A 57270-nucleotide genomic window follows, 5' to 3' on the forward strand; every position below is an offset into this window, starting at 1 on the left:
CTGACCAGCCTGAAGCCTATTATTGCGACTTCGATTCATCCCCATATGATTGTGATATAGGGTCAGACAATTTTCGGCAGTATCTTGGCGTCATCGAAACGACTTACGATGTTTCCATTCGCGCACGCGTTACCACCCCTTGCGGCAATGGAGACCTATCAATGCCCGGTTTTGCTGATCGACTGAACGGAATTGGAGTCTCGGCCTCCGCTGCCATGACGGACAAGGCCCGCGAGCTCAAGGCGGAAGGCCTGAAGATCGTCAGCCTATCTTCCGGCGAGCCTGATTTCCCGACCCCGGACCATGTCGTGGACGCTGCCATTGCCGCTGCCCGCGGTGGCGATACCAAATACCCCCCGCAGGACGGCAAACCCGCGCTCAAAAAGGCCGTGCAGGCCAAGTTCCTGCGCGAGAACCATCTCGATTACGCCCTCGACGAAATCCTCGTCGCCAATGGTGCAAAGCAGATCATCTTCGATGCCATGATGGCGACCTGCAATACCGGTGACGAAGTCGTCCTCGCCTCCCCCTACTGGATCAGCTATTCCGACATTGCCCGCCTGTGCGGCGCAAAACCGGTGCAAGTCGCTTGTCCGGCCGAGGACAATTTCCGCCTGTCCGCCAAGGCGCTGGACGCGGCCATCACGCCGAAGACCAAATGGCTTCTGCTGAACTTCCCCAACAATCCGACCGGTGCCTGCTGCCCGCGTGAGGACATGGAAGAGATCGCCGCAGTCCTCCTGAAGCATCCGCATGTCTGGATCATGACGGACGACATCTACGAGCACCTGATCTATGACGATTTCGAGTTCTGCACCATCGCGGAAGTCGAGCCGCGCCTGAAGGACCGTGTGCTGACGGTCAACGGCGTCTCCAAGGCCTATGCCATGACCGGCTGGCGCGTTGGCTATTGTGGTGGTCCGCGTGACCTGATTGCCGCCATGAACAACATGCAGGGTCAGTCCACCAGCGGCATCAACACCATCGCCCAGGCTGCGGCCATCGCTGCCCTTGAAGGCCCTCAGGATTTCCTGAAGGAGCGTGCCGCAGAGTACCAGTCCCGTCGCGATCTCGTGGTCGGCCTGTTGAATGACATTCCCGGTGTGACCTGCCACACGCCTCAGGGCGCGTTCTACGTCTATCCCGAGATCGGTGCCTGCCTCGGCAAAACCACACCCAAGGGCCGTCATCTCGCAACAGACGCCGATTTCGTCATGGCCCTGCTGGAAGAAAAGCAGGTTGCATCTGTCCAGGGCGGCGCTTACGGCATGAGCCCTTTCTTCCGCATTTCCTACGCCACCGATCGGGAAACACTGAAGGAAGGCTGCCACCGTATCGCAGACTTCGTTACCTCCCTGACCTGAACGAAAAACGAGGAAGCCATATGGCTTCCTCGTTCCCCTAGATCCGACAGGTTGGGCTACTCTCAGACAGTCGGTTCAATCCGTACAATGATGGCCCCATAGCCGGTCAGCACACCATCCTGCCCGACAACGTCCACGACCGTTCCCTCTACAGGAACCGTAACCGGAATCTGTAGAGTTCCGATCCGCATCTGGGCCACGACATCGCCCCGGCGCACCAGCGTTCCAATTTCCGCCAGATCCGTCAGCGCCAGCACTCCGAAATAAGGTGCATTGACCGCAATATCAGTCTGCATCGTCTCAACAGGTGCACGCGGAGCGCCAGAAATCGGCACATGTGGCGCGGAAGCAGGAGCCTTCACGCGCAGAAAGCACCGCGAGCCCTTGCCATCCGAAAGCTCGATCGTCTCCAGCCCCGCCTGAACCAGCAGATCTGCAATCCGTGCGAGATCGTCTGAAGACGGGATACCTTCAAACACCGGAACCTGATTTTCCGCAGGGCTCATGATGATGACCTCTTTGCCAGCCAGCGTTCAAGATAGTGGATATCGACGCCCCCCGCCTGAAACTGCGGATCGGCCAGCAGATCCTGATGCAGCGCGATATTGGTCGAAATGCCTTCGACCCGCATCTCGGCCAACGCTACCCGCATCCGGGCAATTGCCTGTTCACGCGTTGCCCCATAGCTGATGATCTTGCCGATCAGCGAGTCATAATAAGGCTGAACCGTGTAATTGCTGACCACATGCGTATCGACGCGAATACCCGGACCACCCGGCAGATCCCACCGCGTCACCGTTCCCGGAGATGGCATGAATGTCGCGGCGTCTTCCGCATTCAGACGGCACTCGATCGCATGACCCTGCATCCGGATATCCTCCTGGCACATATCAAGCGTCTTGCCCTGCGCAATCCGCAATTGCTGGGCCACGATATCAATGCCGGTCGTCTCTTCCGTGATGGGATGTTCGACCTGGACACGCGTATTCATCTCGATGAACGCAAAGATCCCGTCTTCATACAGGAATTCAAACGTACCCGCTCCGCGGTAACCGATCTGGCGGCAGGCCTGAACACAGCGCTCCCCGATCTCGGCGATCGTCTCGGGCGGAATCCCGGGCGCTGGCGCTTCTTCCAGAACCTTCTGATGACGCCGCTGCAGGGAACAGTCCCGCGCGCCAAGCCACAACGCCGTCCCATGCGTGTCACACAGAACCTGGATTTCCACATGGCGCGGCTTCTGCATGTATTTTTCAAGATAGAGCGTCGGATTGCCAAAAGCCTGCTGAGCCTCCTTGGCTGTCAGGGCCACGGCATCGTCCAGTTCATCCACACTATGAACCACCCGCATGCCACGACCGCCGCCGCCGCCCGAAGCCTTGACGATCACTGGAAAGCCAACCTCAAGCGCAATGGCTCTGACCTCTTCTGCAGAAGACGGCAACGGCCCGTCGGACCCCGGCACACAGGGCACACCAGCATCGCGCATGGCCCGCTTTGCCGTGATCTTGTCACCCATCATGCGAATGGAATCACCTGTCGGCCCGACAAAGGTCAGTCCAGCCGCTTCCACCGCATCCGCAAAATCCGCATTTTCAGAAAGGAATCCATATCCCGGATGGATGGCTCCCGCGTCTGTCACTTTCGCAGCCAGAAGCAGACCTTCCATATCCAGATAGCTTTTCGAGGCGGCGGCCGGGCCGATGCACAAAGCTACATCCGCCTCACGGACGTGCCGACTATCTGCATCCGCTTCCGAATACACTGCCACCGTCTCCAGCCCGAGCTGACGGCAGGCACGCTGGATCCGTAGGGCAATTTCCCCACGATTGGCAATCAGAACTCTTTTGAAACGCTGCATGTCACTCATACCAGACGGAACAGAGGTGTTCCCATGTCGACTTCGGCGCCGGCAGCCACGAGAACCTCCTCAATCGTCCCCGCAACGGTCGCGCGAACAGGATTGAAAACCTTCATGGCCTCAAGAAGCCCCACCTGCTGTCCTGCCTCGACCTTCTGGCCAACAGTGACATAAGGTGGCGCATCCGGTGACGGAGAAAGGTGAAAAACCCCGTAGGACGGCGCAGTGATCGTCTCCGCGGCTTTGGGGACAGAGACCACTGCCGGTGCAGCCTTTGCCGCAACCGGTGCCTTCTCTGTCGAGGCCACATGCGCGGTGGCGGCCACAGGAGCATCCTGCGTTCCACACGCCTTCGCAAGACGGATCTTCCGACCGTTTTCCTCAATCTCAAGCTCCACAATCGGAGCCTGAGCCATGAGATCGATCAGACGACTGATCTGTGAGATATCCACTGCCATCAGGCCGGAGTAGACGTTTTCTTCGCAAAATTCAGACCACCCACGACCTGCATCGTCGGTAGCACTTCCATGAAGCTGACATTCATGCGCTGGGGAGCCAGAACCGCAAACGCCACGGAGTTCGCGATATCTTCCGGCAGCAGCGAATCATACTCATCGAAAAAGCGCTTCTTCGCCTCGGCCATGTCTCCGATCAGACGACCGAAAACTTCCGTCTCCACACGCGCCGGCGAAACTTCCGTCACCCGGATCTGACGGCCGAACAGATCACAGCGCAACTGCTGCGACAGCGAATGCACACCGGCTTTTGTCGTATGATAGACCGTATTGCCGCCCGCAAAGGCATAGTGACCGGCAATCGAGCTAATATTCACGATATGCCCGCGGTCCCGCGCGATCATCCCTGGGACCACCAGCCGCGTCAATTGCAGGACAGCGCGCAGATTCACATCCACCAGCGCATCAATGTCCTCAGGGGTCGTGTTGGTGATATTACCCGTCCGCGACTGTCCCGCATTGTTCACCAGAACATCGACTTCCAGCCCGGCAAGGAGTGCCTCAAGCCCGGCCTGGTCCGACACGCTGACGGCATGGGGAATGCACCCCGTTTCGCTCGCCAGCGCCTCAAGGCGCTTCGCATCGCGGGCCAGAGCATGAACTTCAATGCCGCTTTCGCTCAGCCGCCGGACAATGGCAGCGCCAATGCCCGAAGAAGCGCCAGTAACGAGAGCGGTGCGGTAAGGAGTATTGCTCATGCGAATGAGACCCATTGCTGGAGGACAGGAAGAGACCGCCATCAGCGCCGCATGAAATACGGAACATCCGGCAGGAATATTATTCCGACGCTAATGGAGTTATTTCACAAACACCAAGAGCCGTTCGTTCTTGCCCCATAACATAATCCGATGGAACCCTTACCTTACCCTCTGGAACCATAAGATTATCCAATGACATCACACGGCGAATTGCTCTGGCCATCATTCCCGTGCCAGTCATATCGTTTCGTTACCGCCTCAAAAGCGGACTTGAGAAAATGAGACGGAACCGTCACAGCCCGGGAACTGCATGTTTTGACCGCAGACACGCTCCTCACACCGGACCGGCGTCACGCCGCCAGCGCCCCGGTCATCAGCATGATGGGCACACGCGCCATGCTGTTCGAAGCACCCGGCGAATTCACCATGCGGCAGCAGCAGCGGATCTGGGCTCTCATCGCCCATACCGAAAACCGCCCGGACATCCAGGAACTCGTCCCCGGCGTCACGAACCTGCTCCTGATCTTCACCCATGCCCCCGAGCATCCGGAACAGACCGCAGACTGGCTCCGGAACGCCTGGGAAATGCTCCCACCCCGCCAGATCGAAGGACGGCTCTTTGAAGTGGGCGTGCAGTATGGTGGCGCGTTGGGTGACGATCTTGCTGCGGTTTCTGCCCATACGGGCCTGCCTCCTGAAGAGGTCATCCGACTTCATCACGAAGGCGAATATACCGTCTGTGCCGTCGGGAGCGCGCCGGGTTTCGGCTATCTGCACGGTCTCGATCCCCGCATCGCCACGCCACGAAAATCCGTGCCATCACTCAACATGCCGGCAGGAACCGTGACGATCGGCGGCATGCAGGCAGGAATTTCTGCGCTGACTGGCCCGAATGGCTGGAACTCGATCGGCTATACCGAAATCTGCCTTTTCGATCCGTATCGCGCTTCTCCTTCCCTTTTTGCCATTGGCGATCGTATCCGTTTTTACCCGGAAAGCATCGAACTGTGATTACGATCCTCGAGACCGCACCCCTCAATACCGTGCAGGATCTGGGACGGCCAGGATATCGTAATCTCGGCGTCGGCAGCTCAGGCGTCATGGATCCCCTGGCCCTGGAAATCGGGAACATTCTTCTGGACAATGAGCCAGGGGCCGCCTGCATCGAACTCCAGACCTACCCGTTCGTCATCCGCTTCGAAACGCCGACCAGTTTCGCTGTTACCGGCATCGATGCGCCGCTGACACTGGACGGCAAGCCTGTTCTTGCATGGTCTGTCGAGACTGCTGCTTCCGGACAGGTCCTTCAGGTTGGCATCCCGAAAACGGGTGCCCGCGGCTATGTCTGTGTGAGCGGCGGTATTGACGTGCCCGTTGTTCTCGGCTCACGCAGCACGCAGCTCCGGGGCAGCTTCGGAGGCGTTGAAGGGCGGTTTCTGGAAGCTGGCGACGAGCTTGTAACGCAGCCTGCAACCGAGCATCTATCCGGCTATGGTGCTGTCCCCCCTGTTCGCATCCTTGATACAGGGCCGTGCGAAGAAAAAACCGTCTCCCTGCGTGCCGTTCCCGGAACGGATTATACACGCTTTACAGAAGACTCCCGCGAGCGTTTCTGGGGCCATCCGTGGCGGATCACGCCGCAAAGCAACCGTGTCGGATACCGCCTCAGCGGCGCGCCCCTGACGTTGCTCGAAAAGGTCGAATTGCGATCATACGGCATTATTCCGGGGATCGTGCAGGTACCGCCAGCCGGCGAACCTATCGTGCAACTCGCAGACGCCAACACCGCAGGCGGCTATCCACGTATCGCAACCGTCATCGAAGCTGATCTGTGGCGTCTGGCGCAGGCCCGGATCGGGACAGCCATCCGCTTCGTGGAATGCAGCCACAAGGCAGGCATCGAAGCCGATCAGCCGATCAATCGCTACCTTGAAGACCTGCGTCTGATGGTGGCGCATTATCGCGCGTCCAGTCAGTCCCGAAACGGCGCAAAACCCGGAGGCAAAGCATGAAAATCGACCTCAATTCCGATATGGGCGAAGGCTTTGGCCGCTGGCGGATCGCCGATGACGACGGGCTGATGGATGTCATCTCGTCCGCCAACATCGCCTGCGGCTTCCATGCCGGTGATTACGCGATCATGAACCGGACCGTCCAGCTCGCCAAGGAAAAGGGCGTCGGTATTGGTGCACACCCGGGATTGCCCGATCTCATGGGCTTTGGTCGCCGGTCCATGTCCATTTCGGACGCCGATATGGAAGCCATGATGGTCTATCAGATCGGGGCGCTTCAGGCTGTTGCCGCACTGCATGGGCACCGCGTAACCCATGTCAGCTACCATGCTGCCTTCGGGAATATGGCCAATGCTGATGAAGGGCTCGCATTGCGGCTCGCCCGTGCCATTGCGGCTCTGGACAGGGAACTGACGGTCTTCTGCATGCCCGGACAGCTTACGGAGCGTGCAGCGGACAAGGCCGGCATCCGTGCCCAGACCCTTTTCCTTGCAGATCGTGCCTATACAAGCCTCGGGACCCTCGTGCCACGCGGTCAGCCCGGTGCCGTCATTCATGATCTTGATGCCGTCAGGGCACGTGTCAGGCAGTTTCTTGAAGATGGTTCTGTCACAACCTCCGTCGGTTCACGGCTTGAAGTGAAGGCACAGTCCATTCTGGTACACAGTGACACGCCGGGATCGCTCGAACTGGCAAAGGCCATCCGCTCGGAAATTGAAGCGACGGGCGCAACCCTCACACCAGCTTTCCAGCTTCCAGACTGACATCCATAAGAAATCCTTATTGCGACGCCGGAAGTTCCTATAGCTGGATTTCACGAACATGCATTACGTTTTCAGAACGTCGCAGGAAATCGTTCCTGCAACACTTCTGGGTCCGTTATCAGAGCACTACTGTATCAGTATCGTGCATCGGGGTATGAGTTTTCATGAAGCATGATCTGAAACGCGGAGCATTGCTTCTGGCCTCAGCTACATTTTTCGTTGCAGCTTTGAACGCACTCCAGAAGCTGACAGGTTCACGACTTCCGGCGCTTGAAATCATATTCTTTCGCAATCTGTTCTCGCTTCCCTTTGTTCTTCTGATTGCTTCCAGAACAGGGATTATTCTCAAAACGCATCACTTCGGTGGCCATCTGATCCGCTCTGTCGTCGGGCTGATCAGCATGATTATGGTGGTCATCACGGTGACACGCCTGCCGCTGGCAGAGCAGCAGGTCCTGTCCTACACGCAGCCCCTGTTTCTGGTGCTGCTCTCGATCCCGCTGCTCCATGAACGTCCGTCTCTCCAGCGATGGGTTGCAGTCCTGATAGGATTTGCTGGGGTTGTGGTGGTCGCCCTTGGCAAAGGGCTGCTCAACACGGACGCGACATCAGTTTCCACGATCATCTATCTGCTTGCGCTGGCACAGGGCGCAGTCGGCGCACTGACGACCATGCAGATCCGACAACTCTCTGCCACAGAGGCCAGTACAACAATTTCGCTCTGGCAGGCCATTCTCATGAGCCTCATGACGGCAGCTCCTCTCCCATTCATTTGGGTCACACCAGGCTTTCAGGATGCACTGTGCCTGGTCGTCGTCGGAGCATTTGCTGGTATTGCCCAGGTCCTCCAGACCGAAGCATTTGCGTCCACGCAGGTCTCGGCAATCGGGCCTTTCGCCTATACCGGCCTTCTCTGGGCAGCACTGATCGGCTGGTTGGGGTTCGGAGAAATTCCCAGTTCCGCAATGGCTGTGGGCGCAGTTCTGATTATCGGCTCAGGCATCTGGATGCTTCGCCATGACCGGGCCTCAAAAGCCCGGGCGACCGTCACCGCAACAGTTGAAGCGGCGGAAGGCTCCTGATTTCTTCTTCTCATCCACCTTATCCATACCAATCCACGATTTCGGACCTTCCCTTCCGAAACGACAGAAATTCCCGGAGACCGACAGCGTGACAACAGATCAAGCCACAACGTCCCAATCCCGGAATCGGAACGTTCCGTCTCGCTATATATTCTTTTTTCTTGTCTTCCTGATGTATGTCATCAGCTACGGCGACCGTGCAGCTCTTTCCATCGCCCTTCCGACGCTTGGCAGGGAATTCACGCTCTCTCCCGTGCAGATGGGATGGGTGTCATCCAGCTTCCTGTGGTCGTATTTCCTGCTGAATCTCCCCTCGACCATGCTTCTCGATCGCAAGGGAGCGCGCCTGATCGGCAGTCTGGCCGTCTCGCTCTGGTCTTTTGCAATGCTCCTGGGCGGAATGGTTCACAATATCACCCAGTTCCTGATGACGCGCGTTCTCCTCGGCGTAGGCGAAGCACCGACTTTTGGTGTGGGTGCAACCGTCGTCCGCAACTGGGCGCTTCCCAAGGAGCGCGGCTCTGTCATGACGGTCCTGCTGACCGGCATGCAGCTCGGACTGGCTGGTGGCACGATCGCAGGCGCCTATCTGATTGCCCTGTTTGGCTGGCGGTTCGAATTCATGGCCCTCGGGATCATCGGACTGATCTGGGCCACCATCTGGTGGATGGTCTATCGTGCCCCTGCTGAAAAAGCTTCTGCCCCTGCCCGTGCGCCCTTTTCAGTCGCATCGATACAGAACCTTTTCCGCTCCCCGTCCTTTCTTGGCATCCTCGTGGTCCAGTGTACCCAGAATTACCTGAATTTCCTGGTGATGTCCTGGATGCCCCTTTACCTCATTCATGAACTTCATATCGATATTACCGGTACCGGCACGCGAACAGCGCTCTGCTATCTTTCCGCAGCCCTCGGAGCCATCATTATTGGACGCATTCTAGAACACATCACATTCCGCAACGGCATTCACCCGCCTCGCCGCAGGTTTATTGTCGCCATCTGTCTAACGGGAGCCGCGACGATCGGTTTTCTGCCCCATTTCCATACAATGACGCCGATCCTCTTCATCCTTGGCGGCTCTCTTGCCTGCCTGATTGCTGCAAACGGAGCCAATACGGCCCTGCTGACAGACCTGATCGAGGACGGAGACAAGATCGGCACGGTTACTGGCGTCACACTGACCTGTAGCAATTCCCTGGGGCTTTTTGCCCCCATCGTGACGGGCTACATCGTTTCTTACACCGGACGTTTTGATATGGCGTGGTATATGTGCTCAGCCGGACTGATTGGCGCAGGAGCACTCTCGCTCCTGCTGGTTCGTGCTCCGATCTCGATGCGCAGCAGCCCTTAGTTGCCCAGTGAGCGATCGACGGAACGACCGGCGCGTTCGACCGGGCCTTTCGGCGGATCGACGGTGTCACGGACCTTTTCCCCGAATGTCCGGTGATGCTCACATGCCGTCAGGGTCACGCAGGAGACCGAAAGAGCCAACAGAAGCAGGATTGATTTACGCATACGGACTGTCCTTGGAAGAATGTCAGGCTCCATAGAACGGCACTCCCCGCATTCAGTTCCTTCTTATGATTTCAGGTCCGGGAATGGCGGTTGAACCGTTTAAGTTTCGCCAGCGTCGGGCCTGATACGAGTTCTATGATCTCGGACGTGATTTCTTCCTGACGGACGGTTCTCTGAAGCTGCTCCAGAGATCTGAGCTGGCGCGTGATTTCATGATGCGCGGCTGTCATCCGCTCGCTCCGAGCCTGATTTTCTGCTCCGAAGGATTTGAGTGCCGCAAGACAGAGCTGGGAGAAAATATAGTCCGCCACCAGATCGGTCATGAGCTTTTGCGGCGCAACATTCAGCAGGGGGGCCGGCCCTGGCGTCACTGTTTTACGCAGCAGAGCCGGGTCCAGCGGGAAAAGCGACTGTCGGGTCACGCTCGCCTTCTCCTGCTCCGAAGACTGGCAGACAATGACGCTGACATGCGTCAGCGCCCCGGCGACAACCTGCCGTCCGATTTCCTTCGTGATACTGTCAGCCAGTGCAGGAACCGCCCCCGGGTTCTGAACCGCAGGCGCTGTCCATTCCGCTTTGATCCCCCTGGAGCGGGCAATAGCATTGCCGCGGGTGCCGATCAGGAAGAGATGCTCCTTCTCATCCTCCTGCAGGGCATCGAGAACATGCTCACTGAACAGCCCCGCGAACCCCTGCTCGGCGCAGAAGGCAATCACGCCTGTCTTTCCCGGCTCCTGTGACGACTGCCCGTTCCGATCCACAGGAAGCAGCGGAGCGATACGGACCAGAGCATCCTGAATGGTCCCCGCATACGTCTCGACCGCAAGGGCAGCCCGATGGGCCTGCTGCACCCGCACGGCTGCGAGGCTGCGCATTGAGTCCACAATGCCGCCCAGTTCCTTGACGTTACCAATCCGGGCCGTGACTTCCTGCAGCCGCTCCGTCATGAGGTGGCTGATGCCCGGGGCTCGACATACTGCCGCAGACACGCCACGAAACACTCTTTCTGCTCCGTGGAAAGAACGCCACCACTTTCTATCGCCGTCGATATCTCAGATGCGTTGCTCCGCAGGTAATCGCCCAGACCGCTCTGGATGGTCCGGATATTTTTTGCCGGTACGCCATCCAGAAGACCATTCTGCGAAGCCGTGACGAGCGCCACTTCCTGTAGAAGATCCAGTGGCACATGCGGCCCCTGACGTAGGATCGCACGGATACACGCGCCCCGCGCCAGTTGCTGCCGGACATGCGTATCCGGCAGCCCCCCGAAACGCGTGAACGCTTCGAGTTCAATGAACTGCGCATAATCCAGACGCAGCGTCCCGACCGACGACCGCAGGATGGGCGACTGCGCGGCCCCGCCCACACGGCTGACGCTTACACCCACATCAACGGCCGGTTTCTGCCCCTGATCGAACAACGTACGGTTCAGGACGATCTGACCATCGGTTATGGAAATGAGATTGGTCGGAATATAGGCGCTGAGGTTCCCCGCTTCTGTCTCCGCAACCGGCAGCGCCGTCAGAGAGCCGCCCCCTTTCGCCGCCGAGAGCTTCGCTGCACGTTCCAGCAGACGCGCGTGAACGTAAAAGATATCCCCCGGATAGGCCTCCCGACCGGGGGGCCTGCCAGTAAGCAGGGAAACCTCGCGATGGGTTGCGGCATGTTTGGACAGATCGTCGATGACGAGGAGAGCATGCTGCCCCCGGTCCCGGAAATATTCCGCCATGCTCATGGCCGCGAAAGGCGCGATCCAGCACAGACCAGGCGCTTCTGCAGGACGCGCCACCACGATGATGCACCGATCCGGATTGCCCCGCGTCCGGATCGTCTCAATCACACGCTGGACGCTGGAGGTCTTCTGCCCGATGGCGACATAGACGCAGATCATGTCGTTGGATTTCTGGGCCAGAATGGCATCGACCGCGATGGTGGTCTTGCCGGTCGCCCTGTCGCCGACGATGAGTTCCCGTTGTCCCCGCCCAATGGGGAAAAGCGTATCGATCGCCAGCGTCCCCGTCTGAACGGGCTCCGTCACAAGTTCACGGTCGATAATGGCCGGAGCGGGCCGCTCGACCGGAAACCAGCTCTCCGCCTCAACTGGCCCTTTGCCATCAAGCGGTCGTCCCAGCGGATCCACCACCCGTCCCAGAAGCCCCGGCCCGACCGGAACACTCACGACACCCGACGTTCCCTGAACAGCATCGCCGGCTTCGATCGTGCCTTCATTATTGAGCAGGATACAGCCGATGCTGTCTTCTTCCAGACCGTGAACAAAACCGTAGCGGCCGTTTCCGAAAGACAGCAGTTCGTCCAGCTTCGCATCCGGAAGACCGGAAATCAGAGCGATCCCGTCGCCAATATCTTCGACCCGCCCCGTCCGGTCCGTCTGGGGCCCAACCGAAATATCCGTCAGGCTGGACCGGGCCGAGGCCAGCCAGTTGGCGGCCTGGTCAGTGTCCGGCATGAGACAGGCCCTCCCTGATACGAACCAGATCAGCCTGCCAGTTGGACGCCACGGTCAGATAAGGCGTTTTCACGGCAAACCCTTCCACGAGAGCAGGATCGACGGTCCAGGTAATGGCGGGATGCTCACCCACCGCAGTCATGAGAGCGCTCTCATAGGCCTGACGCTCATCAGGGCTGGGTGCTGTTGCCGTGGCAAAAGTGAAGCCGTCGCGCAGACTGAGCCGCTCCCGGTCGGGAAGTGTCGCAATCGCCTTGAGAAGTCTGTCGAAGAGCGTTTCTCGTGCCGGACGGCAGCAGCCTGTCTGCGCCAGAAGCTGGCCTGCAATATCGCAGGACAAGGCCGCCGCGTCTGACCGCCAGCGAGCCTGATTTTCCGCCTCTTCCTGGGCGATGCCCTGCTTTGCGCCGGCCTCCAGAGCCGCCGCATCCTGCTGGGCCTTTGCCAGAATGGCCTGTCTTTCGCTCTGCGCTTCCTGCTGGGCCTGCTGCACGATACGGGCCCTTTCCTGCTCGAAGCCGCTACGTGCCTCTTTGACGGCGGCACGGTCCGCTTCGAGCTGCTTCTGCCCGTCCGTGACCTGCGCAAGCTGGGCTGCGATCTCCTGCTGACGGCGGGAGATGACAGCGCAGATCGGGCGCCAGAAAAACCTGGAAAGCAGCCAGATCAGAACGCTGACGTTGATGACCTGCAGCCCGATTGTCCACCAGTCGACTGTCACCGGACTACTTCAGCAAAGGGTTGGCGAAGAGCAGAAGCAGGGCAATGACCAGGCAGTAAATGGCCATGGTCTCGATCATGGCGAGCCCCACAAACAGCGTCCGGGAAATGGTGCCTGCGGATTCAGGCTGGCGCGCAATGGCATCCATGGCGGCGGCGACAGCCCGTCCTTCCGCGAGGGCTGGCCCTATGGAGCCGAATGACACCGCCATCGCGGCGGAGACGATACTTGCCAGAGCGAGCCAGTTCATGAGCGGGATCCTGTATTTTTAATGGATTGGGGCGCAGCAGGTCTGGTCAACGCGCCCGCGATAAAGACCATGGCGAGAATGGCGAAAATATACGCCTGCACGGCTCCCGTCAGGAGATCGAGCGCCATGAGAGGAATGGGAACGAGCAGTCCGGCAAGGGAGAGGACGATCCCGATGATGAAAACACCGGCCATGACATTCCCGAACAGCCGGACCATCAGCGAAAAGGTGCGCGTGACCGTCCCAATCAGGTTGAGAGGAACCATGACGACGCTGGGCCACAGGAAGCTGCGCAGATAGCCCGCGACGCCACCGGAGCGGACGCCGAAAATGATGATGGCCAGAAAGACAATGATCGCCAGTGCCGCATCCGTTGCCAGAATGGCGGTAGGCGGCTCAACACCAGGCACGAGCGAGGACCAGTTTGCCACAAGGATGAAAAGGAAAAGCGTGCCCACGAAAGACCGGTACGGCGCAGGCTCGGTCCGCATGGTCTCACGGATCTGCTGGTCAAGCGCCGTGACACCCAGTTCGAGCAGCGTCTGGAGCCGACCGGGCCTGCCGGAGGTCAGGGTGCGAGAAATCCAGGCACCCCCGAGCGTAAGGACAGCCATGATCCCCCATGTCGTCACCACAGGCTGCGTCACCGGGACCGGGCCGATATGAAACAGGACATGGCTTGAAAGCGGCGACATCATCGCAGCGGTCCCTCTTCGCCGATCCTGACGCCGGGACCGATGCGGGCCTTCATGACCCGAAGAACAAGCGGCCGCGCGACAAGCACACCGCAGGTCGCCCAGAGGAACGAAGCGGTTCCACTCCGCGCAGCAAGATAAAGCAGCCCACCCAGCAGCAGAAAGCGGCCCAGCAGCATCGCTATGGCCACAGGACGCCTTGAGGGCGTCATCAGGAACTGCACATTGACCCACAGGGCCGCGACATGAACACTCCCGGCGAGCAGCCCGACCAGAAGCCAGCCAAGGGACGTCAGGATCTCTTTTTCAGGCATGGGGATGACTCATCCATTTCCAGGCGCTCCAGCCACCCGCCGCAAATCCGGCCATGAGCAGCCCGGCTGAGAAGGCAACTCCCGTTCCCCAGCGATGATCCAGCCATCGTCCCAGCAGGAGCCCGCCAAGCGGCGGCGTGATGATCGTCCAGCCAAGGACACCTATCCGGGCGAGATGCTGCGTGACGTTGACGTCTCCGTCCGTCTCGCCGGTGCGCTGGCGGTTCATGCGCTGGCGGATGGCGGCTTCCATCTCGTCAGCCTGGGGGCTGTCATCTTTCACTGCAAGAGGCTCCCCGCTTCAGACCACAGGCCTTCTCCGATCCGCCGCACCGCGTCCAGCTGAAGACGGACGGACGCGACATTTGCATTCCTGCGCGCATCATCAAGGGCCGCATAATGCTGACGCACGAGGGTTTTCAGCGTTTTGAGATCGTCTCCACAGACGGCTTCGCGGGTGGCAATCTCGACCATGCTCCCCTTCTCCGTCACGGTCAGGACACCCTGCCGCACGGCACAGTAATGCGGCGTCCCATCGCGACGCTTCCAGATCACGACGGACGGAAGAACGCTGGACACCAGATCCGCATGCCCCTGCAGAATGCCGAAGCTCCCGCTTTCGTCCTCGGCCCGGACCGACATGACATCCGGCTCGTCCAGAACCACCGTCAGGGGCGTAATGATCCGCAGCTTCATACGGCCGCCCCGGCTGCGGCCTTCCGCGCCGCCTGCTCTTTCTGCCGTGCCTCGTCCAGGGTGCCGACCATGTAGAGCGAACTCTCGGCCCAGTCATCCGTCTCGCCATCCAGAATGGCCCGGCAGCCCGCCAGCGTGTCGGCCAGGCTCACACTGCGCCCCGGCTGCCCGGTGAACTTCTCGGTCACTGTGAAAGGCTGGCTGAGAAACCGTTGAAGCCGCCGGGCCCGTGTGACAGTGCGACGATCGTCGGAACCCAGTTCCTCAACACCCAGCAGCGCAATCACGTCCTGAAGGGATTTCAGTCTGGCCAGAGCCTCCCGGACCTGTTCGGCAATTTCACAATGCGCCTCCCCCACAACCAGCGGATCGAGAAGCACGGAAGAAGATGCCAGAGGATCGACTGCCGGATAGAACCCCTGTGCCGCGAGATCCCGGGAAAGCACAATCTGGCTGTCCATGTGCGTTGCGATGGCTGTCACGGCTGGATCCGTGAAGTCATCGGCGGGGACGTAAACGGTCTGGATGGCAGTGACGGCGGCACCGGCCACAGAGGTGATGCGCTCTTCCACCGCCCCGACTTCCGTCGCAAGCGTGGACTGATAGCCCACCCGCGACGGCAGACGGCCCAGCAGGCTGGAGAGTTCGCTTCCGGCCTGAACAAAGCGGTAGATGTTGTCCATGAGCAGCAGGACGTTTTTGTGCTGCTCGTCGCGGAAATATTCAGCAATCGCCAGAGCCGTGAGCGGAACCCGCCAGCGCGCGCCCGGCGGCTCGTTCATCTGCCCATAGACGAGAACGGCATGCCTGATTACGCCCGATCCGTTCATGTCGGAGAGCATTTCATGCCCTTCGCGGCTGCGTTCGCCCACACCCGTAAAGATCGAAAGCCCCTGATATTTCGCGGCCATGGCATGGATCAGTTCCATGGTCAGAACCGTCTTGCCAACGCCAGCTCCGCCAAACATCGCCGCCTTGCCGCCATGCGCAAGCGGCGTCAGCAGGTCCAGAACCTTCACCCCGGTCTCGAAGATATCCGTGCTGGCGTTCTCGGTCTGCATGGCGGGTGGGTCACTGTGGATCGCGCGCCGCGGAACATCTGCCGGCAGAGCCGGACCGTTATCATGTGGAATACCCGTAACATCCAGCATCCGGCCGACAACAGCCTCACCAACAGGCACACGAAGCGCCTCCCCCGTCGCGCGAACCATCACATGCCGCGCCAGTCCGGACGTGGACATGAGGGCAACAGCCCTGACCGTCCGGGGATCGAGATGGCTGTGAACCTCAAGGATCAGCGGAGCTCCACCATCCCATGCGACTTCGAGCGCCGAATTGATTTCAGGAAGATGACCCGCCGCAAACCGCACATCCACCACAGCTTCACGCACGGCAATGATCTCTCCCAAAGGAGAAACCGTGTCGGATTTCGCCGGAGTAACCGCTGGCAGGTTCATTTAGTCTCCTTTTGAGCGCGCCGTATCGCAGGACAGCTCTCTTGCCACGCCTTAATAAACCCGCGTCCCCGAGGCGTCGATATTTACGCCGGGAAAGTGAGCGGATTCACAAAATGATAATAGATCCCCCATCCACAGTGCCGTCAGTCATGTCCGTATACACTGAACGCCCTGTGCCGGTCAGGCAAGACCACGCCGGCACGAGGCTGAAATCAAATCGTCTGTCGCAAAACGATCATGTTTCAGCAGTCGCATCCGCCTGGCCGCTCCAATAAATTAAGGAAAGGTAAACAAACCATGGATCAGTGATGTCTGAAACGACCATAGGCTCCCGCGCGGAGATCCCGACCCCTTCGCGCCCCGACATGAATGGAGGCAACAAGCCCCTTCATGTCGCACTTTTCTTCATCGTGCTGATCGGCGCACTGGGATTTGCCGCCTTCAGCATCCTTCAGGACATGCATTCGGTCGGTGAAGGCGCCCTGGCGACGGGGACATTCGTGATGCTCGGCATTGCCCTGATCATCGCGCTGGCCTTTGAGTTCGTTAATGGCTTCCATGACACGGCCAACGCGGTCGCAACCGTCATCTATACCCGCAGCCTGCCGCCGCTCGTGGCCGTCATCTGGTCCGGTTTCTGGAACTTCCTTGGCGTCGCACTCTCCACCGGCGCCGTAGCCTACAGCATCGTGACGCTCCTGCCAGTGGAACTGATCCTTCAGGCCGGAAGCAGCGCGGGCTACGCCATGATCTTCGCCCTGCTCATCGCGGCCATCGTCTGGAACCTTGTGACCTGGGCCTTCGGTATCCCCAACAGTTCGTCGCACGCTCTCGTCGGCTCGATCATGGGTGTCGGTCTGGCCAACCAGCTGATGTCCCCCGCCGGTGCCGCAACGCAGGGCGTTGACTGGGGGCAGGTTGAGAAAGTCTTCTCCGCGCTACTGTTCAGTCCCATCTGCGGGTTCGTCATGGCCGGGCTGCTGCTTCTCGTCATGAAGCTTCTGGTCCGCAACAAGGCGCTCTATCAGGCTCCTGAGGGCGACACTCCGCCGCCGCTGTGGATCCGCGCGCTGCTGATCTTCACCTGCACGGGCGTCTCGTTCTCCCATGGCGGCAATGACGGACAGAAAGGCATGGGCCTGATCATGCTGATCCTGATCGGCGCGGCTCCCACGGCCTATGCGCTGAACCGGGCGATGCCTGAAAGCGCCATGCCGGCCTTCATCCAGTCTTCCGCCGAAGCCGAAAAGATCTTCCTCACCCACGTCCCGAACCAGTCCACGGCGCTGACGGCCGAAAATGCCCGCGAGATCGTCGGTGCAGGTCTGCGCGCCAAATCCATCGCGTCTCCCGAAACCTATGACGCCCTGGCCGTCCTCAGCGACGATATCTCCACCTCGGTCAAGACCTACGGCTCCATGAAGGCCGTCCCTGCCGCCGCCGTCCCGAACGTCCGTACGGACATGTATCTGGTCGCTGACGCCATCCGCGTCATGGGAGAAGCTCAGGACTTTACGCCTGCGGAAAAGAAGTCCCTCAAATCCTTCCAGTCCGAACTGTATCACGGCACCCGTTTCATCCCGCTCTGGGTCAAGGTCTCCGTCGCCATTGCCCTGGGCCTTGGCACGATGGTCGGATGGAAGCGCATCGTCGTGACGGTCGGTGAAAAGATCGGCAAGACCCACATGACCTATGCTGAGGGCGCATCGGCCGAAATCGTGGCCATGACGACCATTGGCCTTGCCGAAGGCTATGGCCTGCCCGTCTCCACCACGCATATCCTGTCCAGCGGCGTCGCCGGAACCATGGCCGCCAACGGCTCGGGCGTTCAGCTCGGGACACTGCGCTCCATGGCGCTGGCCTGGGTTACGACCCTGCCCGCCGCCATGGCAATTGCAGGGATCCTGTACGTCCTATTCCGTCAGATTTTCTGATCAGCCCCTGACACATTGTGCGGATTTCAGATCCGCACAATGCTGCTGGTACAGATGCCAGCTCAGCAGACAATGGGCATTCGGCGTATGACGCGGCATGTCATTCAGCGGGACGACACAGACTGTCGTGTGCTCATGCTCGTTAGCCAGCCCACCCTTCCGATCAAGCAACCCGTCCATTTCCGCCCGTGTAAGAACGATGTCCACGGCATAGAGCATCATCTCTTCGCTGCTTCCACCGGGCGACAGAAACACCGGCGTCTCACGCAGTCTGTAGGGCCTTCGTGCTGTGAGGTTCAGCCCCGTCTCCTCCCGCAGTTCGCGCAGAGCGGCAATTTCAGCGGCCTCCCCGTCAATCACGCCAGCCGGTAAAGCCGTCACCATCTGTCCAACCGGTAGCCGCGCCTCACGCACTAGGACGACATAACGCTCGTCCGGAGCCTCCTTCACGGTCACGACCGGCATGATGCAAACCGTCGGGTCCCGAAGCACGGCAAAGCAGGGCATTTTCGCCCCTTCGTTCCACGCATCGGCCTCAACAACAACGAAACCGACGCGCGAGCCGAACATCAGCACATCACGGACAAGAACCGAGCGGAGATCGAAACTGGACCGGGTCTTTGCGATCCAGCCTGAAAACTGCGGAGCATTCAGGACTTTTTCCTGAAGCTCCGACGATATGGCAGTCGCAAAATGGACTGGAACATCCTGCTGCATCATGGTCCGACCTCTCATCCCTGCCTCTCAGGCACCGGAAGAACCGTCTTCCATAATGCCCGTCGAAGCAACTCAGACGACGAGATCGACCACCATGCCGCCCTTACAGGCTCCCCATGAGAACCGCGGTATCGATCATCCTGTTCGAGAAGCCCCATTCATTGTCATACCAGCTGCAGATATGGATCATCTCGCCATCCCGGATGAGCGCCGTCTGCGTCGCATCGAAACTGGAAGACGCAGCGCTGTGATTGAAATCGCTGCTGACGAGCATGCCATCGCTGTAGTCCAAAACGCCCGCAAGAGCGCCCACGGACGCCTCATAAAAGGCCGCGTTGATGTCATCTACCGATGACGGAGCACGCGACGGCACGAAATCGAGCGATACCATCGAAACATTCGGTGTCGGCACCCGAAGCGACGATCCGACCAGCCGTCCCTTGAGATGCGGCAGGACAAGACCGATCGCTTTGGCGGCACCCGTGGACGTCGGGACCATGTTCTGACCGGCCGCCCGTGCGCGCCGCAGGTCACGGTGCCGGCGATCCACAATCTGCTGGTCACCCGTATAGGAATGAACCGTCAGCATATAACCGCATTCGACGCCGAACGCCTCGTCCGCCACCTTGACCAGCGGTGCCAGACAGTTTGTCGTGCATGATCCGTTTGAGACAACCGTCATGTCCGGTTTGAGCGCATCATTGTTCACGCCATACACGATCGTCGCGTCCGCATCACTTGCCGGAGCAGAGACGAGAACCTTTCGTGCTCCCGCCTGCAACAGGGGCTGCACAGCCTGTTTCGACGTAAAGAGCCCGGAGCACTCCATGACGACATCCACGCCATCCAGCGCAACCGCCCCCGGCTCACGCTCCGAGGAAATACGGATCGGTCCGTAACTCCGGCCATGCGCTTCGATCGTCAACTGATCGCCTTCAAGATGGACTTTCCCCGGGAACCTTCCGTGGATGCTGTCATAGACCAGCATGTGAACCTTGTCCTCGACACTGCCCGGACCATTAATGACAACAGGAACAATGTCAGTCCGTCCGCTCTCGATAATACTTCTCAAGGTCAGACGTCCGATACGTCCAAATCCATTGATCCCGATCTTGACTGCCACGATACTGTCTCCGTTTGATGCCCCGATGTCAGGGCCTGTCCTTTTGTGAATGAGGGGAAGGCCTGCGCTTACAGGCCGATGCGATTGAGGGGCTTGCCGGCCATGAGATTCCGCTCGATCTGCTCAAGCGACACACCGCGGGTTTCCGGGACGAACTTCATCGTCACGAAAATGAAGATGAGATTGAGCAGGGCGTAGAGCCAGAAGGTCTGGGCACTTCCCAGCGTCGTCAGGAGCGAGAGGAAGGTCAGACCAACAATCATGTTGGTGCCCCAGTTGGTGAAGGTCGAGCACCCGATGCCGAAGTCACGCCCCTTCATGGGCTGCACTTCGGAGCACAGGATCCACACCAGCGGCCCGGCGGAAAAGGCAAAACCGACGATGAAGCACAGCAGCATCGCAACAGCCGCGTAACGCGCCAGATCGCTGTTGCCCGTGCCGAAATACAGAAGAATTCCGACTGTAAACATGCCGAGCGCCATCATGATGAAGCCCGCGATCAGCATGGGCCGCCGGCCCCAGCGATCGACATATCCAATAGCGATGAACGTGGAGAGCACATTGACCAGACCCACGATCACCGTGCCCCACAGGGCGGCACTTGTGCCGAAACCTGCCATCTCGAAGATGTGGGGCGCGTAGTACATGACCACATTGATGCCGGTGAACTGCTGGATCGCCTGAAGCGCCACGCCCAGATAGACCGCCCGGCGGAAGTTCCGGTTCTTCTTGAAAAGCGTGTACCCGCCATCAGCCTGGGCAAGCTGTTCACGGATTTCGACGATCTCGTCACGGGCATGCGTGTCATTGCCGCGCAGACCGTGCAGGACATCGAACGCCTCGTCATGCCGCCCCCGCAGAACCAGCCAGCGCGGGCTGTCCGGCAGGAAAAGAACACCGATGAGGAACAGAACACCCGGAACGCCCACGATGCCCAGCATCCAGCGCCAGGACCCCGAATAGGCCAGAAGCGCATCGGAGATGAACGCGACCAGAATGCCCACCGTGATCATGAGCTGATAGACGGAAATCAGCGCCCCGCGATGCTGCTGGTGCGCAATTTCCGAAATATAAAGTGGAGCGGTAAAGCTCGCGACGCCGATCGCCAGTCCAAGGACCACACGGCCCGCGATCAGGACCGGAACGGACGGCGCCAGCGCGCAAAGCGCCGACCCGGAAATGAAGAGCAGTGCCGAGATGATCAGCAGCTTTTTGCGGCCCAGGATGTAAGACAGCCGTCCCCCGAACAGGGCTCCGAGCGCTGCGCCGACCATCATGCCTGAGACAATGCACTCCTTACCGAAATCATTGACCTGAAACTCGATACCGATGAATTTCAGCGCTCCGGATATGACACCCAGGTCCAGCCCGAACATCAGACCTGCCACCGCAGCCAGAGTGGCTACGAGGGCACTTCTGCCGTTGAGTGAAACGCGCGGAACGCCTTGTACAACGCCAACGTCACTCATGACCGTGTTCCTTTTCTTGGTCTTCTTCTGTGATCGGAAGAAACACTTCGGCAGCCATGGATTCCGAGTTCTGCATGGATGCCGTTACTTTGATCTGGTCTGTAAAATTTTACATATTCGGGTAATTGGGTCCGTCCCCGCCCTGCGGCGGCGTCCAGACGATATTCTGGGACGGATCCTTGATGTCGCAGGTCTTGCAGTGCACGCAGTTCTGGAAATTGATCTGAAAGCGTGGTTTCCCCGCGTCCTCGACAATCTCGTAAACCCCCGCCGGGCAATAGCGCTGCGCCGGTTCGGCATAGATCGGCAAATTCATCGTAATCGGAATGTCAGCATTCCTGAGCTTCAGATGACAGGGCTGGCTCTCGTGATGGTTGGTGAACGAAAACGCCACATTGGTCACCCGGTCGAAGCTGAGCTTCCCATCCGGTTTCGGATAGGCAATCGGCGAAAAATCCGCAGCCTTCCCCGTCGCTGCCGCATCCGTCTTGTGATGATGCAGTGTCCCGAACAAAGACGCCCCAGTCAGAGACGCCGTCCACATATCAAGGCCACCCAGCACGATCCCGCCCGCCAGGCCGTATTTTTCCCAAAGTGGTTTGACGTTGCGGACAAGCTTGAGATCCCGGCCCACAGGCCCTTCCCTCAGGACGGTGTCATAGGCCGTAAGTTCATCGCCGCTCCGGCCATCCCGGATCGCCGCATGAGCAGCCTCTGCCGCGTGCATTCCCGAATAAATGGCATTGTGGCTGCCCTTGATCCGCGGAACATTCACAAGCCCGGCGGAACAGCCCAGAAGCGCGCCACCGGGGAAAACGACCTTTGGAATGGACTGCCACCCACCTTCCGAAATGGCACGAGCGCCATAGGCGATCCGCTTTCCGCCTTCCAGCAGCCCCGCCATCAGCGGATGATGCTTGAAACGCTGGAACTCCCGATACGGGTCGAGATAGGGATTTTCGTAGCTCAGATGCACGACAAACCCGACACAGACCTGATTGTTATCCAGATGATAGACAAACGCACCACCACCGGCATTGCGTCCCAATGGCCAACCCATCGTGTGCACAACCGTGCCGGGTTTATGCCGGGCCGGGTCCACTTCCCAGATTTCCTTCAGGCCAATCCCGAATTTCTGCGGGTCCCTGCCATCCGACAAACCATAATGCCTCATGATCTGGAGCGCTAAAGACCCTCGTGCGCCCTCAGCAATCAGCACATATTTGCCTGCCAGGATCATGCCCGGTTCGTAATTCTCGCCCGGCGATCCATCCGCATTCCGCCCAAATTCACCGGCGACCACACCCCGGATCTCACCCTTTTCGCCATACACAAGCTCACTGGCCGCCATACCGGGGAAAATCTCGACGCCCAGCCCTTCTGCCGTTTCGGCAAGCCAGCGGCAGACATTCCCCAGCGAAACGATGTAGTTGCCGTGATTGTTCATGAAAGGCGGCATGAGCCAGTTGGGAAGACGTGTCTGCCCCTTCTCACCCAGAACATAGAAACTGTCCGTCTCCACAGGCACGGTGATCGGCGCGTTCATTTCGTGCCATTTCGGCAGCAGGACATTGAGCGCACACGGATCAATGATCGCGCCGGAGAGGATGTGGGCGCCAACCTCGGAACCCTTGTCCAGCACAACGACGGACAGGTCCGGGTCAAGCTGTTTGAGACGGATGGCAGCCGACAGGCCCGCCGGTCCGGCACCGACGATGACGACGTCATAGTCCATGCTTTCGCGTTCAATCGCCGTCATGACTTTTCTCCCTCTCCGATCGTGATACCGAGGCTGCGCATGGTCAGATCTTTGCTGTCAGTTCGGGCAGGATGGTGAACAGGTCCCCGACCAGCCCGTAATCGGCGACCTGAAAGATCGGTGCATCCTCGTCCTTGTTGATCGCGACGATGACACGGGAATCTTTCATGCCCGCGAGATGCTGGATGGCGCCCGAGATGCCGACCGCGATGTAGAGGTCCGGCGCCACGACCTTGCCGGTCTGTCCGACCTGCCAGTCATTGGGTGCGTAGCCCGCATCTACCGCCGCGCGGCTTGCGCCAACCGCAGCACCCAGCTTGTCCGCAAGAGTGGTAATGGCGTCGAAGTTTTCCTTCGAGCCAAGACCACGTCCACCAGAGACGATGATCTTGGCTGATGTGAGGTCCGGACGTTCGGATGCGACCGTCTTGTCCTCGACCCACTTCGAGAGGCCCGGATCTGCCGGAACGCTAACGGTTTCGACAAGGGCACTTCCGCCGCCCTGTGCTGCCGTGAAGGCTGCCGTGCGGACCGAGAAGACCTTGACGGGATCGGAGGAGCGGATCGTCTGGATCGCATTGCCGGCGTAAATCGGCCGCTCGAACGTGTCCGCGTCCTGAACAGCCGTGACCTCGGACAGGACCATCACATCCAGCAGCGCAGCAACGCGCGGCAGGACGTTCTTGGAAAACGCGGTCGCACCAGCGGCGATGTGGCTATAGTCTTTGGCCAGCGAGACGATGAGCGTGCTGACGGGCTCGGCAAGGCCGTGCGCCAGAGATGCATCATCCGCCAGAAGAACCTTCGACACACCCGCCAGTTTCGCCGCCTCATCGGCTGCTGCCGCGCAATTCTCACCCGTGACGAGAATATGCACATCGTCCAGCGTGGCAACCGCCGTCAGCGCCTTGGCGACCGTATCCGTCCCGAGGCGACCGTCACTGACTTCGGCAAGTAGCAGAACAGACATCAGAGGACTCCTGCTTCATTCTTCAGTTTCGACACCAGTTCATCGACGGACCCGACCTTCACGCCAGCATGGCGCTGCGGAGGCTCGACCGTCTTGAGAACCGTGAGACGAGGACGGACCTCGACGCCAAGCTGCGCAAGCGACACTTCTTCAAGCGGCTTCTTCTTCGCTTTCATGATGTTGGGCAGCGCCACATAGCGGGGTTCGTTGAGGCGCAGATCCGTCGTCACCACCGCCGGAAGCTTCAGCCTGATAGTCTGAAGACCGCCATCGACTTCACGTGTGACCAGCGCCGAACCGTCCTCGATCGTAACAGAAGAGGCGAACGTGCCCTGCCCCCAGCCCAGCAGGGCGGCGAGCATCTGTCCGGTCGCGTTCATGTCGTTATCGATCGCCTGCTTGCCCGCGATCACCAGACCAGGCTGTTCGTTTACCACGACCTTGCTAAGGATCTGCGCCACCGAAAGCGGTTCCAGATCAACATTCACATCGTCGGTTGCTGTGACGAGAATGGCCCGGTCCGCTCCCATGGCGAGGGCGGTCCGCAGCGTGTCCTTCGCCTGCGCGACACCGATGGAAACGACGACGACTTCGGTCGCCACGCCCTTTTCCTTGAGACGAATGGCCTCTTCGACCGCGATTTCGTCAAAGGGGTTCATGGACATCTTGACGTTCGCCAGATCAACGCCAGACCCATCCGGCCGGACGCGGATGCGGACGTTATAGTCGACGACCCGTTTCACAGGGACGAGGATCTTCATGATACTCTCCGTTCTCAGCAGATATCGCGGAAGCGCTGTATCATCACATCCAGCACTTCGGCCGGATCGCGCTTCCACCAGTTGTTTGCAGAAAAAATCTCGACTTCGCAGAACCCGTCATATCCCGCGCGTTCCACACCCGCGCGCAGGCCCCTCAGGTCTGCCACGCCGTCCCCCATCATCCCGCGATCCAGAAGAAAGTCCGTCGTGGGAACCAGCCAGTCACACAGATGGAACCCCATGATGCGCGTCCCTGCCCGTTCAAGCTGGCGCGGAAGATCGGTGTCCCACCACACGTGATAGACATCGACCGCCACACCCAGCGTGTCGGAATTGAGGACGTCGCAGATATCCAGGGCATCACGCAGTGTCGGCAGGCAGGAGCGGTCCCCGCCATACATCGGATGCAGCGGCTCCAGAGCCAGCTTGACGCCCCGTTCGGATGCGTAGTCCAGCACTGCCGACAGACGGTCCGTGACAATATCGAGGCTCTCCCTCACCCCCTTGGTGCCGGGCTCGACGCCCCCCACCACGATGGTCAGAATCTTGCCTCCCAGATCGGCGGTCTCGTCGATGGAACGACGGAAATCATCCACGACCGCCTGCCGTCCGTGTGGCGCCAGAGGCCCCACAAGAAACGGCGAACGGCACAGCCCCACGACGTCCACTCCGGCCTGCCGGGCGTACTGCCCGATGGCAGAAGCCCGGCCCTGAAGTTCCGGACGCCAGAAGACGATGCCGCCGATGCCACGCTCGGCGCAGGCGTCGATCGTCCGTTCAGCGGACCATCCGGCTCCTGCCCCCGGCATATTGTGGCCGAGGGTCGCGGTATTCAGCGCCAACGCGGAATGATCGTGGGTGAAGTCGCGCATCAATCGGCTCCATAGACCGACAGAAGCGACTTCATGCGCCGCACGGCCAGTTCCGGGTTCCGGAGCAGGCCGCAGCCATCCGCCAGCCGGAAGATCTCCGTAAAATACGGGAGAGGTCGCATGGACTGCGCACCACCCAGCATGATGAAGTGATCCTGAAAGCCGTTCAGCCATGCCAGGAACACGACACCCGTCTTGTAATACTGGGTCGGCGCCTTGAAGATCACCCGGGCCAGAGGAACCGTGGGGTCCAGCGCCGCGCGGAAGGCAGCTTTGTCGCCTTCGCCGAGTTTGCTCACCGCATAGGCGGCCAGCGGCGCCAGCGGATCGAACACGCCCAGAAGCGCGTGGCTGAAACCCTGCTCGTCGCCTTCGATCAGTTCCGGGTAATTAAAGTCGTCCCCAGTATACATTTTCACGCCTGCCGGAAGCAGACGGCGCATCCGAATTTCCTTGTCCTTGTCCAGAAGGGAAATCTTGATGCCGTCTACCTTGGAGACGTTCTGCCCGATCATCTCAAGCACGGTTTCCAGCGCCTGATCGAAGCTGTTCGTGCCCCAGTATCCGGCAAGCGCAGGATCAAACGCCTCACCCAGCCAGTGCAGGACGACCGGTTCGTCGCAGGCCGAGAGAACTTCACGATAGACGCGCAGATAGTCTTCAGGACCTTTCGCCACCCGGACCAGTGCCCGGCTCGCCATCAGGATGATCCGGCCACCAACGGCCTGAATGGCCTCGACCTGTTCCAGATAGGCGCGGATGACTGCATCCACATCCCGCACGCTTGCCGGATCCAGATGATCGGTTCCGCAGCCATTGACGACGTCGGCGTCCGGCAGTTCCGCCTTCGTCCGGCGGATCAGCTCAAGCGCCATCGGCCAGTCCAGACCCATACCCCGCTGGGCCGTATCCATGGCTTCGGCAATGCCCAGCCCCAGACCCGCAAGATAGCGACGGAACCCCATCGTCCGCTCCCAGTCGATTGCACCGGATCCTGAAGGGTCCTTCGCTACATAGGGATTGGCGACGACATGCGCTGCGGAATAAACGATCCGCGCCGGGTTGCGGCCCAGTGTTCCTGTCGGTGCGGGTGTTCCGATCAGGTGATAGTCCGTCTTCCGGCCGGTTTCATCGGGAAGAATGATTTTCATGACCGCTCTCAGAAACGCGGCACAAGCATTCCGGCATCCGCCGAAATCACCTGGTCTGTGGTGTAGGGAAGTCCGCCCGAAGCAAGGGTTGCGATAATGCCGCCCATATCCTCGGGTTCGCCGACGCGCGGCAGCAGGGTCAGACCGTCCACGGCACGCTGGCGATACTGCTCGATCACGGCAGCGGTCATGTCCGTGGCGATCAGGCCGGGCTGAACGTCATAGACCGCGATGTTTTCCGGCCCGAGCCGAACGGCCAGAGCCTTGGACACCATCGCGGCAGCCGCCTTGGACGCGCAGTATTCGGAGCGCTGGACCGCCACGGCCGTGGCGTTGGACGACGTCACATTCACGATGGAATGAAACACGCCCCCGGGCCGCGGACGGGACAGGAGCAGCTTTGCGAAAGCCTGCGAGAGGAAGAACAGCGCCTTGGTGTTCACCGTCAGGCACCGGTCCCAGCTCGCTTCACTCACATCCAGCAGGTCGCCGCGCTGAAGGACGCCGACCCCCGCGTTGTTCACGAGCGTCGTCAGTGGCCCAAGCTCAGCCTCGACCTGCGCCAGCCGCTCCGCGTGAACGGACAGATCCGTGATGTCGAAGGGGAGCGCCATGACGGACGCTCCAGTTTCGGACAGTCGGCTGACAGCCGAACGCAGTTCCTCATCATCGAACGGGCCGTTGACCGCTAAAGCAAAGCCCCGTTTCGCGAGAGCCTGCGCCGTCGCGAAACCGATACCCCGGGAGGAACCGGTGACGAGAGCGACCTGTCTCATGCCCGTGCGCCTTTACGGAGCAGTTCACGCGCGATGATCATGCGCTGGATCTGGTTGGTACCTTCATAGATCTGGGTGATCTTGGCATCGCGATACAGACGCTCGACCTCGAAGCCACGGATATAGCCCGAGCCACCAAAGACCTGGACTGCATCGGCTGTCCGGGCCACCGCCATGTCACCGGCAAAGCACTTGGCCATGGAACAGGCGCGCGTGGCGTCCTGCCCACGATCGATCTTTGTCGCAGCCGAATGGACCAGAAGCCGTGCAGCCTCGATGTCCTTGGCCATATCGGCCAGAAGCCACTGTACGCCCTGGAACTCGGAGATGTGCTTGCCGAACTGCTTGCGCGTTCCAGCATAATCCACGGCCGCTTCAAGCCCGGCCTGAGCGATCCCGACGGCCAGTGCCGCAATCCCGACGCGGCCCTTGTCGAGCACGCTCATCATCATGTGGAAGCCACGGTTCATCTCGCCCAGCAGCGCATCGCTGCCCAGACGGACATCCGAGAAGTCAAGCGCACCGACCTGGCTCGCCCGCTGGCCCATCTTGTGTTCCTTGGGACCACGCTCGACACCCTTGGCATGCAGATCCACGATAAAGATGGACATGCCGCGGTTGCCCGCTTCCTTGTCGGTGCGCGCCAGGACAAAGCCCGTATCAGCGACCGGTGCATTGTGGATCCAGATCTTGCCGCCGTTGAGCACCCAGCCCTCGCCATCGCGCACGGCGGTGGTGCGGATGCCGGAGACGTCCGTACCGGCTTCCGGCTCCGTGATACAGTAAGCAACCTTGCGCTTCATGGAGAGAATGTCGGGCAGCATTTTCTGCTGTTCCGGCGTTCCGTGACGCACCAGAAGCGTAGAGATCAGCTCCACCAGACCGCACTGGTCGGCCACGCTGGCGTAACCGCGCGAGAGTTCTTCCATCACGACCGCATAGGTCAGCGTGTCGAAGCCCGGTCCGCCCAGTTCCTCGGGAACGGCGATGCCAAACAGGCCAAGCTTACCCATTTCCTCGTAAATTTCCGCGGGGAAGCGCTCCTCACGGTCCAGCGCCTCGGCGGCGGGACGGATGACGTTATCCACGAAAGACCGTGTCGTTTCGCGGACCTCTTCCTGCATTTCGTTCAGAAACATAGCCGACTCCACATAAGTAACTAACTAGATGGTTACTATTGAAAACTGTTAAAGACTACGGCTTTCGCCACACTCACCAATCAATCATTATTGAAGCTTTCCGAGCCGGTCCTAGCGAACCAGTACGGCTCTGAAATCATTGACGTTCGTCCCGGTTGGCCCCGGAACAAACAGGTCTCCCAGCGCCTCGAACGCGGTATAGGCATCGTTCTCCATCAGAAGATCTGTGGGATTGAATCCCTTCTCCCTCAGGCGCTCCATACTGACACCGTCGGCAAAGGCCCCGGCATTGTCTTCCGAGCCGTCAATGCCATCGGTATCCGCCGCCAGAGCCGAAAACGGCAGACCTTCCGCCGCCAGCGCAAAAGCCAGAAGGAACTCGGTATTGCGTCCTCCCCGGCCACCCTGCCCGCGTATGGTTACAGTGGTTTCCCCCCCTGACAGGATGACGACCGGGCGGCGGAAAGGCCGTCCCCTCAGGATGACTTCCCGCACCATTGCGGCATGAACCTTGGCGACGTCCCGGGACTCCCCTTCAATCGCATCCGACAGGATCACGGGATAGATCCCCGCCTGCCGCACCTTCTCGGCCGCCGCTTCCAGCGACAGATGGGCGGAGGCGATCACGCGCACTTCGTTCCTACTGAACACCGGGTCAGTCGCCAGCGGTGCACGTCCCTCTTCCCCATCCAGCCATGACTGGACCTTTTCGGGCAGGCACAGTTTCCACGTCTTCGCCAGACGACGGGCATCCTCTCGCGTTCCCAGATCCGGCACCGTGGGCCCGGAGGCCACCTGTGCAGGATCGTCAAAAGGAACGTCCGACACCACCAGCGACACGACCTTCGCCGGAGCCGCCGCAGCCGCCAGACGCCCGCCCTTGATGCCTGACACCTGCTTGCGGATGCTGTTCATGACGGAAATCGGCGCGCCTGACGCGAGCAGGACACGGTTCAGTTCGGCCTCATCCTCAAGCGTCATACCCGGCGGCGGAGATGGCAGCAGAGCCGACCCACCCCCACAGATGAGCGCCACGACAAGATCGTCCGGCCCCAGCCCCTTTACCGTCTCGAAAAGCGCCTCCGTAGCCTTCAGACCCGCCTCATCCGGCACCGGATGCGAAGCCTCCATCACACGGATGAACTGCGTCGGACAGACATTTCCATAACGCGTGACCACCACCCCGCTGAGCGGCCCTCTCCAGACACGCTCGAAAGCCGCGGCCAGCTGGGCCACTCCTTTGCCGGCACCAACCACAACCGTCCGGCCCTTTGGAGGCTCGGGCAGATGTGCCGCCAGGATCTGCTCCGGCTCGGCCGCACCAACGGCGGCGTCGAAGAGTCCTGTCAGAAACATGCGGTCCTGAAGCATCATGGTCAGTTCCTGTCTGTCCGTCTGGCGCGAGGGGTGAAGGTCACAGGGTCAGTTCCATGGGTTCGTCACGGAACAGGGCCGCGTCCATGTCCTTCAGATCGGGCGAGACTTCGAGATGAGCCGTCGCCTGATCCAGAATGTCCCGCTGCAAGTCGATCCCCGGCGCGATTTCAGTGACCGTCAACTTGCCATCCAGCAGCCTCAGAACGCAACGCTCCGTCACATAAGTGATCTCCTGCCCCGTTTCGGTGGCACGTCCGCCGGAAAAGCTCACCTGCGACACTTCGGGCACGATTTTTGCGATCTTGCCTTCCTTGTCGATCACGAGGCGCCCGTCCTCGATATGCATTTTCGCCCCGGCGTTGAAATTGCCCGAGAAAATGATGCGCTTGGCCCGGGCGGTGATATCGACGAACCCACCGGCTCCCGCCGTACGATGTGGCGTGGCGGCGAGACGGCTGACATTCACCGAACCGTTCTGTCCGATCTCAAGGAAGGACAGCAGGGAGCAGTCAAAACCACCTGCCTGAAAATAGGAAAACTGATGGGGCGACGCGACAAAGGCTTCGGCGTTACTGGCGCAGCCGAACTTGAAGTCGAGCAGCGGGATACCGCCCACAGCCCCCTGTTCGATGACCCAGGTCACAGCGCCATGACGCCCTTCTTCCAGAAGAATACGGGGAACATTCGCGGAAATGCCGAACCCAATATTCACCGCCCAGCCCTGTTTCAATTCCTGCGCCACGCGACGGGCCATGACTTTGGACGGGCCGAAATCCGGAATGTCGAATGTGGAGAGCGGGCGGAAAATCTCGCCGGAAATGGCGGGATCGTAAGCTGTCGCGGTTGTCTGAAGCTGCTCCGGTGCCTCGACGATCACGTCCACCAAAATGCCCGGCACCTTGACGTCATGCGGCTTGAGCGTGCCCTGCGCCGCTACACGGCGAACCTGTGCAATCACCAGACCGCCATTGTTATGGGCCGCCAGAGCCATTTCCATGGCACCGAGCGTCGCCCCTTCCTGCTCAAAGGTCAGGTTGCCGTTTTCATCCGCCGTTGAGCCACGGATGATGGCCACATCCGGGCGCAACGCGGGGAAGTACAGCCAGTCCTCACCCTCGAAATCCATGTGACGGACAAGTGGGTTCAGCCGTGCGGTTTCATTCATAGCGCAGCCATCACGCTTCGGGTCTGCGAAGGTATCGAGCCCGACCTTGGTCAGCACGCCAGGACGCTTTGCAGCCCCTTCCCGCAGCATGTCGAAAATCACGCCGGACGGAACATTGTAGGCGGCCAGATCTTCCGCCTGAATCCGCTGCCAGATCAGCGGCGGCTCGGCATTGCTCGGCCCCGAAGGATAGGACCCGCCGATGATCTTCGTGATCATGCCCGGACGGGCGAGATGGTCCACGCCCTTGGTACCGAACATGTCGCCCGCGGCAATCGGATGAATAGTCGTCAGTTTCGCCGGCGATTTCGTGGCTTCGAAACGCTGCCCCAGTGCCTCGAGAACCGCGTCAGGACACAGAAGTCCCGAAGACGAATTGACGGCAACCATGGCTCCGTCCCTGATGAGGCTCACAGCCTCGGCCGCTGTCCTGACTTTCGTCATGTTCCAATGCCTTTGTATCTAACTGGTTAGTTACCATAATTCCGAACAAAAAAGCCCGGCCCGACAGCACGGCTTTTCCGTTATCCCGTGTTTTCAGATGATGCGGGCAGACCCCGCTTCAGGCATTCCCCTGAATGAAATCCGCTGCCCGCTCACCGATCATGATCGTTGCGGCATTCGTATTGGACCCCAGCAGCGACGGCATGACCGAACTGTCACAGATCCTGATGCCCTCAAGCCCGTGCACTTTCAGACGCGGGTCGACGACGGACATGTCATCACGACCCATCTTGCAGGTGCATGTCGGATGATAGGACGTCCGGCCATGTTCCCGCGCATAGTCGCGATACATCTGCATCGTCGGTTGTTTACCGCTAAAGAAGCAGGTTTTCCGGATGTGCTTCTGCAAGGACGGCTGAGAGAACATCTCGTAGCTCAGACGCACACCTTCCGCAGACGTTTCAAGGTCGGCCGGGTCTCCAAGGAAATTGGGATCGACCATCGGATTGACCCTTGGATCTGCCGAACGCAGCCGAACGGTACCGCGAGACTTCGGACGCAGCACATAGCTGTTCAGCGTAATCCCGGACGCTCCCTTGGGAACGGACGTCACCCCTGCCTCAGCCCCTGCGCCCGCAAGAAAATGGAACTGGAGATCAGGAACACCCGATGACGGATCCGAGTACCAGAACGCGCCGCCCTCAACCACGTTGGACGCGACGGGGCCGGATCTGAACATGGTGTATTCAAGACCTGCCCACAGCATCCAGTGCAGTTTCCGGTACTTGTCGAAGCTCTCATCCGTCTTGAGCTCGGCTACGATATCCACACCGAAATGATCCTGCAGGTTCTCGCCCACGCCCGGCAGATCCTGCACGACCGGGATACCATTTTCGCGAAGATGCGCGGCAGGACCGACGCCCGACAGCATCATCAGCTTCGGCGTTCCGATCGCTCCGGCCGTCACAACGATTTCCTGGCTCGCTTCGGCAGTATTCAGGGTCCCGTTGGCAATATACTGCACACCTGTCGCCCGCGTTCCGTTGAAGACGATCTTCAGGACCAGCGCACGTGTCACAACCGTCAGGTTCTTACGCCCCAGGGCCGGACGCAGATACCCCACTGCCGTCGAGCAGCGCCGGTTGTTGCGGATGGTCATCTGGTAGATGCCAGCCCCTTCCTGCGATGCACCGTTGAAATCGGGATTATAGGGCAGCCCCATTTCCTGACAGCTCTGCACGAACGCACGGCTGGTCGGGTTCGGGTCCGCGAGGTTGGACACCCCGAGCGGCCCGTTCGTGCCATGCCAGGCGCCCGAAAACACGGCATTGCCTTCGGAACGGATGAAGTACTTCTGGACATCCCGGAAGCTCCAGCCATCCGCACCTTCCGCCGCCCAGCGGTCGAAGTCGGAAGGATGCCCCCGCGTGAAGACTTCCGCATTGATGGACGATCCGCCACCCAGAATCCGGCCCTGCACATAGGGGATCTGGCGGTTGTTCGCATGTTTCTGCGGCTCCGTCAGAAGATCCCAGGTATGCGGCCCCGTGGTCATCTTCGCGAAACCGACCGGCATGTGGATCAGGGGATGCGTGTCCCGCCGGCCGGCCTCAATGAGGCAGACACGGACGGAAGGATTTTCGGAAAGGCGGGCTGCGAGAACACAGCCAGCCGAACCGCCACCGACAACGATGTAATCAAAACCGCTCGTCATTACGAAATCCAGTGCGAACGTTTGCCAGTTTCGATATGGACAGATTTGATCTGCGTATATTCCTCAACACCGTACAGACCGGCTTCACGGCCCCAGCCCGACTGCTTGAAACCACCCAGCGGCGTCTCGGGACCACCGCTCATGATGGTGTTCACCCAGAAGCGGCCGGCGCGAACACGACGGGTCACGGCAAGCGCCTTGTCGATATCCTTGCTCCAGACCGATGCGGCCAGGCCGTAAACCGTGTCATTGGCAATCGTGATCGCTTCATCAATGGTATCAAAATGGAAGGACGCCAGAACCGGCCCGAAAATCTCGTCACGCGCGATGCCCATCGAGGGCTTCACATCCGTGAAAAGCGTCGGCTGGATATACTGCCCCTTGCCGAAATCGACGATCCCGCCACCACAGAGCAGCTTGGCGCCCTCGGCCTTGCCTTTCGCGATATAGTCCAGAATGGTCTTGTTCTGCGCTTCCGTCGTGATGGCGCCGATCTGCGTCTCGGGATCGAACGGATCGCCGACGCGGATCTTCTCCATCTTCGCCACAACGAGACGTTCGAACTTCTCGGCCACGGACCGCTCTACGATCAGACGGCTCGACGACACACAGCACTGCCCGGTGTTGAAGCTGATCCCGAAAGCTACCGCATCGGCCGCATCCTCGAGGTTACTGTCCGCGAATACGACGATCGGGTTCTTGCCGCCCAGTTCGAGACCCAGCTTCTTCAGATTGCTGTCAGCCGCTGCGTGGATGCAGGACTTGCCAACCCCCGTCGAGCCCGTGAAGGACAGCATGTCAATATCCTGGTGCTCGGTCATGGCCTGACCAACAGTGCGTCCCGTACCCGTCACGACATTGAAGACACCCTTCGGCAGTCCGGCATCGGCAAGGATTTCCGCTAGCAGAAGCGTTGTAGCGCTCGTGACTTCGGCAGGCTTGACAACCAGCGTACAGCCGGATGCGAGAATGAACGGCGCGCGCTCACACAGGATCATGAACGGGAAGTTCCATGGCGTGATCAGACCGACAACACCGATGGGCTCCCGCAGGACCACGCCGAACAGCCCCTCGCCCAGATTGTTGAACGTATCACCATGCAGCATCCGCGCAGCGCCGGCCGCCATCTCGAAACAGGCGATACAGTGATCGATCTCACCTTTCGCCTGGCTGATGGGCTTCCCGTTTTCGAGAACTTCCCAGTAAGCGATGTCATCACGGCGCTCGCGCAGAAGGCCCGCGGCTTTCAGGAGAACCGCCGCACGATCCGCAGCCGGCAGGCCGGACCAGCTTCCGTTCTCAAAGGCACGACGCGCCGCAGCTACCGCCTCATCAAGGTCCTCACGGGTGCAGCGTGGAATACGGGTGACGGGAACATCATGGGCTGGCGAAGAGCGATCGAAGAAATCCTTACCAGCGCGCCATTCGCCATCAATGAAGAATTTGAACTCACGCGGCTTTAACGGTAAAGATACAGTCTTTGAGACAACATTCATGAGACTTATTTCCTGCTGACTATGGCGCTTCCATCCCTTTTACGATGAACAGCCCGGTTTTACTCTTATGAACTGGAAACCCCGAGAGATATTACAACATGCAATTCTTAATCACGGATGACCCTCACCTGCATTTGACCACAGACGCTCGGGTTCCAACTTCCTAACGCACAACGCACCATGTAGTTACTTACACATATCGCAGGGGCGCACCAGCATGAAATCACGTTACGTTGATATTTTTTCTCACTTTGAGTGTGATTTTATGATCCGCTTTTCTTTTGGGGCGGTTTCCCCCAGAAAGAGCGTCCATACTGAGAGCGGAACAAGCCCCTGATGCCCCTTGAGAAAAGCAGAGCGTCCTCCTCTACGAAGAAACGTGTCAGGGACGCGGAGGCCACGAAATTACGCATTCTCGAAGCGGCGAAGAAGGAATTTGCCCGAAACGGGCTTGAAGGCGCGCGGGTCGATACGATCGCCCTCGATGCCAAGGCCAACAAGAGGATGCTCTACCACTACTTCAAAAGTAAGGACGGCCTCTTCCGCACGGTCCTGGAGCGGGAATATCTTAACATCCGGGAGGAAGAGACCAGACTGGATCTGGAAAACCTGCCCCCCAGGACAGCCCTCGAAACGCTCGTCCGCTTCACATGGGAATATTACATCGCCAATCCCGAGTTCATCACCCTCGTGAACAGCGAGAACCTCTGTCAGGCCGCCCATATCCGGAACTCGCCTACACTGAAGACGATCAGTCAGAAATTCGTCCGCCGCATCCAGTCCCTTCTGGACCGGGGCGTTCGGGAAAACATCTTCCGCGACGGCATTGACGCAGCCCAGCTGAACATCACGATCGCCTCGATCAATTATTATTATTTCACAAACCGCTTCACGGGATCGGTAATCTTCGAGCGGGATTTTACAGCCCCCGAAGCGCTTGAAGAAAGAATTGCCTTTAATATCGAAACGATATGCCGCCTGGTCTGCAAGAATTAAGGCGCAGTTTTTCTTACAAACATACAGTCTCATATCCCTGAATTCAGAGCCAATTTATGGTCCGGTTAAGGAAAATATTGAATTCCGGTTACAATTATAATGCCCTGCCTTAGATTTTTCTCTTGCATCTGCGGTCGAGTTAACGTCTATCTGATGTCGGCAGGTGCTCCTAAGCGGGTTTTCGACGCATGTTGCGTCATTCGTTCCCCTTAAGAGTTATGATTTCGTGCGTATCTTGTGCACGACTGCTATTGTTAAAAAGGAGCCTCGTTATGGCAACAGGCACCGTAAAATGGTTTAACTCCACCAAGGGCTTTGGTTTCATCCAGCCTGATAACGGTGGCCAGGATGCGTTCGTTCACATCTCTGAACTCGAGCGCGCCGGAATGCACACCCTCAACGAAGGTCAGCATGTCTCTTACGAGCTCGAGTCTGGCCGCAACGGCAAAACGTCGGCAGTGAGCATCAAGGCAATCTGATTGCCCTGATGTACATTCCGATGTGCAGGAAGCCGCCCGCAAGGGCGGCTTTTTTCATGTCTGGCACCGGCTTTCCGGCTGTAGCCCGTGCCCCCTGTTCGCGAGATTAATCATCTCCACAAACGCATCGGCAGCAGGGCTTCTGTAACGTTCCTTATGCCTCAGCCCATAGAAAAAGCGGCTTTCCGGCACCTCTGACGCCGCATGAAGCGTCCCCGCCAGCAGCGCCGGGGCAACCACCAGCGATGACAGCGCACCAATCCCCGCTCCTGCCTCGATGGCGGTGCGTACGCTCTCATTCGATGGCAGGACCAGACTGACATTCAGCTCATCGGGCGCGATCCCAAGACGCCGGAGATAGTGTTCCAGCGTAGCCCGCGTCCCCGATCCCAACTCCCGCATCACCCAGACCTGTTTGCGTAGCCATTCCCTGTCAGCATGTTGGGGAACCACGGCGTCGGCCTGCACAATGGTCAGATTATCTTTTCCCAGCGGCCACTGGGCGAGCGCTGGATCATCGACAAGTGCCTCCACGATCCCCAGTTCAGCCTCCCCTTCCCGGACCTTCTTCGCGGCCTCTTCGGTATTGCTGACGGCCAGTTCGACCTTGATCTGCGGATATTTTCTGCGGAAAGCGACCAGAATGGACGGAATCCAGTACGCAGCGATGGTCTGGCTGGCCACAGCGCGGAGTGTTCCGCGCTTCAGCCCGCTGATCTCATCCAGAATGTTTTCTGCCGCAGCGGCCTGCGCGACGACCGCACGGGCCTCGGGCAGAAACAGATGTCCCGCCTCGCTCAGACGGATGCCCCGTCCCACCCGATCAAAAAGCCTGACCCCGTAACGCTCTTCCAGAGCCGCAATAGCCGCCGAGACCGCGGACTGGGTGACGTTCATCGCCCGGCTCGCAGCAGTGACGTGTTCGCGTTCGGCAACAGCGATGAAGAGACGGAGCTGATCAAGAGTCATGGGCAATGGATAGCACAATCAATCGATTTTTCTGATTGGAATCATGAAATTTATGCGTTGGATTGATTGATTGTCCTCTCCCTAAATCTTCACGATCAAGGAGAGCATATCGTGAAGACCCTATCGCCCGCGGGAGACCTCGTGTCCCGCTTTCCGGGAACGGCCCTGTGCATCGGTATTGCGCTTGCGGCTTTTGGTCTCGAGCACGTGGAACGGATCCTGGCTGGTAAAGCCTTTCTGGAGACCCTGAATATCGCGCTCATCCTGGGCGTCATCCTGCGGTCTGTCCGCAAACCCGCAGACACCTTCAATTGCGGGATCAGGTTCTGCTCGAAGACACTCCTCAACATTGCGATCGTCCTTCTGGGCACGACTTTCAGCCTTCAGGCCGTCTGGTCTGCCGGACCTGAAATCCTGCTCGCCGTTCTGGGGATGGTGATCTTCAGCATGATCTTCACCTGCTGGGCCGGACGGATGAATGGACTGTCTCGGAACCAGACCCTGCTCGTGGCCTGTGGCGATTCCATCTGCGGCAATTCCGCAATCATGGCCGCAGCCCCCGCCATTCAGGCATCAGATGAGGATATCGGCGCGACAATCGCCTTCACGGCAGCAGGTGGTCTGGCGGTCGTTCTGGGGCTGCCTGTCCTGCTCCCCTTCCTGAACATGTCCGGGATCGCCAATGGTGCCGTCGCCGGGTTGACGGTCTATGCGGTTCCACAGGTCATGGCGGCGGCCGCACCGTTCGGCCCCGCTGCCCTGCATGTCGGAACGCTCGTCAAGCTCATGCGCGTTCTCATGCTGGGCCCGGTCTGCGCCGTTCTGTCACTGACGGTTCATCGCAACAACGCCCGGACGCAGCCACTGAAACCTTCCGAAACGGGCAAAACCCACAGCCTGTTCCGCCTCGTCCCGTGGTATATCGCGGGCTTCATGGCGATGATCATCGTCCGGTCCCTTGGCGTCATTCCCGAAGCCTGCATCGCTCCCCTCAGCCAGACCGCCACATTCCTGACCATTCTGGCCATGGCAGCACTGGGTCTGGGGATCGATATCCGTTCCGTCTTCCGGGCGGGACGACCGCTGGTCCTGACAGTCGCGATGTCCCTGGCCGGTCTTCTGGGGGCCAGCATCCTGCTGGTCCGGACCCTGAACTGCGCATGAGGCAGTTCAGCCCTGCGGCTGATAGACCCGCCCGTAGCGGTTCGACAGATAGGCGGACAGCAGAATATCTTCCTGACGGACAAAGCCTGCCGACGGAATCTTCCCTTCTGCGAGCAGGTCCAGAACCGCGCAGATGGACCCCGCCGTCGTGAGCTGAATCGCAGTCCGGTATCCGCCCATGAACTCCTGCGCGTGAATGGTCCGGGCCAGTGTTTCCTGCTGCTGCCGACCATCCCGTAGCCCCGTCACGATAACCGACAGCACCACCAGATCCTGAGCCGTTCCGGGAATGGCGTGGGTCAGGATATCCTGAAGGATATGCCGCCGTTCCGACAGCCGCAGATCGGATAGGAGAACCTTCATGATATCGCGATGACCCGGATATCGCATGGTGCGATAATTGAGCTCCCGGACCCGGCCGTCATAGGTTTCGCACAACGAGCCCAGACCGCCGGACGTGTTGAAAGCCTCATAAAGAACGCCATCGACGCCCAGGCTTTCCATGCCCTCAAGAGCGGGAACGAGGATGCGCTTCCCATCCACGATCGCCTCACAGGGTTCGATATATTCGTTGATGAGACCTTCCGTGCTCCAGGTCAGGTTATATCCCAGCGCATTGGACGGAAAACGCGGCAGCGCTCCGACACGCAGCCGGATCGTATCGATCTCGTCGAAATGCCCGGCCAGATCATGTGCGGCAATGGAGACGAAACCCGGTGCCAGACCACACTGAGGAATGAACGCATGCGACGCGCCCTCGGCCAGCGCCTTCACGTCACGGGTGGATGCCACGTCCTCGGTCAGGTCCAGATAATGAACGCCAGCCGCAGCGGCTGCACCCGCGACAGTCCGCGTCAGATGGAAGGGAAGCGCGGAGAGGACGGCGAACTGCCCTTTGAGCAGATCCGGATCAAGGCCCTGGGCGATATCCGCGGTCTGGCGAGCAATGCCTTCGGGCAGTTTCAGGCTGTTGAGATACTCCGCATGACAGTCAAGCAGCGTCACACCATAGCCGCCGTGATGAAGAAGCTCCGCAATGGCTGAACCAATCTTGCCCGCGCCTGCAACCGTAACCTGCTTCATGATCATATCCTGTTCCGGAAGTGTTACGGACAGGATCAGGGTCTGGGCCGACGGATCTCAAGCGGCAGCGTGACGGCAAAAAGCTATTCCCAACGGCAGATTGCCGTCTATAACAGTCAGAATGACGGATCCGATCGATCAGGCTCTTCTCGATATCCTGCGCCGCAATGCGCGAACCCCCACAGCCGCGCTGGCGCGCCGGCTGGGGATCTCCCGCACGACTCTGCAGGGACGCATGGAACGTCTGGAGCGGCAGGGACGGATCCGGGGCTATACGCTTCTCGAAAATCCGGACGAGGATCTGGTGCGCGCCCATGTCTCGATCGTGCTCACACCGCGCCACCGGCAGAAAGTGGAGCGGGACCTGAAAACACTGCCCGAACTGCGGGAACTGCATGCGGTCAGCGGTGCCTCGGACCTGATTGCCCTGCTGGGGGCCGCCACGACCGAAAACATCAATCGCGCCATTGACGATATCGGGCAGATGGAAGGGGTGGAGCGGACCGTCTCCGCCATCATCCTCTCGACGCGTTTTCGCAAAGGGCACTGAGCCAGCCGACTTGTACATCACACGCCTTCAGAAACGGCTTGCTTTCAATATGGACCGCTGTCCACTCTCCCCAAAACAGATGTTTACCGCTCATGACGGAGCCCTGATGCAGACGCCCCCTTCTCTTACCGACGCCATTACGGTCAGCAATCTCCGCAAAACCTACCGGATCCGCGAAGGAGGCAGCTGGCGGGGGAAAACTCGTGATATCGTCGCGCTGGACGGGATTTCCTTTTCAGTCCCGAAAGGCCAGATCGCAGGCTTCATCGGCCCGAACGGCGCGGGAAAATCGACGGCGATCAAGATCCTCTCCGGCATCCTGCGCCCCACATCGGGAGAAGTGCAGGTCAATGGTCTGGTGCCCTGGACGAACCGCATCGCCCATGTGGCGCGGATCGGTGTCGTGTTCGGGCAGCGGACCCAGCTCTGGTGGGATCTTTCGGTCGCCGAAGGCCTCGCTTTGCTGCGCGACATCTACGGCGTGGAACCGGAGCGTTTTGCCCGCAACCGCGCCCGTCTTGCCGATGCGCTCGATCTGGGCGGCATCATGGACCAGTCCGTCCGCCAGCTTTCGCTCGGACAGAGAATGCGTGCCGAAATCGCGGCCTCTCTCATCCATGATCCGGACATCCTCATTCTCGACGAACCCACGATCGGTCTGGACGCCCCGTCCAAGCTCGCCGTGCGGGCTTTCGTGCATGAACTCTGCCGGGACCGCGGCACCACCGTCCTGCTGACGACCCATGACATGCACGACATCGAGGCGCTTGCCGAACGAGTAATCGTCATCGGTCACGGCCGCATCCTCGCGGACAGCCCGTTCGAGGATCTTCGCACCACGACGTTGTCCGAGCGTATTCTGGAACTCGATTTCCATGACACGCCCCCCGAACTGACGCTTCCCGCCGGCGCCCACGAAACCGCGCGTGAGCCCCATAGTCTCACCATCACTTTCGACCCGCATCAGATCCCGGCCCCAGCTCTCGTCGCGCATGTCGGCCATCTTCCGGGCCTCGACGACCTGCGGATCAGCCGCCCCTCGATCGACGAGATCATCACGCGTTTCTATGCGGATCACGCCGCATGAGCCTGCGCCCGTATCTCACGGCCTTCGGTCTGCAATGGAAGATCGGCCTGCGATACCGCATCGCCGTCGTTGCGGGACTGGTGGCGCAGATGTGGTTCGGCGCCGTGACCCTGATGGCCTACGCGTCAGTGTACCATGCCGCTCCGGACGTGCAGGCCCCGCTCTCGCTGCGGCAGGCCATGACCTACACCTGGATCCAGCAGTCACTCTTCACGCTTCTGCCACTCGGCTGCCTGCCTGCCATCGGCGACGCCGCCCGGACAGGCGCCATCGTCTACGATCTTCTGCGTCCGGTCGATATGTGGAACTGGTGGCTGTCTGCCAGCTTGGCGCGACTGCTGGGGAATGCGGTGCCTCGAGCGGTCCTGCTGGCCTGCGTGGCCGGACCGCTTGCCATGCTTGTCGGGCTCGGCGCCTGGAGCCTTGCTGGCCCCGCCAGCCTGATCTCCGCGGTTCTGGCGCTTCTTTCCATCGCACTCGGCGCCCTGCTCTCCGCGACCATCGTGATGTGGTGGAATATCCTCACAGCGCGCACGCTGTCCCCTCTGGGCAGCTATGCCGTCGGAACGCCGCTCGCCGTCCTGCTGTCGGGAATGCTGCTGCCGCTACCGCTCTATCCCGACTGGATCCGGCCTTTCCTGCTCGCACAGCCTTTCGCCGGCATTACCGACATCCCCATCCGCATCTATCTCGGGACGCCCATCCCCGGCGGGATTGCAATGGGGCTGGGGCTGCAGATTTTCTGGCTGGCGGCCCTGACGCTCATCGGACGTCTGTGGATGCGCCAGACCGTGAACCGGCTGGAGGTGCAGGGTGCCTGACATGACGCAATCCCCTTCCCGCACGCTCAGCGGTCCGGGCCTGTATCGCCGCATGGCCGGGGCTTCGATCGTGGCGCAGCTCCGCTATCCCGGCACCTTTGTCATTCAGGCCATCGGCAATTTCGTCACGACACTCCTCAGCTTCTTCGGCATCTGGAGCCTCTTCCATCGCTTCGGCAGCATTGCGGGATGGGATATCGGAACCGTCGCCGTCCTGTACGGTCTTGTGAACGTGGCTTTTGCCGTCGCCGAGACTTTGGGACGCGGCTTTGAGGTCTTTGGAGGCGAATATGTCCGGACTGGGAGCTTCGACCGCCTCCTCCTGCGACCGCGCTCGACATTGCTGCTACTTCTGGGACACGAACTGCGCCTGCGCCCGATCGGACGCTTCCTTCAGGGCCTCTTCGTGCTCATGGCGGGTCTGTGGCTTGCTCCTCATGTCCAGTGGAGCGCAGCGCTGGTGCTGCCCTGGGCCATCGCGGGCGGTGCAGCCATGTTCCTCGGCGTCCTGATCGGACAGGCCGCCCTGTGCTTCATCACTGTCGAGGGGCTGGAGGTCGTCAACGTCCTGACTTATGGCGGTGTGGAGGCCGGACAGTACCCATTGACCATGTTCGGCCGCTGGCTCCGGCGCTTCATCACCTTCGTCCTGCCGCTCGCAGCCGTCTGCTATTACCCGACGCTGTTCAGCCTCGCCCACCCGGACCCGCTTGGCATGCCGACATGGATCGGCGCGCTTTCGCCGGCGGCGGGGTTCGCCTTCCTCGGCATCATGATCCTCGTCTGGAACCGGGCGGTAGCGGGATATGTCTCCAGCGGAAGCTGAGGCCCGGCGCTCAGGATCCCGTGCCCATCAGCGAGACATGGGCGGCGATGATCTTCCATCCTTCGGGCGTCCGGAACCAGGTCTGGCTCTGGCGCCCGATCCGCTCCGCTCCGATCCGCCGGAACTCCAGGTCCACCGTCGCCACATCCCTGCCGATGACGGTAATGACGCGGCGCAGGACCTCCCGCGGGGGCGAACCACCCGTCCTGTTGCGGCGGAATGCCTTGATCTCGTCAAAGCCGTAGAGATTTTCCCCCACTCCGTAACGCACCGTCTCCGGCCCGTCGTAAAACAGCCTGTCCAGTTCCTGCAGTTCATTCTCGCCCAGGGCCCGTTCGTAACGGTCGGACAGGGCCGTGATGTCCCGAAGGATGTCAGGATCGTTCAGAAGCGGAAAACCGGATGACGTCATGGCTGCTCTCCATCATTCAAATGATGCGAAGGATACCAGATCACTGGCAAAAGCCCTTCCCCTGAAGATCCATCAAAGACATTGACCTTTCCTGAAGTCGCGATCCAATAGACTGTCAGGATCAACCTGATCCCGCGCTTTACTCCATTCTCCGTCACGAGTAGGTTTCTGTCATGCGTTACGTCCTTCTTCCCAGCCTGCTTCTGCTTGCCTCATGCTCCGGAACGCCCTGGGTTACCGGTCACACCGACAGCAAATGTATTCGCGAGCAGATGCTGAGCGGCGCCGGCGGCAATCCCCACCCCTTCGCCACCGCTGCCGGCATCTGTGCAGCCACAGCGCGCAAGGATAATGGCGGTCATGACCGGCCGCTGGATGTACGCGATGACACAACCCTTCAGGCGATGGCGGAAAATCCGGATTACAATACCAACCGGCAATCCTTCGTCGCGCGTGATTCAAAAACCCGCATTCCGGGTGGTATCCGCAATATCAATATCGACTGAATTTTCAGGACGGCACGTCCGTCCTTCCCCAGTATTATAATAGAGGAATGAGTTTCATGTTCAGCCATATCATGCTCGGCAGCAACGACATTGCCCGTTCCAAGACATTCTATGATGCGACACTAGGCGTCATCGGCTGCGAACCGGCCGAACCCAATGCCAAGGGCCGCCTGACCTATGCCCATTCCGGCGGTCGTCTGGTCATCACGAAGCCCCTGAACGGCGAACCCGCAACGCCTGCCAATGGCGGTACGATCGGTTTTGCCATGAGCAGCCCCGAGCAGGTCGATGCCTGGCATAAGGCGGGCGTGGAGAACGGTGGCGAGGCGATCGAAAACCCACCGGGTATCCGTCATACGCCGACGGGTGACCTCTATCTTGCCTATCTGCGCGACCCGGACGGCAACAAGCTCTGCGCCCTGTACAAGGCTTCCTGAAACAGGGCCTGACCAACTAACCCCGGCGACAAGGTTGTCTGCCGGGCTGCCCTGCGGCATGAAGAGGCCACTTCATCCCTTTCTTCCTGCCGCAGGTTCTCAAGATGCCCGAACATACTCCCATTGGTCTCGAAAATGGTGCAGCGCCCGTCACGGCACTGACCCATTCGGGCAATTTCCATGTCGACGAGACCATGGGCTATGTCATCCTGCATTACGCCCTCGCCCCGCAGGGTGATCTGCGCGCACGCGTTCTCAACGAAAAATCCACCGACCGCCTGACCTTCATCCGCACCCGCAATCCGGATGTCATCAAGTCGGCCGATATCGTCTTCGACGTCGGCGGCCTCTATGACCCCCCGCATGGCCGCTACGACCACCACATGAAGGACAAGCCCCTTCGCGAGGACGGCACGCCTTACAGCGCCGCCGGTCTGCTGTGGAAGGATTACGGTCACGCCGCCATCCGCAACATCCTCAAGACCCCGGCTGATGATGCCACAGTGGACCTGATCTGGCAGAGCCTCGACAAGTCCCTGATCCTGCCGATCGATCAGGATGACAATGGCGTGGTCAAGATGGGCAAGCTGTCGCTGGCGGATATCGTCTCCGCCTGCAGCCCGCCCTGGGACACGGCTGAACTCTACGGACGCCAGGAAGCCCGCGCCCGGGAATCCCTCGGTTTCGCCAATGCCGCCACAGCCGTCGCATCGCACCTGACGAATGTCGTGGACCGTGTTCGCGCCAGCCTCAAGGCAACGGACCGCGTTCTGGCAGCTTATGAAAATGCCGAAGACAAGCGCATTCTCGTCATGGGCACCGGCATGCCGACCGAAAAGGTCATTTTCGAACATGACCTGCCCGTCGTGTACGTGGTCTCTCCCGCCGGTCCGGAGCAGTGGAACGTCAAGGCAGTACCTCCCGTCCGCGGTGATTTCGGGCAGCGCGTCTCCCTTCCCGAAGCCTGGGGCGGTCTGGAGCGGGAAAAGCTGGCGGCTGTCTCCGGTGTCTCCGACGCCGTGTTTGCCCACCCTGCCCGCTTCATCTGCGGTGCGGGCAGCCGCGAAGGCGCCATCCGCATGGCACAGCTGGCTCTGCAGATCGCCGGGGCCTGAAAAACAGAAAAGGACGCTATGACAGACCATCGCGTCCTTTCCCCGCCCAGACGTCTCGCTGATCAGACCAGAAGACAGAAAACCGCCGCCGCGACACAGCCCGTCACCGGCAGTGTCAGCACCCAGACCATCACGCCCTTCATCAGCCTCGACCAGACGGTCGGCTTGAGCGAAATAGTATAGATGGCAATTGCAGCAGCATTGGCGATGCTACGAACAGACCAGTATACGGCATCTACTGTACGAGCGCTTTCAGAAGTGCCTTGAGAGCCTTCTGGGCCGCTTTCGATCCCCATTCCTGCAGCAGTTTCCGGGAGCGGGGCTGTCTCGAAAGGGCTTCCGGTGTTTCCCGGATCGGCGGCATGGCACTGACGTGGTCCTTCAGGGACGCCGGAAGCGCGGGAAACGGATCAATCCCCACAAGTTCGGTCAGAAGCGCCACACTTGTAATCCGGCAGGTCGGACGGCGCGTGTTCAGACACACATACGCCCCCATCCCGTTAGCCGCCGGATCATAGATCGCTTTCCAGGTCACGGCAGGCACCGGAATACGCCCCGCCCCGATCGTCCGGGTCTGATCCGGATCATAACCCGGTCCGGTCACGACAAAGATTTCCCCTTCCTGCCGGGCCCAACCCCGGACAGCGCTCTCCACCCCTTCCCATGGCCCTCGGTTCAGCTCCGCAGTCTGCGGGACGATGTTCGACAGCAGGAAGGATTGCTGCTGTGCCTGCACACCGGGCTCGTCCCCGCTGGGTGTCATGTGCCCGCGGTCGTAACCCGAAGACCTGTAATCCTCGAGCGCCGCCCGCATTCTCACAGGAAGGCGCTCATCAGGGTAAAAACTCCCCTGCCGCCGTGTGCCGTCCGCGATTTCCAGATTTTCTTCCGTCAGATCCTCGGCCGACCATAGCGGCCCCTTCGTGCTTTCCGAAGCAAGCACCGCATAATCCGCATTACACAGCTGAACCGTCCCGATCCGGAGCGTTTCATTCAGCACCTGGGGTGCAACACCATCAGCGAACATATCCGGACAGGACACAGCCTGCGCCGGAAGCACGACAAGAAGGACACAGATCGGAAGATACAACAGGAAATTCAATAATACCTCGCATACCCGGTTCCGCAGTATCCATCCGGGACTGTCCCGGTGTTAGTGGATCAGGGAACCCCGCACAACCGACTGATTTTCCAATTTCTTTCTTCAGAAGCCCTCGTCCGTTCCGGGATGCTTCTCCTTGCAGGCGATGAAAACTCCGCATCATCCATTGGCGTTACAGAGGAAAGTCGGGATATGCCTGATGCTGCGGAGCACGGAGCCCGCATGACAGGAAAGCGGAGACAGACCATCCTCAAGATGAAAACCCTGATCGGCGTCATGCTTCCGGCACTCCTTGCCACAGGCGTTCCGGCCCAGTCTGCCACACTCCATCCGCTTGCACCGATTGCCCAGGCGGAAATGGGAAACAGCACCCACGCCGCCCTGTCCGCACAAGGGGTTGTTGCCACCCTGGACGTCCGTCGGACCTCGCGCTGCAACGTGCCTGTCGTCTGGGCCGATGCCGATACCAGCCCGGCCTCTCCGTGCAGCATGGCCTTCCTGACACTCAGCCAGCCCGGCAACACACACTCCCACCCCGCCTCATTCCCCCTGACGCCTTACGGCACCGAGGATGACGGCATGGCGCAGCTGAAGATGTCTCTACGGCATCTGGACGCGTCATCGCCTTTCCCGCAAGTCATGGTCTCCGCCTATACCGGCGGTGCCCATTGCTGCTCGCTCACATCCATATTCGATCTGCGCCCCGATGGAAGCTCCGGCAGAAACTGGCAGCATCTCGAACTTGGAGCGATGGACGGCGACGGGGAACCGGACGTCGTGGATATCGCCGGAAACGGGCAACAGGAAATCCTGACCTCCGATCAGTCATTCCTCTATGCCTTCGCATCGCATGCCGGGTCCGAAGCCCCTGTCGTCATCGCACGCTACCACGATGGCGTCCTTGAAAACGTCACGCGCGATCCGGCCTACCGGGACTATCTTGCGAAGGATCTGGCGGACAGACGACGCAACTGGATCAAGTCCGGACGTTTCGAGCCCAATGGCTTTCTGGCCTATGAAGTCGCGACCATGGCCAATATGGGCCGGTTCGCGGAAGGCTGGCGCGACATGCTAGCCCATGCACAGTCCACGAAAGAGTCCGGCTTCGGCCTCTCGGCATGCGATCTCAAACCGCCCGCTGAAAAGCAGAACGGCCATGCCTGTTCCGCCAATGAAAAGGAACTGCTCCCCTTCCCGCAGGCCCTGTCCCTTTTCCTCGTCCGCGCGGGATACATCACGCCAGAGCAGATAGCCTCCGTGACGGACAATCATGAAGCTGCTTCGGTGCCCACGCCCGTTCCCCCCACGGCCACGCCGCACGAGGCCCCGAACCCGCCCTCATCCGCCGCAGCCCAACCACCCGAAAGGGACCAGGCCCTCTCCGCTTCGGCTGTTCCCGCGAAATCCAGGGGGCTGTTCGCGGTTCTCGGCGTTCTGGGACTGGCGCTCTATCTTGTTCCGGTCCTGATCGCCTACCGCCGCAATACGATCCGTCAGCATCGGATTGCGATAATAACCGTGCTTCTGGGCTGGACGCTCATCGGGTGGGTTGCGGCGCTGATCATGGCACTCAACGAACCCACCCGGACACGGTAAGGTTCATCAGTCCGGGATCTGCGGCATCCGCGCCTCGCGCAATGTCATGCCGCAGACCCGGTTCCAGGACGCGCTCTTGGGCGCCCCGATCCGCTGGGACAGATAGATCCCCGTATGCCCCGAACAGGCATAGGCCACGAAACATCCGGTCGCGAAATAGACGATATCTCCGGCCCCGAAGAGTTCCACACCCATTAGCGTACAGGCCAGAGGCGTGTTCGCGGCACCCGCAAAGACCGACACGAACCCGACGGCCGCCAGCAGATCCACCGGAACATGCAGCAGGAACGCAAGAATGTTCCCCGACGCCGCCCCCAGAAAGAACAGCGGCGTGACTTCGCCGCCCTTGAACCCGGTCGCCAGAACCGTGACCGTGAAAACCAGCTTCCAGAACCAGGACCACGGATAAATCGTCGGCCCGAAGAAACTGACGATCGACGCCCCACCCGGCTCCGCAGGCAGAACGCCCAGCCCCAGATAATCCCGGTTTCCGACGATCATGACCAGAAGAATGGTCAGAATGCCGCCGATCGCCGGACGCAGCCACGGTGTCTTGCAGAGCTTTTTCATGAACGCCGCCAGACGGTGCACGCTCTCGGCGCACACCCGGCTCAGCAGCCCGAACGCCAGCGCGGCGATGGCAACGCGCACTACAAGCATGATGTCCACATGCGAGACGGAGCCATCAGAATTCAGTGTCCCCTGAAACACCAGCGGATAGGACGCATGATGGATCCCCCAGGCACGACAGGCCCAGTCCGCAATGACCGATGACATCGCGGCGGGAAGAAGAAAACGGTAGTCCAGCCGCCCGAGCGTCAGGACTTCAAGGGCGAACACGGCGCCAGCGATGGGTGTCCCAAAAACGGCACCGAATCCCGCTGCAATGCCGCATGTCAGCAGAACACAGGTTTCCGGCGCCCGCAGCCTGAACAGTCTGGCCGTGGCACTGGCCAGACTTCCGCCGACCTGGATCGCCGTCCCTTCCCGTCCCACGGAAGCGCCGAACAGATGGCTCACCACCGTGGCAATCAGCACGAACGGCGCCATCCGCAGCTGAACGCCCGCCCCCGGTTCATGGATTTCATCCACGATCAGGTTCGCCCCGGCCTCAACATCCCGGCCGAACCAGAAGTAACACAGCCCGACCGCCACACCTGCCAACGGAAGCCCGAACAGCAGAACCGGATGCTCGATCCGCAGCGAAGTGGCGCGTTCCAGAAGCCACAGGAACAGGGCACACGCACTGCCGATACAGACCGACAGCACAACAAGCACCGCGCTCAGACGAACAATGCTGAAAATGCCGGGGAAACGGGGCTGATTCTGAAGTTCACTCATAACGGACGCAGTTCTCCTGTCTTGTCCGAAGGGGACGAGGGACAGGAATCATCAGCTTCCGGATGAAGCGGTTCGACCGGGAGCGGTCAGGCAGAATCCATTGCCTTCTGCCTCATGAAAAGCCGTGAAGGCCCCAACCTGTCAAGAGATGACAAGGTTTTTAGGGAGAGACACTTTTCGGCATGACGACGCTATGCCACCGTCTGCGTAACAAAAACGAACGGTCCGTTCCGTTTCCCATCATTCAACCGTTTCAAGGAACTGCGTTTCATGCGCCGTCTTCTGGTTCTCACAACGCTGCTTGCAGGCCTGCCCCTCGCGCTCCCCGCCCATGCTGAAAGCACGTTTTCCTTCGCTACGACACCGGGTCAGCTTCCCAAGACCGTCGTGCCGACGGACTACATCATCGATCTGACAACCGACATGGAGCATCTGACGCTTCAGGGCGATGAGATCATCCGGGTTGAAGTGCAAAGCCCGACCGCCGACGTCACGCTCAATCAGGCCGGTCTCAAACTGGCCAGCGCCCTTCTGGACAACTCCCAGAAGGCCGAAATCCGTCAGGATGATGCCGCCGAAACCGTCACCCTGCACTTCCCGGCCCCCGTTCCCGCCGGCGTCCACACGCTGGCCATCAAGTATTCCGGCCCGATCCTGAAAACACCGAACGGCATCTATATCGACGACTACACGGACCCCGCAGGCAAGCCGAAGCGGATGCTGGTCACGCAGTTCGAGGTCGCGGACGCCCGCCGGATGTTCCCGGGCTGGGACGAACCCGCCTTCAAGGCAACCTATCAGTTGAACGTCACGCTGCCGTTTGAATACGCGGCTGTCAGCAACATGCCGATCATCGGCACGACGCAGCAGGATGCCAAGACAAAGCGCGTCTCCTTCAGCCCGACGCCCCGCATGTCGAGCTACCTGCTAGCACTGGTGGCCGGCGACATGGCCTCCGTGGACGGCAAGGCGGACGGCACGCCCATTCGCGTCTTCGCGCCAAGCGGCCTTGAAAGCCAGGGGACCTACGCTCTGGGTGCTGCCGAGAAGATCCTGCCCTATTACAACGACTATTTCGGCATCAAGTATCCGCTGCCGAAGATGGACATGCTCGCCATCCCCGGCAACTATCAGGCCGGCGCGATGGAGAACTGGGGCGCGCTGACCTATATCGACAACGTCCTGCTGTTTGATCCGAAGAACAGCACACCGCGCACCCGCGAACTGATCTATGAAGTCGTCGCGCATGAAATGGCACATCAGTGGTCCGGCGATCTAGTGACCATGGGCTGGTGGGACAATATCTGGCTGAACGAAGGCTTCGCCTCCTGGATGGAAATCAAAGCGACGGACAAGATGAATCCGGACTGGGACATCTGGCCGCGTCAGCATGAGACCCGCGAAGCCACGATGGCCACGGACGCCCTGTCCACGACCCATCCGATCCAGCAGGTCATCCACAACGTCAGCGAAGCCAATTCCGCGTTTGACGGCATCAGCTACGGCAAGGGCGAGCTGGTCATCCGCATGATGGAAGGCTGGCTTGGCGAAGACCATTTCCGCGACGGGATGCGCGCTTACATGAAGGCCCATGCCTTTGGCAACGCGACCAGTCAGGATCTTTGGAACGCGCTCTCCGGCACATCCGGGCAGGATGTCGGCAAGGTCGCCCGCAGCTTCACCGAACAGCCCGGTATTCCGCAGGTCAATGTCGCGGCCGTCTGCAAGAACGGCCAGACGACCTATACCCTGACGCAGAGCCGCTTCACGATCCACGACCCGAATGCGAAGGCCCTGACCTGGAACATTCCGGTTGTCGCCGGCGGCCCCGGCCTTGAAACCCGCAAGCTGGTGCTTGGTGCGGAACCCGCCACCTTCACCCTGCCCCGCTGCAATGCGCCCCTCAAGCTCGATCTGGGCGAGAGCGGATATTACCGCGTGCATTACGACGATGCTGCCTTCGCCCCGATCGCCGCATCGATCTCAAAATTTGCTCCCGTCGACCGCGCCAACATCCTTGGTGACCAGTTCGCGCAGTTCCGGGCCGGGCATGGCGCGCTGTCCTCCTATTTCGACCTCGTGGACCGGCTGACCGCCGCGCATGAGACCGATATCGCCACGCTCGAGGAAATCATCGGCAAGCTGGAAATGCTCGATTTCTATGAAATTGGCAGCCCGGACCGCCCTGCATTCCAGGCCTATGCCCGCAGCCGCCTTGCCCCGGTCCTGAAGCGTCTCGGCTGGGACCAGAAGCCACATGAAAGCGTGCTGGACACGATGCTGCGCCCGTCCGTCATCTCGGCACTCGGCACCTTCAATGACCCGGCTGTGCTGACTGAGGCCAAGCGCCGTTTCGCAATCTGGCTGAAGAACCCGGCCTCCCTGCGTCCCGATCTGGTCGGTACGGTCTCGGCCCTTGCGATGAAGCATACCGACGCCGCAACCTACGAAATCATGGCCAAGAAGGTCCGTGACACCCAGGCGACCGAACTCAAGCTCCGCCTGTTCCAGGCCCTCGCCAATGCCACGGACCCCGACCTGATCCGTCGCAACGTGGAACTGGCCTATAGCGGCGCCATCCCGAACGGTCGTATTTCCATGGCACTGTCACAGATCGCCTCTGCCAGCGAAAATCCGGACCTCGTCTGGAAGCTGGTCCGCCAGCATGAGGCCGAGATCCGCACGCATCTGGCTCCCTGGTCACAGGACGGGTTCCTCCCCGCCATCGCAGGACATTCCAACAATCCGGACATTCTGGCCGAGCTTCAGAAGGATCCGTCTTCCAGCAAGACGACCGGCGCGAAGATTGCCACGGCCCATGCCCTCAACACAGTTGCCGCCCGTCAGGAAGCGGTTCAGGCGACCCAGAGCCAGATCCACGACTGGCTTGCCGCTCGCGTCCACTGACGACAACGCTCAGGCGAGGCGGAAAAGATCCGCCTCGTCCCTGTCCGGGGCGGTCAAACTGTTATAGGGATGGCGCTCCCGTTTTACCGCCACCGGACCATCCTGCCCCATGCTTCAGATCGAAAACCTTGTCTTCAACGCCTGGGGACGACAGTTCTTCAATCGTGCAAGCGCCAACCTGCCCAACCCGTCCAAGGTGTCTCTGGTCGGCCGGAACGGCGTCGGGAAATCCACACTTTTCAAACTGATCAAGGGCGAGCTTCAGCCGGATTCCGGTGAGATCGTCATCCCCCGCGCCGCCCGCGTGGCGACCGTGGATCAGGAACACCCCGCCACTCCCATCAGCCTGATCGACACGATCCTCGCCGCCGACACGGAACGCGCTGCCCTCATGGCCGAGCTGGAAACGGCCGATCCGGAGCGGATGGGCGATATCTGGATGCGCCTGATCGAAATCGACGCCGACAGCGCGCCCTCCCGTGCAGCGGAAATCCTCAATGGTCTGGGCTTCTCCACGGCCGACCTCGATCGCCCGATGGCCGAATTCTCCGGCGGCTGGCGGATGCGCGTGGCACTCGCCGCCGCGCTGTTTGCCGAGCCCGACCTGCTGCTGCTCGATGAGCCGACGAACTATCTCGATCTCGAAGGCGCTCTGTGGCTGGAAGCGCGCCTTGCCCGCTATCCGCATTCCGCGCTCATCATCAGCCATGACCGCGAACTGCTGAACAATTCCGTCGATTTCACGCTGCATGTCACGGAAGGCAAGCTGGAACTCTATACCGGCGGCTATGACGATTTCGAACGCCAGCGCGCGGAGAAGATCCGCCTGCAAAGCGCCACCCGCGCCAAGCAGGAAGCCGAACGCGCGCATCTGCAGTCCTTCGTGGACCGCTTCAAGGCCTCGGCCGCCAAAGCCGCCCAGGCCCAGAGCCGCGTCAAGCGCCTAGCCAAACTCGCCCCGATCGAAACCACGATCGAGGCTTCGGTCTCGCCGTTCCTGCTGCCCTCGCCCGCCCGTCCGCTGGCACCGCCGCTGATCCGGCTGGAAAATGTGGAAGTCGGCTATGGCGATGATCCGGCCATCCTGCGCGATCTGAACCTCAGGCTGGACGTGGATGACCGTATCGGCCTACTTGGTGTCAACGGTGCAGGAAAATCCACTTTTGCGAAAATGATCGCAGGCGCTCTCGAAGTCCGTTCCGGAGAGGTCTCCCGTTCGCCCCGGATCGAGGTCGGCTGGTTCCATCAGCACCAGATCGAAGCGCTCGATCCCGAACAGACCCCGCTCGACATCATGCGTGAGGCACGCCCGACCGACAGCGACCAGTCCCACCGCTCCCGCCTGGCGCAGTTCGGCATCCATTTCGAAAAGCAGGGCACCAAGGTCGAAGCGCTTTCCGGCGGCGAGCGCGCGCGCCTGCTGCTGAACATGGTCGCCATGGCCGCCCCGCATCTGCTGATCCTCGATGAGCCGACCAACCATCTGGACATCGACAGCCGCCGCGCCCTGCTGGACGCCCTGAACAGTTACGAAGGCGCGGTCATCCTCATCACCCATGACCGCTCGCTTATGGAACTGGTTGCGGACCGGCTCTGGCTGGCCGCGGACAACCAGATCGTCCCCTTCGATGGCGACATGGACGATTATGCGAAGTTCGTCATCGAGCGCGCCAAAGGTGGAACATCCGCCCCTTCCCAGAGCGCGGCAAAGGAAAAGCGCTCCAAGGGCAAGAAAAAGAAGACCAAATAAGAAAATACAGGAATCATTATTGAGGAGGGCTGTATTTGAATAACCCCTCCTCGGTATCCTGTCTCCAATATGAAAATCGTTAAATACCCACGACAGGATAGTAAATATACTTCCATGAAGCGTGGTAAGTTGTTATTCTGATCCATAAATAATGTGTAATTTTCGTTATTTTTGAGATATATCAATTTTCAAACTTCCGTGAACGCGTAAGTCTCTCCTGACGGGCAGTTCCCATCGACGTGCCCGGCATGGCGGTCGGGTAACTGATGGAATTCCTTGGACGGATTTTAGGAAGGGAAAAGTGTGTCTCCTCTCGGTGGCCTGAAGATCACGGGAAATTACCTGCCCAGACGGTACAGACTACTCTTGGGCGCTGTCTTCTTCATTGGCTCCCCCCTTCCTGCCTTTGCCCAGAGCGCCGATGACCAAGAACTGGCCGCGATCAAGGCAGAGATGCGCATGCTCGAAGGCCGCCTTCAGGCCATCGAGCAACGCCGCCATGCAGGATCCGCCTCCCATGCGGCCCGTCCGAATACCCCGAAAACCTCCGTCGCGCGCAGGATGCCGATAAAGGGCGAGACCCCAAAAATCGAAACCGCCCGCGCGGCAACATCGCCGTCCTCTCCGGCCAGCAGCATTCCCCGCCCCAACAGCGGGATCATGCCGGTTTCAACGGCAGGCTTCGCCCCTGACAGTGTTACGGCAGCTCCCGCAACGGTCCCGGCGACCCCGATCGTTACGCCGGCCCCCCAGACACCGCCGCCGCTGTTCCAGTGGCTGGGTAACCAGCACAACGAGGCGCACCGGACATCCATCGACCTGACATCGTCCAGTCCGCTCGCCATTACCCAGACGGAAGTGGATCATCTTCCGCCGGTCTTCCAGATCGGCAATCTGACGGTCAGGCTGGGTGGATTCATCGATTTCTCCAACATCTGGAGAAGTTCGAACATGACCAGTGGCCCTGCGACGGCGTGGAACAATTTTCCGTATGCCAACAGCCCCAATCACGGGCTGAGCGAAGAGCGTTTCTCGGCGCAGCTCACCCGTTTCTCCACGCTGCTGGAAGCCAATCCGACCAAGTCCGTGCGTCTTCAGGCTTATGTCGAAAGCGATTTCGGCGGGTCTGGCGGGACGACCAACAGCGTGCAGATCAACGGTTATACACCCCGTCTGAGGCAGGGATATTTCACCTTCACGGAGAAGGACTGGGGACTGCACGTCCTCATGGGCCAAGCCTGGAGCCTGACGACCAATTACGCCAAGGGCGTCATTCCCCGTCAGGAACAGCTTCCGGCCGTTACGGATAACAACCAGATCCCAGGCATCACCTTTACCCGCGTGCCGCAGATCCGCATTGCCAAGGACTGGGACAGGAAATACTGGCTGGCCCTGTCGATCGAGGACCCTCAGGCGACAGTCGGTTTCTCCGATGCGCTCAGTTCGGGCGGAACGCTTCCCGCGAGCTACGGACATCTCACCGGACCGACGGTCTATTACGCCAATGCCGGTGGCGTTCTGCTGAACCCGAACACGCAGTACAGCTACAACCCCGCGCCCGATATCGTTCTCAAGACGGCGGTTGATACGTCATTCGGGCATTATGAGGTCTTTGGCCTTGCGCGCTGGTTCCGTGGGCTGGTTCAGCCGGCTGGCGAAAACCATACCCACAAAAGCACGCAGTTCGGCGGTGGCGTGGGCGCTGGCATGACCGTGCCGCTCGGGACGGACAAGCTTCAGCTGACCGGAAACGTGCTCGCCGGTCAGGGTGTCGGGCGTTACGGACCCAGCCTCATTCCCGATACGACCTTCGACAGCAACGGCAATCCCACTCCGATCCCGGAAATCATGGGTTCGCTCGGGCTGGTCGGGCATCCGGCACGCTCCGTGCTGCTTTATACCTATGGCGGTGTGGAGAGCGCGGGACGCCGCACCTATCTGGGCGCCGATGGCATCCAGCATGGCTATGGCGCGACGGACCTGAACCTCTCCGGCTGTGAATACGAATTCGGAACGTGCTCCGCCCAGACGAGAACGCTGGCCTCCCTGACGACGGGCGGCTGGTGGCACTTCCTGGACGGCCATTACGGCAGTGTCATGGGCGGGCTTCAGTACACCTACATCCGGAAGTTCGCCTTCAAAGGCAATGACGGCGCGGGTCATGCCGTCGACCCCACGACTTATGGACATACGGTGTATGTGACCTTCCGTTATTATCCCTTCCAGCAATAACATCTGGTAGAATATTCACATTACCTGACAAATCATTCCAATCGGCAAACACCCTTTTCCCAAGACTTTCGCGCCCTCACAGTCATGGTTTCCGGTCTGACAGGCCAGCCATGACACTCTGGAGAATTTCATGTCTGGCACAACAACTCAGGCGCCGCCCAAGCCCCTGAATCCGGCTCCGACGCAACCGCAGAAACTTCAGCCGCTTTATGTGCTGTCGTGGTTCCTGTGCGCGCTGTTCTACTTCTATCAGTATGCCATCCGTTCCGCCCCCGGCATCATGCAGGATGAGCTGACGCAGGCCTGGGGCAACAGTCATCTCGGCCTGATGATCGCGTCCTATTACATCGTCTACGCGCTGATGGCGCTTGCCGTGGGCGTGCTGCTGGACCGCTATGGCGCCCATGCCATCATGCCGATGTTCATTGCCATCACGGGCGTGGGCTGTCTGATCTTCGGCCAGGGCAGCCTGGTTGCGGGTATTGGCGGTTACATCATCCAGGGCATCGGTGCGATCTGTGCCTTCGTCGGTGCGTCCTATGTTGCGGCGCGCTATCTTCCGGCCCGGACGCTGGCGCTTTTCGTCGGTCTGACGCAGTGCATGGGTATGGCCGGGGCCGCC

Annotated in this window: 56 protein-coding genes and 1 riboswitch (1 of these 57 only partly in view); of the genes, 23 read left to right on the forward strand and 33 right to left on the reverse strand. The window is 60.1% G+C overall.

Translation table 11 applies throughout. The features are described 5' to 3' along the window. Window positions 1-161 precede the first annotated feature (161 nt). On the forward strand, window positions 162-1364 hold the full coding sequence (locus HKD27_RS09245; protein ID WP_194689292.1) for a pyridoxal phosphate-dependent aminotransferase: 1203 nt from the start codon (window positions 162-164) through the stop codon (window positions 1362-1364). Window positions 1365-1426: 62 nt separating this feature from the next. On the opposite strand, the gene HKD27_RS09250 is transcribed toward HKD27_RS09245, so the two are convergent. The 4 genes from HKD27_RS09250 to HKD27_RS09265 are packed head-to-tail and all read right to left on the reverse strand — an operon-like array spanning window position 1427 to window position 4438. Beyond that, window positions 1427-1870: a hypothetical protein gene (locus HKD27_RS09250; protein ID WP_194689293.1), complete on the reverse strand. Its 444-nt coding sequence runs from the start codon at window positions 1868-1870 to the stop codon at window positions 1427-1429. Next, entirely contained in the window at window positions 1867-3234 is a 1368-nt protein-coding gene (gene accC / locus HKD27_RS09255; RefSeq protein ID WP_194689294.1) for an acetyl-CoA carboxylase biotin carboxylase subunit, read from the reverse strand. The genes HKD27_RS09250 and accC overlap by 4 nt, the downstream gene beginning before the upstream one ends. Then, window positions 3231-3677, reverse strand: coding sequence for a biotin/lipoyl-containing protein (locus tag HKD27_RS09260; RefSeq protein ID WP_194689295.1), 447 nt, complete (start codon window positions 3675-3677; stop codon window positions 3231-3233). The genes accC and HKD27_RS09260 overlap by 4 nt, the downstream gene beginning before the upstream one ends. A 5-nt stretch (window positions 3678-3682) precedes the next feature. Next, complete coding sequence (locus tag HKD27_RS09265; protein ID WP_062495367.1) at window positions 3683-4438, reverse strand: SDR family oxidoreductase; 756 nt, start codon at window positions 4436-4438, stop codon at window positions 3683-3685. A 378-nt stretch (window positions 4439-4816) separates the two neighbouring features. Here HKD27_RS09265 and pxpB point away from each other — a divergent pair, with 378 nt between their 5' ends. The 5 genes from pxpB to HKD27_RS09290 all read left to right on the forward strand — a co-directional run bounded on the left by pxpB (window position 4817) and on the right by HKD27_RS09290 (window position 9644). Then, a complete protein-coding gene (gene pxpB / locus HKD27_RS09270) occupies window positions 4817-5449 on the forward strand; it encodes a 5-oxoprolinase subunit PxpB (protein WP_081107232.1) in 633 nt (210 codons plus the stop codon). Beyond that, window positions 5446-6450, forward strand: a complete 1005-nt coding sequence (locus tag HKD27_RS09275) for a biotin-dependent carboxyltransferase family protein (protein WP_194689296.1) — start codon at window positions 5446-5448, stop codon at window positions 6448-6450. Before pxpB ends, HKD27_RS09275 begins: the two co-directional genes overlap by 4 nt. After that, on the forward strand, window positions 6447-7214 hold the full coding sequence (locus HKD27_RS09280; RefSeq protein ID WP_194265101.1) for a LamB/YcsF family protein: 768 nt from the start codon (window positions 6447-6449) through the stop codon (window positions 7212-7214). Before HKD27_RS09275 ends, HKD27_RS09280 begins: the two co-directional genes overlap by 4 nt. Before the next feature lie 164 nt (window positions 7215-7378). Beyond that, a complete protein-coding gene (locus HKD27_RS09285; RefSeq protein ID WP_194265102.1) occupies window positions 7379-8296 on the forward strand; it encodes a DMT family transporter in 918 nt (305 codons plus the stop codon). A gap of 172 nt (window positions 8297-8468) precedes the next feature. Beyond that, a complete protein-coding gene (locus HKD27_RS09290; protein ID WP_194265103.1) occupies window positions 8469-9644 on the forward strand; it encodes an MFS transporter in 1176 nt (391 codons plus the stop codon). Here the strand turns inward: HKD27_RS09290 and HKD27_RS09295 are convergent. The 10 genes from HKD27_RS09295 to atpD form a co-directional block, all read right to left on the reverse strand. After that, a complete protein-coding gene (locus HKD27_RS09295) occupies window positions 9641-9808 on the reverse strand; it encodes a hypothetical protein (RefSeq protein WP_165919968.1) in 168 nt (55 codons plus the stop codon). The two genes, HKD27_RS09290 and HKD27_RS09295, sit on opposite strands and share 4 nt — an antisense overlap. Before the next feature lie 71 nt (window positions 9809-9879). Continuing rightward, window positions 9880-10755: a FoF1 ATP synthase subunit gamma gene (locus HKD27_RS09300; protein WP_194689297.1), complete on the reverse strand. Its 876-nt coding sequence runs from the start codon at window positions 10753-10755 to the stop codon at window positions 9880-9882. Next, entirely contained in the window at window positions 10752-12275 is a 1524-nt protein-coding gene (locus HKD27_RS09305) for a F0F1 ATP synthase subunit alpha (protein WP_194689298.1), read from the reverse strand. The genes HKD27_RS09300 and HKD27_RS09305 overlap by 4 nt, the downstream gene beginning before the upstream one ends. Continuing rightward, window positions 12262-12996, reverse strand: a complete 735-nt coding sequence (locus tag HKD27_RS09310; protein WP_062495262.1) for an ATP synthase F0 subunit B — start codon at window positions 12994-12996, stop codon at window positions 12262-12264. The genes HKD27_RS09305 and HKD27_RS09310 overlap by 14 nt, the downstream gene beginning before the upstream one ends. 4 nt (window positions 12997-13000) lie before the next feature. Continuing rightward, window positions 13001-13246 carry a F0F1 ATP synthase subunit C gene (locus HKD27_RS09315; protein ID WP_011253684.1) on the reverse strand — a complete coding sequence of 82 codons (246 nt, stop codon included), beginning with the start codon at window positions 13244-13246 and terminating at the stop codon, window positions 13001-13003. Beyond that, the gene (locus HKD27_RS09320) at window positions 13243-13944 is read right to left on the reverse strand and encodes a F0F1 ATP synthase subunit A (RefSeq protein ID WP_194689299.1); all 702 of its coding nucleotides are present in this window, start codon (window positions 13942-13944) and stop codon (window positions 13243-13245) included. The genes HKD27_RS09315 and HKD27_RS09320 overlap by 4 nt, the downstream gene beginning before the upstream one ends. Further along, a complete protein-coding gene (locus HKD27_RS09325) occupies window positions 13941-14255 on the reverse strand; it encodes an ATP synthase subunit I (RefSeq protein WP_194689300.1) in 315 nt (104 codons plus the stop codon). The genes HKD27_RS09320 and HKD27_RS09325 overlap by 4 nt, the downstream gene beginning before the upstream one ends. Next, complete coding sequence (locus tag HKD27_RS09330; protein WP_231100538.1) at window positions 14248-14538, reverse strand: AtpZ/AtpI family protein; 291 nt, start codon at window positions 14536-14538, stop codon at window positions 14248-14250. Before HKD27_RS09330 ends, HKD27_RS09325 begins: the two co-directional genes overlap by 8 nt. Beyond that, window positions 14535-14951: a F0F1 ATP synthase subunit epsilon gene (locus HKD27_RS09335; protein ID WP_194689301.1), complete on the reverse strand. Its 417-nt coding sequence runs from the start codon at window positions 14949-14951 to the stop codon at window positions 14535-14537. Before HKD27_RS09335 ends, HKD27_RS09330 begins: the two co-directional genes overlap by 4 nt. Further along, window positions 14948-16408, reverse strand: a complete 1461-nt coding sequence (gene atpD / locus HKD27_RS09340) for a F0F1 ATP synthase subunit beta (RefSeq protein ID WP_194689302.1) — start codon at window positions 16406-16408, stop codon at window positions 14948-14950. Before atpD ends, HKD27_RS09335 begins: the two co-directional genes overlap by 4 nt. Before the next feature lie 308 nt (window positions 16409-16716). Between atpD and HKD27_RS09345 the strand changes: the two genes are divergently transcribed. Further along, entirely contained in the window at window positions 16717-18342 is a 1626-nt protein-coding gene (locus HKD27_RS09345; RefSeq protein ID WP_194689303.1) for an inorganic phosphate transporter, read from the forward strand. Here the strand turns inward: HKD27_RS09345 and HKD27_RS09350 are convergent, their stop codons facing one another. The 14 genes from HKD27_RS09350 to HKD27_RS09415 all read right to left on the reverse strand — a co-directional run bounded on the left by HKD27_RS09350 (window position 18343) and on the right by HKD27_RS09415 (window position 35275). Next, the gene (locus HKD27_RS09350) at window positions 18343-19062 is read right to left on the reverse strand and encodes an NUDIX domain-containing protein (protein WP_194689304.1); all 720 of its coding nucleotides are present in this window, start codon (window positions 19060-19062) and stop codon (window positions 18343-18345) included. It lies immediately after the preceding gene. A 100-nt stretch (window positions 19063-19162) separates the two neighbouring features. Then, window positions 19163-20182: a type I glyceraldehyde-3-phosphate dehydrogenase gene (gap, locus tag HKD27_RS09355; protein WP_194689305.1), complete on the reverse strand. Its 1020-nt coding sequence runs from the start codon at window positions 20180-20182 to the stop codon at window positions 19163-19165. A gap of 68 nt (window positions 20183-20250) precedes the next feature. After that, the gene (locus HKD27_RS09360; protein ID WP_062495277.1) at window positions 20251-21651 is read right to left on the reverse strand and encodes a sugar porter family MFS transporter; all 1401 of its coding nucleotides are present in this window, start codon (window positions 21649-21651) and stop codon (window positions 20251-20253) included. A 109-nt stretch (window positions 21652-21760) separates the two neighbouring features. Then, window positions 21761-23410, reverse strand: coding sequence for an electron transfer flavoprotein-ubiquinone oxidoreductase (locus HKD27_RS09365; RefSeq protein ID WP_194689306.1), 1650 nt, complete (start codon window positions 23408-23410; stop codon window positions 21761-21763). Between the two features lie 43 nt (window positions 23411-23453). After that, window positions 23454-24380 (reverse strand): electron transfer flavoprotein subunit alpha/FixB family protein, encoded by a 927-nt coding sequence (locus HKD27_RS09370; RefSeq protein WP_194689307.1) that lies wholly within the window; start codon window positions 24378-24380, stop codon window positions 23454-23456. Then, a complete protein-coding gene (locus HKD27_RS09375) occupies window positions 24380-25141 on the reverse strand; it encodes an electron transfer flavoprotein subunit beta/FixA family protein (RefSeq protein ID WP_194689308.1) in 762 nt (253 codons plus the stop codon). The genes HKD27_RS09370 and HKD27_RS09375 overlap by 1 nt, the downstream gene beginning before the upstream one ends. A gap of 14 nt (window positions 25142-25155) precedes the next feature. Then, window positions 25156-26013, reverse strand: coding sequence for a sugar phosphate isomerase/epimerase (locus HKD27_RS09380; protein WP_194689309.1), 858 nt, complete (start codon window positions 26011-26013; stop codon window positions 25156-25158). Beyond that, window positions 26013-27164 (reverse strand): dihydrodipicolinate synthase family protein, encoded by a 1152-nt coding sequence (locus HKD27_RS09385; RefSeq protein ID WP_194689310.1) that lies wholly within the window; start codon window positions 27162-27164, stop codon window positions 26013-26015. Before HKD27_RS09385 ends, HKD27_RS09380 begins: the two co-directional genes overlap by 1 nt. Window positions 27165-27172: 8 nt before the next feature. Then, window positions 27173-27940: a 3-ketoacyl-ACP reductase gene (locus tag HKD27_RS09390; RefSeq protein ID WP_194689311.1), complete on the reverse strand. Its 768-nt coding sequence runs from the start codon at window positions 27938-27940 to the stop codon at window positions 27173-27175. After that, on the reverse strand, window positions 27937-29079 hold the full coding sequence (locus tag HKD27_RS09395) for an acyl-CoA dehydrogenase family protein (protein ID WP_194689312.1): 1143 nt from the start codon (window positions 29077-29079) through the stop codon (window positions 27937-27939). The genes HKD27_RS09390 and HKD27_RS09395 overlap by 4 nt, the downstream gene beginning before the upstream one ends. Window positions 29080-29190: 111 nt before the next feature. Further along, a complete protein-coding gene (locus tag HKD27_RS09400; protein WP_194689313.1) occupies window positions 29191-30453 on the reverse strand; it encodes a glycerate kinase in 1263 nt (420 codons plus the stop codon). Between the two features lie 40 nt (window positions 30454-30493). Further along, the gene (locus tag HKD27_RS09405; RefSeq protein WP_194689314.1) at window positions 30494-32065 is read right to left on the reverse strand and encodes an acyl CoA:acetate/3-ketoacid CoA transferase; all 1572 of its coding nucleotides are present in this window, start codon (window positions 32063-32065) and stop codon (window positions 30494-30496) included. Window positions 32066-32183: 118 nt separating this feature from the next. Beyond that, on the reverse strand, window positions 32184-33779 hold the full coding sequence (locus HKD27_RS09410) for a GMC family oxidoreductase (RefSeq protein WP_194689315.1): 1596 nt from the start codon (window positions 33777-33779) through the stop codon (window positions 32184-32186). Beyond that, window positions 33779-35275 (reverse strand): aldehyde dehydrogenase family protein, encoded by a 1497-nt coding sequence (locus HKD27_RS09415; RefSeq protein ID WP_194689316.1) that lies wholly within the window; start codon window positions 35273-35275, stop codon window positions 33779-33781. The genes HKD27_RS09410 and HKD27_RS09415 overlap by 1 nt, the downstream gene beginning before the upstream one ends. 336 nt (window positions 35276-35611) lie before the next feature. Here HKD27_RS09415 and HKD27_RS09420 point away from each other — a divergent pair, with 336 nt between their 5' ends. Together HKD27_RS09420 and HKD27_RS09425 are read left to right on the forward strand one after the other, a co-directional pair. Then, entirely contained in the window at window positions 35612-36271 is a 660-nt protein-coding gene (locus HKD27_RS09420) for a TetR/AcrR family transcriptional regulator (RefSeq protein ID WP_062495297.1), read from the forward strand. Between the two features lie 272 nt (window positions 36272-36543). After that, the gene (locus tag HKD27_RS09425) at window positions 36544-36750 is read left to right on the forward strand and encodes a cold-shock protein (RefSeq protein ID WP_024717199.1); all 207 of its coding nucleotides are present in this window, start codon (window positions 36544-36546) and stop codon (window positions 36748-36750) included. Window positions 36751-36804: 54 nt separating this feature from the next. On the opposite strand, the gene HKD27_RS09430 is transcribed toward HKD27_RS09425, so the two are convergent. Then, window positions 36805-37719, reverse strand: coding sequence for a LysR family transcriptional regulator (locus HKD27_RS09430; RefSeq protein WP_194689317.1), 915 nt, complete (start codon window positions 37717-37719; stop codon window positions 36805-36807). A gap of 111 nt (window positions 37720-37830) precedes the next feature. Between HKD27_RS09430 and HKD27_RS09435 the strand changes: the two genes are divergently transcribed. After that, window positions 37831-38883, forward strand: coding sequence for a YeiH family protein (locus HKD27_RS09435; protein WP_370544259.1), 1053 nt, complete (start codon window positions 37831-37833; stop codon window positions 38881-38883). Between the two features lie 6 nt (window positions 38884-38889). On the opposite strand, the gene HKD27_RS09440 is transcribed toward HKD27_RS09435, so the two are convergent. Then, window positions 38890-39966, reverse strand: coding sequence for a saccharopine dehydrogenase C-terminal domain-containing protein (locus tag HKD27_RS09440; RefSeq protein ID WP_194689319.1), 1077 nt, complete (start codon window positions 39964-39966; stop codon window positions 38890-38892). 121 nt (window positions 39967-40087) lie between these two features. Between HKD27_RS09440 and HKD27_RS09445 the strand changes: the two genes are divergently transcribed. From HKD27_RS09445 to HKD27_RS09460, 4 genes are all read left to right on the forward strand, one after another. Continuing rightward, window positions 40088-40516 (forward strand): Lrp/AsnC family transcriptional regulator, encoded by a 429-nt coding sequence (locus HKD27_RS09445; RefSeq protein WP_041112316.1) that lies wholly within the window; start codon window positions 40088-40090, stop codon window positions 40514-40516. A 106-nt stretch (window positions 40517-40622) separates the two neighbouring features. Continuing rightward, entirely contained in the window at window positions 40623-41603 is a 981-nt protein-coding gene (locus HKD27_RS09450) for an ATP-binding cassette domain-containing protein (RefSeq protein WP_194265126.1), read from the forward strand. Beyond that, on the forward strand, window positions 41600-42424 hold the full coding sequence (locus HKD27_RS09455) for an ABC-2 family transporter protein (protein WP_194689320.1): 825 nt from the start codon (window positions 41600-41602) through the stop codon (window positions 42422-42424). Before HKD27_RS09450 ends, HKD27_RS09455 begins: the two co-directional genes overlap by 4 nt. 1 nt (window position 42425) lies before the next feature. Then, window positions 42426-43250, forward strand: coding sequence for an ABC transporter permease (locus tag HKD27_RS09460; protein WP_194689321.1), 825 nt, complete (start codon window positions 42426-42428; stop codon window positions 43248-43250). 10 nt (window positions 43251-43260) lie between these two features. Here the strand turns inward: HKD27_RS09460 and hpxZ are convergent, their stop codons facing one another. Beyond that, window positions 43261-43662, reverse strand: coding sequence for an oxalurate catabolism protein HpxZ (gene hpxZ / locus HKD27_RS09465; RefSeq protein ID WP_011253667.1), 402 nt, complete (start codon window positions 43660-43662; stop codon window positions 43261-43263). Between the two features lie 173 nt (window positions 43663-43835). Here hpxZ and HKD27_RS09470 point away from each other — a divergent pair, with 173 nt between their 5' ends. The 4 genes from HKD27_RS09470 (at window position 43836) to HKD27_RS09485 (ending at window position 45903) form a co-directional block, all read left to right on the forward strand. Further along, entirely contained in the window at window positions 43836-44168 is a 333-nt protein-coding gene (locus HKD27_RS09470; RefSeq protein WP_194689322.1) for a hypothetical protein, read from the forward strand. A gap of 56 nt (window positions 44169-44224) precedes the next feature. Further along, window positions 44225-44605: a VOC family protein gene (locus HKD27_RS09475; RefSeq protein WP_194265130.1), complete on the forward strand. Its 381-nt coding sequence runs from the start codon at window positions 44225-44227 to the stop codon at window positions 44603-44605. 104 nt (window positions 44606-44709) lie between these two features. Continuing rightward, on the forward strand, window positions 44710-45720 hold the full coding sequence (locus tag HKD27_RS09480; protein ID WP_194689323.1) for an MYG1 family protein: 1011 nt from the start codon (window positions 44710-44712) through the stop codon (window positions 45718-45720). An 18-nt stretch (window positions 45721-45738) separates the two neighbouring features. Continuing rightward, window positions 45739-45903: a hypothetical protein gene (locus HKD27_RS09485; protein ID WP_194689324.1), complete on the forward strand. Its 165-nt coding sequence runs from the start codon at window positions 45739-45741 to the stop codon at window positions 45901-45903. 52 nt (window positions 45904-45955) lie between these two features. On the opposite strand, the gene HKD27_RS09490 is transcribed toward HKD27_RS09485, so the two are convergent. Further along, window positions 45956-46747 (reverse strand): DNA/RNA non-specific endonuclease, encoded by a 792-nt coding sequence (locus tag HKD27_RS09490; protein ID WP_228518419.1) that lies wholly within the window; start codon window positions 46745-46747, stop codon window positions 45956-45958. A 267-nt stretch (window positions 46748-47014) separates the two neighbouring features. On the opposite strand from HKD27_RS09490, the gene HKD27_RS09495 reads away from it, so the two are divergent. Continuing rightward, entirely contained in the window at window positions 47015-48418 is a 1404-nt protein-coding gene (locus HKD27_RS09495) for a superinfection immunity protein (protein WP_197436606.1), read from the forward strand. 6 nt (window positions 48419-48424) lie between these two features. Here HKD27_RS09495 and HKD27_RS09500 read toward each other — a convergent pair whose 3' ends face one another. Further along, window positions 48425-49759 (reverse strand): voltage-gated chloride channel family protein, encoded by a 1335-nt coding sequence (locus tag HKD27_RS09500; protein WP_194689326.1) that lies wholly within the window; start codon window positions 49757-49759, stop codon window positions 48425-48427. A gap of 35 nt (window positions 49760-49794) precedes the next feature. After that, a riboswitch (Fluoride riboswitch) is annotated at window positions 49795-49873 on the reverse strand. 156 nt (window positions 49874-50029) lie between these two features. Here HKD27_RS09500 and HKD27_RS09505 point away from each other — a divergent pair. The 4 genes from HKD27_RS09505 to HKD27_RS09520 form a co-directional block, all read left to right on the forward strand. Beyond that, window positions 50030-52666 (forward strand): M1 family metallopeptidase, encoded by a 2637-nt coding sequence (locus HKD27_RS09505; RefSeq protein WP_194689327.1) that lies wholly within the window; start codon window positions 50030-50032, stop codon window positions 52664-52666. Between the two features lie 109 nt (window positions 52667-52775). After that, window positions 52776-54416 (forward strand): ABC-F family ATP-binding cassette domain-containing protein, encoded by a 1641-nt coding sequence (locus HKD27_RS09510; RefSeq protein ID WP_194689328.1) that lies wholly within the window; start codon window positions 52776-52778, stop codon window positions 54414-54416. Between the two features lie 303 nt (window positions 54417-54719). Continuing rightward, a complete protein-coding gene (locus HKD27_RS09515) occupies window positions 54720-56648 on the forward strand; it encodes a hypothetical protein (protein WP_194689329.1) in 1929 nt (642 codons plus the stop codon). A gap of 130 nt (window positions 56649-56778) precedes the next feature. Continuing rightward, window positions 56779-57270 carry the start of an MFS transporter gene (locus HKD27_RS09520; RefSeq protein ID WP_194689330.1) on the forward strand. 801 nt of this gene lie beyond the right edge of the window, so 492 of the gene's 1293 nt are visible here — the first part of the coding sequence; its start codon is at window positions 56779-56781; its stop codon lies off the right edge, out of view.

Source organism: Gluconobacter sp. R75690 (assembly GCF_015244525.1).
GTDB lineage: Bacteria > Pseudomonadota > Alphaproteobacteria > Acetobacterales > Acetobacteraceae > Gluconobacter > Gluconobacter potus.

Excerpts from the sequence above, each read along its gene's own strand:
- HKD27_RS09245 (WP_194689292.1), top strand. The coding sequence starts at position 162 with ATGCCCGGTTTTGCTGATCGACTGAACGGAATTGGAGTCTCGGCCTCC.
- HKD27_RS09250 (WP_194689293.1), bottom strand. The coding sequence starts at position 1,870 with ATGAGCCCTGCGGAAAATCAGGTTCCGGTGTTTGAAGGTATCCCGTCT.
- accC (WP_194689294.1), bottom strand. The coding sequence starts at position 3,234 with ATGAGTGACATGCAGCGTTTCAAAAGAGTTCTGATTGCCAATCGTGGG.
- HKD27_RS09265 (WP_062495367.1), bottom strand. The coding sequence starts at position 4,438 with ATGAGCAATACTCCTTACCGCACCGCTCTCGTTACTGGCGCTTCTTCG.
- pxpB (WP_081107232.1), top strand. The coding sequence starts at position 4,817 with ATGATGGGCACACGCGCCATGCTGTTCGAAGCACCCGGCGAATTCACC.
- HKD27_RS09280 (WP_194265101.1), top strand. The coding sequence starts at position 6,447 with ATGAAAATCGACCTCAATTCCGATATGGGCGAAGGCTTTGGCCGCTGG.
- HKD27_RS09285 (WP_194265102.1), top strand. The coding sequence starts at position 7,379 with ATGAAGCATGATCTGAAACGCGGAGCATTGCTTCTGGCCTCAGCTACA.
- HKD27_RS09290 (WP_194265103.1), top strand. The coding sequence starts at position 8,469 with ATGTATGTCATCAGCTACGGCGACCGTGCAGCTCTTTCCATCGCCCTT.
- HKD27_RS09295 (WP_165919968.1), bottom strand. The coding sequence starts at position 9,808 with ATGCGTAAATCAATCCTGCTTCTGTTGGCTCTTTCGGTCTCCTGCGTG.
- HKD27_RS09300 (WP_194689297.1), bottom strand. The coding sequence starts at position 10,755 with ATGACGGAGCGGCTGCAGGAAGTCACGGCCCGGATTGGTAACGTCAAG.
- HKD27_RS09305 (WP_194689298.1), bottom strand. The coding sequence starts at position 12,275 with ATGCCGGACACTGACCAGGCCGCCAACTGGCTGGCCTCGGCCCGGTCC.
- HKD27_RS09315 (WP_011253684.1), bottom strand. The coding sequence starts at position 13,246 with ATGAACTGGCTCGCTCTGGCAAGTATCGTCTCCGCCGCGATGGCGGTG.
- HKD27_RS09320 (WP_194689299.1), bottom strand. The coding sequence starts at position 13,944 with ATGATGTCGCCGCTTTCAAGCCATGTCCTGTTTCATATCGGCCCGGTC.
- HKD27_RS09325 (WP_194689300.1), bottom strand. The coding sequence starts at position 14,255 with ATGCCTGAAAAAGAGATCCTGACGTCCCTTGGCTGGCTTCTGGTCGGG.
- HKD27_RS09335 (WP_194689301.1), bottom strand. The coding sequence starts at position 14,951 with ATGAAGCTGCGGATCATTACGCCCCTGACGGTGGTTCTGGACGAGCCG.
- atpD (WP_194689302.1), bottom strand. The coding sequence starts at position 16,408 with ATGAACCTGCCAGCGGTTACTCCGGCGAAATCCGACACGGTTTCTCCT.
- HKD27_RS09345 (WP_194689303.1), top strand. The coding sequence starts at position 16,717 with ATGTCTGAAACGACCATAGGCTCCCGCGCGGAGATCCCGACCCCTTCG.
- HKD27_RS09350 (WP_194689304.1), bottom strand. The coding sequence starts at position 19,062 with ATGATGCAGCAGGATGTTCCAGTCCATTTTGCGACTGCCATATCGTCG.
- HKD27_RS09360 (WP_062495277.1), bottom strand. The coding sequence starts at position 21,651 with ATGAGTGACGTTGGCGTTGTACAAGGCGTTCCGCGCGTTTCACTCAAC.
- HKD27_RS09365 (WP_194689306.1), bottom strand. The coding sequence starts at position 23,410 with ATGACGGCGATTGAACGCGAAAGCATGGACTATGACGTCGTCATCGTC.
- HKD27_RS09370 (WP_194689307.1), bottom strand. The coding sequence starts at position 24,380 with ATGTCTGTTCTGCTACTTGCCGAAGTCAGTGACGGTCGCCTCGGGACG.
- HKD27_RS09375 (WP_194689308.1), bottom strand. The coding sequence starts at position 25,141 with ATGAAGATCCTCGTCCCTGTGAAACGGGTCGTCGACTATAACGTCCGC.
- HKD27_RS09380 (WP_194689309.1), bottom strand. The coding sequence starts at position 26,013 with ATGCGCGACTTCACCCACGATCATTCCGCGTTGGCGCTGAATACCGCG.
- HKD27_RS09385 (WP_194689310.1), bottom strand. The coding sequence starts at position 27,164 with ATGAAAATCATTCTTCCCGATGAAACCGGCCGGAAGACGGACTATCAC.
- HKD27_RS09390 (WP_194689311.1), bottom strand. The coding sequence starts at position 27,940 with ATGAGACAGGTCGCTCTCGTCACCGGTTCCTCCCGGGGTATCGGTTTC.
- HKD27_RS09395 (WP_194689312.1), bottom strand. The coding sequence starts at position 29,079 with ATGTTTCTGAACGAAATGCAGGAAGAGGTCCGCGAAACGACACGGTCT.
- HKD27_RS09400 (WP_194689313.1), bottom strand. The coding sequence starts at position 30,453 with ATGATGCTTCAGGACCGCATGTTTCTGACAGGACTCTTCGACGCCGCC.
- HKD27_RS09405 (WP_194689314.1), bottom strand. The coding sequence starts at position 32,065 with ATGACGAAAGTCAGGACAGCGGCCGAGGCTGTGAGCCTCATCAGGGAC.
- HKD27_RS09410 (WP_194689315.1), bottom strand. The coding sequence starts at position 33,779 with ATGACGAGCGGTTTTGATTACATCGTTGTCGGTGGCGGTTCGGCTGGC.
- HKD27_RS09415 (WP_194689316.1), bottom strand. The coding sequence starts at position 35,275 with ATGAATGTTGTCTCAAAGACTGTATCTTTACCGTTAAAGCCGCGTGAG.
- HKD27_RS09420 (WP_062495297.1), top strand. The coding sequence starts at position 35,612 with ATGCCCCTTGAGAAAAGCAGAGCGTCCTCCTCTACGAAGAAACGTGTC.
- HKD27_RS09425 (WP_024717199.1), top strand. The coding sequence starts at position 36,544 with ATGGCAACAGGCACCGTAAAATGGTTTAACTCCACCAAGGGCTTTGGT.
- HKD27_RS09430 (WP_194689317.1), bottom strand. The coding sequence starts at position 37,719 with ATGACTCTTGATCAGCTCCGTCTCTTCATCGCTGTTGCCGAACGCGAA.
- HKD27_RS09440 (WP_194689319.1), bottom strand. The coding sequence starts at position 39,966 with ATGAAGCAGGTTACGGTTGCAGGCGCGGGCAAGATTGGTTCAGCCATT.
- HKD27_RS09445 (WP_041112316.1), top strand. The coding sequence starts at position 40,088 with ATGACGGATCCGATCGATCAGGCTCTTCTCGATATCCTGCGCCGCAAT.
- HKD27_RS09450 (WP_194265126.1), top strand. The coding sequence starts at position 40,623 with ATGCAGACGCCCCCTTCTCTTACCGACGCCATTACGGTCAGCAATCTC.
- HKD27_RS09455 (WP_194689320.1), top strand. The coding sequence starts at position 41,600 with ATGAGCCTGCGCCCGTATCTCACGGCCTTCGGTCTGCAATGGAAGATC.
- HKD27_RS09460 (WP_194689321.1), top strand. The coding sequence starts at position 42,426 with ATGACGCAATCCCCTTCCCGCACGCTCAGCGGTCCGGGCCTGTATCGC.
- hpxZ (WP_011253667.1), bottom strand. The coding sequence starts at position 43,662 with ATGACGTCATCCGGTTTTCCGCTTCTGAACGATCCTGACATCCTTCGG.
- HKD27_RS09470 (WP_194689322.1), top strand. The coding sequence starts at position 43,836 with ATGCGTTACGTCCTTCTTCCCAGCCTGCTTCTGCTTGCCTCATGCTCC.
- HKD27_RS09475 (WP_194265130.1), top strand. The coding sequence starts at position 44,225 with ATGTTCAGCCATATCATGCTCGGCAGCAACGACATTGCCCGTTCCAAG.
- HKD27_RS09480 (WP_194689323.1), top strand. The coding sequence starts at position 44,710 with ATGCCCGAACATACTCCCATTGGTCTCGAAAATGGTGCAGCGCCCGTC.
- HKD27_RS09485 (WP_194689324.1), top strand. The coding sequence starts at position 45,739 with ATGACAGACCATCGCGTCCTTTCCCCGCCCAGACGTCTCGCTGATCAG.
- HKD27_RS09490 (WP_228518419.1), bottom strand. The coding sequence starts at position 46,747 with ATGTTCGCTGATGGTGTTGCACCCCAGGTGCTGAATGAAACGCTCCGG.
- HKD27_RS09495 (WP_197436606.1), top strand. The coding sequence starts at position 47,015 with ATGCCTGATGCTGCGGAGCACGGAGCCCGCATGACAGGAAAGCGGAGA.
- HKD27_RS09500 (WP_194689326.1), bottom strand. The coding sequence starts at position 49,759 with ATGAGTGAACTTCAGAATCAGCCCCGTTTCCCCGGCATTTTCAGCATT.
- HKD27_RS09505 (WP_194689327.1), top strand. The coding sequence starts at position 50,030 with ATGCGCCGTCTTCTGGTTCTCACAACGCTGCTTGCAGGCCTGCCCCTC.
- HKD27_RS09510 (WP_194689328.1), top strand. The coding sequence starts at position 52,776 with ATGCTTCAGATCGAAAACCTTGTCTTCAACGCCTGGGGACGACAGTTC.